The sequence below is a fragment of the Sphingomonas sp. HF-S4 genome, assembly GCF_032911445.1.
Classification (GTDB): domain Bacteria; phylum Pseudomonadota; class Alphaproteobacteria; order Sphingomonadales; family Sphingomonadaceae; genus Sphingomonas; species Sphingomonas agrestis.
Genome location: NZ_JAWJEJ010000001.1, coordinates 340196 through 396543, shown reverse-complemented (window position 1 = coordinate 396543; position 56348 = coordinate 340196). Strand labels below are relative to the sequence as shown.

51 protein-coding genes and 1 tRNA gene (2 of these 52 running past the window's edge) are annotated in these 56348 nt (G+C 66.9%); 21 read left to right on the top strand and 31 right to left on the bottom strand.

The genetic code is table 11. From position 1 onward, the window contains the following. From RZN05_RS01810 to RZN05_RS01755, 12 genes are all read right to left on the bottom strand, one after another. A protein-coding gene (locus RZN05_RS01810; RefSeq protein ID WP_317224918.1) for an O-antigen ligase family protein crosses the window boundary here: on the bottom strand, positions 1 to 803 show its 5' portion. Its footprint begins 574 nt before the window's first position; only the first 803 of its 1377 coding nucleotides appear in the window; the start codon lies at positions 801 to 803; its stop codon lies off the left edge, out of view. Then, the gene (locus RZN05_RS01805; RefSeq protein ID WP_317224917.1) at positions 800 to 2068 is read right to left on the bottom strand and encodes a polysaccharide biosynthesis protein; all 1269 of its coding nucleotides are present in this window, start codon (positions 2066 to 2068) and stop codon (positions 800 to 802) included. Before RZN05_RS01805 ends, RZN05_RS01810 begins: the two co-directional genes overlap by 4 nt. After that, on the bottom strand, positions 2061 to 2855 hold the full coding sequence (locus RZN05_RS01800; protein ID WP_317224916.1) for a WecB/TagA/CpsF family glycosyltransferase: 795 nt from the start codon (positions 2853 to 2855) through the stop codon (positions 2061 to 2063). Before RZN05_RS01800 ends, RZN05_RS01805 begins: the two co-directional genes overlap by 8 nt. An 11-nt stretch (positions 2856 to 2866) precedes the next feature. Beyond that, complete coding sequence (locus RZN05_RS01795; RefSeq protein ID WP_317224915.1) at positions 2867 to 3616, bottom strand: P-loop NTPase family protein; 750 nt, start codon at positions 3614 to 3616, stop codon at positions 2867 to 2869. Continuing rightward, on the bottom strand, positions 3613 to 4974 hold the full coding sequence (locus RZN05_RS01790) for a GumC family protein (protein WP_317224914.1): 1362 nt from the start codon (positions 4972 to 4974) through the stop codon (positions 3613 to 3615). The genes RZN05_RS01795 and RZN05_RS01790 overlap by 4 nt, the downstream gene beginning before the upstream one ends. After that, entirely contained in the window at positions 4971 to 6293 is a 1323-nt protein-coding gene (locus RZN05_RS01785; protein WP_317224913.1) for an ATP-binding protein, read from the bottom strand. The genes RZN05_RS01790 and RZN05_RS01785 overlap by 4 nt, the downstream gene beginning before the upstream one ends. 23 nt (positions 6294 to 6316) lie before the next feature. Further along, complete coding sequence (locus tag RZN05_RS01780; RefSeq protein WP_317224912.1) at positions 6317 to 7162, bottom strand: polysaccharide biosynthesis/export family protein; 846 nt, start codon at positions 7160 to 7162, stop codon at positions 6317 to 6319. Between the two features lie 4 nt (positions 7163 to 7166). Further along, complete coding sequence (locus RZN05_RS01775; RefSeq protein WP_317224911.1) at positions 7167 to 8306, bottom strand: hypothetical protein; 1140 nt, start codon at positions 8304 to 8306, stop codon at positions 7167 to 7169. Between the two features lie 267 nt (positions 8307 to 8573). Further along, the gene (locus RZN05_RS01770; protein WP_317224910.1) at positions 8574 to 8762 is read right to left on the bottom strand and encodes a hypothetical protein; all 189 of its coding nucleotides are present in this window, start codon (positions 8760 to 8762) and stop codon (positions 8574 to 8576) included. Positions 8763 to 8862: 100 nt separating this feature from the next. Beyond that, positions 8863 to 10254 (bottom strand): exopolysaccharide biosynthesis polyprenyl glycosylphosphotransferase, encoded by a 1392-nt coding sequence (locus RZN05_RS01765; RefSeq protein WP_317224909.1) that lies wholly within the window; start codon positions 10252 to 10254, stop codon positions 8863 to 8865. Positions 10255 to 10524: 270 nt separating this feature from the next. Then, positions 10525 to 10725 carry a hypothetical protein gene (locus tag RZN05_RS01760; protein WP_317224908.1) on the bottom strand — a complete coding sequence of 67 codons (201 nt, stop codon included), beginning with the start codon at positions 10723 to 10725 and terminating at the stop codon, positions 10525 to 10527. Between the two features lie 149 nt (positions 10726 to 10874). Next, a tRNA-Leu gene (locus tag RZN05_RS01755) sits at positions 10875 to 10961 on the bottom strand. Positions 10962 to 11084: 123 nt separating this feature from the next. Between RZN05_RS01755 and RZN05_RS01750 the strand changes: the two genes are divergently transcribed. Then, positions 11085 to 11807, top strand: a complete 723-nt coding sequence (locus RZN05_RS01750) for a hypothetical protein (RefSeq protein WP_317224907.1) — start codon at positions 11085 to 11087, stop codon at positions 11805 to 11807. Between the two features lie 4 nt (positions 11808 to 11811). Here RZN05_RS01750 and RZN05_RS01745 read toward each other — a convergent pair whose 3' ends face one another. Further along, complete coding sequence (locus tag RZN05_RS01745; protein ID WP_394804769.1) at positions 11812 to 12813, bottom strand: glycoside hydrolase family 43 protein; 1002 nt, start codon at positions 12811 to 12813, stop codon at positions 11812 to 11814. Beyond that, positions 12810 to 13772, bottom strand: coding sequence for a glycoside hydrolase family protein (locus RZN05_RS01740; RefSeq protein WP_317224906.1), 963 nt, complete (start codon positions 13770 to 13772; stop codon positions 12810 to 12812). Before RZN05_RS01740 ends, RZN05_RS01745 begins: the two co-directional genes overlap by 4 nt. Before the next feature lie 433 nt (positions 13773 to 14205). Here RZN05_RS01740 and RZN05_RS01735 point away from each other — a divergent pair, with 433 nt between their 5' ends. The 10 genes from RZN05_RS01735 (at position 14206) to tmk (ending at position 23800) form a co-directional block, all read left to right on the top strand. Next, positions 14206 to 14598 (top strand): flagellar biosynthesis repressor FlbT, encoded by a 393-nt coding sequence (locus RZN05_RS01735; protein ID WP_317224905.1) that lies wholly within the window; start codon positions 14206 to 14208, stop codon positions 14596 to 14598. A gap of 15 nt (positions 14599 to 14613) precedes the next feature. Continuing rightward, positions 14614 to 15969, top strand: a complete 1356-nt coding sequence (gene fliI / locus RZN05_RS01730) for a flagellar protein export ATPase FliI (RefSeq protein WP_317224904.1) — start codon at positions 14614 to 14616, stop codon at positions 15967 to 15969. Further along, on the top strand, positions 15966 to 16394 hold the full coding sequence (locus RZN05_RS01725) for a hypothetical protein (protein WP_317224903.1): 429 nt from the start codon (positions 15966 to 15968) through the stop codon (positions 16392 to 16394). Before fliI ends, RZN05_RS01725 begins: the two co-directional genes overlap by 4 nt. Beyond that, the gene (locus RZN05_RS01720; protein WP_317224902.1) at positions 16391 to 17449 is read left to right on the top strand and encodes a peptidoglycan-binding protein; all 1059 of its coding nucleotides are present in this window, start codon (positions 16391 to 16393) and stop codon (positions 17447 to 17449) included. Before RZN05_RS01725 ends, RZN05_RS01720 begins: the two co-directional genes overlap by 4 nt. Positions 17450 to 17680: 231 nt before the next feature. Continuing rightward, complete coding sequence (locus RZN05_RS01715; protein ID WP_317224901.1) at positions 17681 to 18688, top strand: sigma factor-like helix-turn-helix DNA-binding protein; 1008 nt, start codon at positions 17681 to 17683, stop codon at positions 18686 to 18688. A 78-nt stretch (positions 18689 to 18766) separates the two neighbouring features. Then, complete coding sequence (locus RZN05_RS01710; RefSeq protein ID WP_317224900.1) at positions 18767 to 19279, top strand: hypothetical protein; 513 nt, start codon at positions 18767 to 18769, stop codon at positions 19277 to 19279. Positions 19280 to 19360: 81 nt separating this feature from the next. Continuing rightward, positions 19361 to 20020: a hypothetical protein gene (locus RZN05_RS01705; RefSeq protein WP_317224899.1), complete on the top strand. Its 660-nt coding sequence runs from the start codon at positions 19361 to 19363 to the stop codon at positions 20018 to 20020. A 308-nt stretch (positions 20021 to 20328) separates the two neighbouring features. After that, entirely contained in the window at positions 20329 to 21462 is a 1134-nt protein-coding gene (locus RZN05_RS01700) for a helix-turn-helix domain-containing protein (protein ID WP_317224898.1), read from the top strand. 80 nt (positions 21463 to 21542) lie between these two features. Then, a complete protein-coding gene (locus RZN05_RS01695; protein WP_317224897.1) occupies positions 21543 to 23129 on the top strand; it encodes a putative bifunctional diguanylate cyclase/phosphodiesterase in 1587 nt (528 codons plus the stop codon). Positions 23130 to 23158: 29 nt separating this feature from the next. Beyond that, complete coding sequence (gene tmk, locus RZN05_RS01690) at positions 23159 to 23800, top strand: dTMP kinase (protein WP_317224896.1); 642 nt, start codon at positions 23159 to 23161, stop codon at positions 23798 to 23800. A gap of 30 nt (positions 23801 to 23830) precedes the next feature. Here tmk and RZN05_RS01685 read toward each other — a convergent pair whose 3' ends face one another. From RZN05_RS01685 to RZN05_RS01665, 5 genes are read right to left on the bottom strand one after another with little or no spacing between them, the layout of a single operon-like run. After that, positions 23831 to 24454 (bottom strand): DUF4198 domain-containing protein, encoded by a 624-nt coding sequence (locus RZN05_RS01685; RefSeq protein WP_317224895.1) that lies wholly within the window; start codon positions 24452 to 24454, stop codon positions 23831 to 23833. Then, complete coding sequence (locus RZN05_RS01680) at positions 24451 to 24747, bottom strand: DUF3325 domain-containing protein (RefSeq protein WP_317224894.1); 297 nt, start codon at positions 24745 to 24747, stop codon at positions 24451 to 24453. Before RZN05_RS01680 ends, RZN05_RS01685 begins: the two co-directional genes overlap by 4 nt. Beyond that, positions 24744 to 26327: a PepSY-associated TM helix domain-containing protein gene (locus RZN05_RS01675; RefSeq protein WP_317224893.1), complete on the bottom strand. Its 1584-nt coding sequence runs from the start codon at positions 26325 to 26327 to the stop codon at positions 24744 to 24746. The genes RZN05_RS01680 and RZN05_RS01675 overlap by 4 nt, the downstream gene beginning before the upstream one ends. Next, positions 26324 to 26638: a hypothetical protein gene (locus tag RZN05_RS01670; RefSeq protein ID WP_317224892.1), complete on the bottom strand. Its 315-nt coding sequence runs from the start codon at positions 26636 to 26638 to the stop codon at positions 26324 to 26326. The genes RZN05_RS01675 and RZN05_RS01670 overlap by 4 nt, the downstream gene beginning before the upstream one ends. Beyond that, complete coding sequence (locus tag RZN05_RS01665) at positions 26635 to 28923, bottom strand: TonB-dependent siderophore receptor (protein WP_394804768.1); 2289 nt, start codon at positions 28921 to 28923, stop codon at positions 26635 to 26637. The genes RZN05_RS01670 and RZN05_RS01665 overlap by 4 nt, the downstream gene beginning before the upstream one ends. Positions 28924 to 29195: 272 nt before the next feature. Between RZN05_RS01665 and RZN05_RS01660 the strand changes: the two genes are divergently transcribed. The 3 genes from RZN05_RS01660 to RZN05_RS01650 all read left to right on the top strand — a co-directional run bounded on the left by RZN05_RS01660 (position 29196) and on the right by RZN05_RS01650 (position 32085). Beyond that, positions 29196 to 30326 (top strand): fumarylacetoacetate hydrolase family protein, encoded by a 1131-nt coding sequence (locus RZN05_RS01660; protein ID WP_317224890.1) that lies wholly within the window; start codon positions 29196 to 29198, stop codon positions 30324 to 30326. A gap of 81 nt (positions 30327 to 30407) precedes the next feature. After that, positions 30408 to 31193, top strand: coding sequence for an SDR family NAD(P)-dependent oxidoreductase (locus RZN05_RS01655; RefSeq protein ID WP_317224889.1), 786 nt, complete (start codon positions 30408 to 30410; stop codon positions 31191 to 31193). Between the two features lies 1 nt (position 31194). Further along, a complete protein-coding gene (locus RZN05_RS01650; RefSeq protein ID WP_317224888.1) occupies positions 31195 to 32085 on the top strand; it encodes an SMP-30/gluconolactonase/LRE family protein in 891 nt (296 codons plus the stop codon). Between the two features lie 105 nt (positions 32086 to 32190). On the opposite strand, the gene RZN05_RS01645 is transcribed toward RZN05_RS01650, so the two are convergent. Further along, positions 32191 to 32688 carry a MarR family winged helix-turn-helix transcriptional regulator gene (locus RZN05_RS01645; protein WP_317224887.1) on the bottom strand — a complete coding sequence of 166 codons (498 nt, stop codon included), beginning with the start codon at positions 32686 to 32688 and terminating at the stop codon, positions 32191 to 32193. Positions 32689 to 32971: 283 nt separating this feature from the next. Here RZN05_RS01645 and RZN05_RS01640 point away from each other — a divergent pair, with 283 nt between their 5' ends. Next, positions 32972 to 33229, top strand: a complete 258-nt coding sequence (locus RZN05_RS01640; RefSeq protein WP_317224886.1) for a hypothetical protein — start codon at positions 32972 to 32974, stop codon at positions 33227 to 33229. A 108-nt stretch (positions 33230 to 33337) separates the two neighbouring features. Beyond that, positions 33338 to 35206: a CocE/NonD family hydrolase gene (locus tag RZN05_RS01635; RefSeq protein WP_317224885.1), complete on the top strand. Its 1869-nt coding sequence runs from the start codon at positions 33338 to 33340 to the stop codon at positions 35204 to 35206. A gap of 40 nt (positions 35207 to 35246) precedes the next feature. Here RZN05_RS01635 and RZN05_RS01630 read toward each other — a convergent pair whose 3' ends face one another. The 4 genes from RZN05_RS01630 to RZN05_RS01615 form a co-directional block, all read right to left on the bottom strand. After that, on the bottom strand, positions 35247 to 35930 hold the full coding sequence (locus RZN05_RS01630; RefSeq protein ID WP_317224884.1) for a GNAT family N-acetyltransferase: 684 nt from the start codon (positions 35928 to 35930) through the stop codon (positions 35247 to 35249). A 210-nt stretch (positions 35931 to 36140) separates the two neighbouring features. Then, positions 36141 to 37919: an IlvD/Edd family dehydratase gene (locus tag RZN05_RS01625; protein ID WP_317224883.1), complete on the bottom strand. Its 1779-nt coding sequence runs from the start codon at positions 37917 to 37919 to the stop codon at positions 36141 to 36143. A 149-nt stretch (positions 37920 to 38068) separates the two neighbouring features. After that, complete coding sequence (locus tag RZN05_RS01620) at positions 38069 to 39484, bottom strand: sugar porter family MFS transporter (protein ID WP_317224882.1); 1416 nt, start codon at positions 39482 to 39484, stop codon at positions 38069 to 38071. Between the two features lie 82 nt (positions 39485 to 39566). Further along, positions 39567 to 40682, bottom strand: coding sequence for a LacI family DNA-binding transcriptional regulator (locus tag RZN05_RS01615; protein WP_317224881.1), 1116 nt, complete (start codon positions 40680 to 40682; stop codon positions 39567 to 39569). A 153-nt stretch (positions 40683 to 40835) separates the two neighbouring features. On the opposite strand from RZN05_RS01615, the gene RZN05_RS01610 reads away from it, so the two are divergent. Next, the gene (locus RZN05_RS01610; protein WP_317224880.1) at positions 40836 to 43232 is read left to right on the top strand and encodes a glycoside hydrolase family 3 N-terminal domain-containing protein; all 2397 of its coding nucleotides are present in this window, start codon (positions 40836 to 40838) and stop codon (positions 43230 to 43232) included. A 72-nt stretch (positions 43233 to 43304) separates the two neighbouring features. Here the strand turns inward: RZN05_RS01610 and RZN05_RS01605 are convergent, their stop codons facing one another. Continuing rightward, complete coding sequence (locus RZN05_RS01605; protein ID WP_317224879.1) at positions 43305 to 45002, bottom strand: glycoside hydrolase family 43 protein; 1698 nt, start codon at positions 45000 to 45002, stop codon at positions 43305 to 43307. A gap of 32 nt (positions 45003 to 45034) precedes the next feature. Continuing rightward, entirely contained in the window at positions 45035 to 47167 is a 2133-nt protein-coding gene (locus RZN05_RS01600; protein ID WP_317224878.1) for an alpha-glucuronidase family glycosyl hydrolase, read from the bottom strand. Between the two features lie 99 nt (positions 47168 to 47266). Here RZN05_RS01600 and RZN05_RS01595 point away from each other — a divergent pair, with 99 nt between their 5' ends. The 3 genes from RZN05_RS01595 to RZN05_RS01585 all read left to right on the top strand — a co-directional run bounded on the left by RZN05_RS01595 (position 47267) and on the right by RZN05_RS01585 (position 50434). Next, complete coding sequence (locus RZN05_RS01595) at positions 47267 to 48403, top strand: endo-1,4-beta-xylanase (RefSeq protein ID WP_317224877.1); 1137 nt, start codon at positions 47267 to 47269, stop codon at positions 48401 to 48403. 103 nt (positions 48404 to 48506) lie between these two features. Continuing rightward, positions 48507 to 49484: an AAA family ATPase gene (locus RZN05_RS01590; RefSeq protein ID WP_317224876.1), complete on the top strand. Its 978-nt coding sequence runs from the start codon at positions 48507 to 48509 to the stop codon at positions 49482 to 49484. Continuing rightward, a complete protein-coding gene (locus RZN05_RS01585; protein ID WP_317224875.1) occupies positions 49484 to 50434 on the top strand; it encodes a 1-phosphofructokinase family hexose kinase in 951 nt (316 codons plus the stop codon). Before RZN05_RS01590 ends, RZN05_RS01585 begins: the two co-directional genes overlap by 1 nt. On the opposite strand, the gene RZN05_RS01580 is transcribed toward RZN05_RS01585, so the two are convergent. Then, complete coding sequence (locus tag RZN05_RS01580; protein ID WP_317224874.1) at positions 50392 to 50703, bottom strand: ArsR/SmtB family transcription factor; 312 nt, start codon at positions 50701 to 50703, stop codon at positions 50392 to 50394. The two genes, RZN05_RS01585 and RZN05_RS01580, sit on opposite strands and share 43 nt — an antisense overlap. A 167-nt stretch (positions 50704 to 50870) precedes the next feature. Between RZN05_RS01580 and RZN05_RS01575 the strand changes: the two genes are divergently transcribed. Then, positions 50871 to 51470: an alpha-ketoglutarate-dependent dioxygenase AlkB gene (locus tag RZN05_RS01575; protein ID WP_317224873.1), complete on the top strand. Its 600-nt coding sequence runs from the start codon at positions 50871 to 50873 to the stop codon at positions 51468 to 51470. Here RZN05_RS01575 and RZN05_RS01570 read toward each other — a convergent pair. The 4 genes in view from RZN05_RS01570 to RZN05_RS01555 are tightly spaced (at most 35 nt apart) and all read right to left on the bottom strand, a layout consistent with a single transcriptional unit that may run on beyond the window. Next, positions 51454 to 52659, bottom strand: coding sequence for an MFS transporter (locus RZN05_RS01570; protein WP_317224872.1), 1206 nt, complete (start codon positions 52657 to 52659; stop codon positions 51454 to 51456). The two genes, RZN05_RS01575 and RZN05_RS01570, sit on opposite strands and share 17 nt — an antisense overlap. 35 nt (positions 52660 to 52694) lie before the next feature. Further along, the gene (locus RZN05_RS01565; RefSeq protein WP_317224871.1) at positions 52695 to 53744 is read right to left on the bottom strand and encodes a LacI family DNA-binding transcriptional regulator; all 1050 of its coding nucleotides are present in this window, start codon (positions 53742 to 53744) and stop codon (positions 52695 to 52697) included. Then, complete coding sequence (locus RZN05_RS01560; RefSeq protein ID WP_317224870.1) at positions 53744 to 55264, bottom strand: tryptophan halogenase family protein; 1521 nt, start codon at positions 55262 to 55264, stop codon at positions 53744 to 53746. The genes RZN05_RS01565 and RZN05_RS01560 overlap by 1 nt, the downstream gene beginning before the upstream one ends. Then, a protein-coding gene (locus tag RZN05_RS01555) for a tryptophan halogenase family protein (RefSeq protein ID WP_317224869.1) crosses the window boundary here: on the bottom strand, positions 55261 to 56348 show its 3' portion. 454 nt of this gene lie beyond the right edge of the window; 1088 of the gene's 1542 nt are visible here — the last part of the coding sequence; the start codon falls outside the window, past its right edge — the gene reads right to left on this strand; its stop codon occupies positions 55261 to 55263. The genes RZN05_RS01560 and RZN05_RS01555 overlap by 4 nt, the downstream gene beginning before the upstream one ends.

The following is a 56348-nucleotide window of genomic DNA, read 5'->3' as shown; positions in this document are numbered from 1 at the left end:
GCGACCGACTGGCTGAGCACGCGATAGACCGCGCTGACCGCGAGGATGCCGAAGCACAAGGCGAGCGAGGTCTTGCTCTTGGTCCCTACCACGAAGACGAAGGCCATGATCGAGAACAGCGCGTAATACCATTTGCGCGTGGTGAAGAAGGCGTGCGCCGTCAGCACGAACGTGACCGCCATCACGGCGCCGGCGATGTTCTTGTGGAAGAAGAATCCGCGCCACGCGCCGATCAGCGCCTTGTCGCTTTCGGTCGGCGGGTGGAATGCGTTGGGAGTCAGCGGCAGCGACACCCAGCATATCAGCAGTGAAGTGATCAGCGCGGCCATCAAGGTGCGGTAGATCCGCTCAGGGCCGATCAGCGCCAGCGACAGGAAGGTGATGTAGATCACGATCACCTGCTGCATCGCGCGCTTGAACGACACGAACGGATCGACGCCCCAGGCGCAGCTCAACAAAAACCAGCCGAGCATCACCAGCAGCGGCCAATAGGTGAACCGGTATTGCAGGCGGTGGCGGCGAACGAGCTCGACCAACGTCAGCAGCATCGCGAAGCCGATGAAGAAGGCCTGCTTGAAGAGGTCCGACCCGTCATTGGCCGAGGCCATCGCGACGAGCTGCTCCTGGTTGCGCGCCGAAAAGGGCTGCTGGCCGATGAAGATCATCATCAGGAAGATGAAATAGACGAACTGCGCGACCGGGATCAGCGCCTCGGCGCGGCTCGACGGAGCCTGGCCGCGCGCCGCCGGCGCGCTCGCGCGCTGCGGAAGGCGCCCGCGATACCAGGGTAGCGCGAGGCTCACGCCGCCATCTCGCGGCGGGCCTTGCGGTCGAGCCGCCAGATGCCGAACAGCATCACCGCCTGGGCGAGCACAACGCCTGCGATCGTATAGACCGACGGTGCGAGCAAGGTGATCGCGACCACCGCAGCAACCCCGACGATGCAGCTGCGCACGCTGGTCGCGGCGAGCGGCTTGAACGCGCCGCGCGCCTGGGTGAGCACACTGACCGGCGCCTGCAGGCACTGGACCAGCGACAAAGCGGCGCAGAGCGCGACCGCGATCATCACCGCCTGCACCGACAAGGTCGGCTTGAGGATGATCTGCGGCAAGAATGCCAGGATCAGCGCGGCCAGAGCGGCGGTGGCGATCCAGATGACGAGCAAAGCGGCCATGAAGGCGCGCGCCGAGCCACGCGCCGAGCGATCGTCGCCCTTCCCCACTGCGCGCGCCATGCGCGGGCGTTCGAGCTGGGTCAGCGCGGTGATGCAGACATTGACCGGGCGGAAGAACAGCATGCCCACCGCGATGGGGGCGAACGCGGCTGGACCCGCGAAAAGCGTGACGATGTAGCTGTGCGCGTTCGAGGTCGCTTCGGTGGTGATCACGCCGATCAGCGTCCACGCCGACTGGCGCTTCCAAACCGGACGATAGGCGGAGAAGGCGCGGCCTAGCCCTGAGGGCTTGTGCCGCGCGAGATAGGCGCCGCCGAACGGAATCAGTGCCAGCGCCCCCGCCCCGGCGAGTACCGCGCCGAACAGCTCGATATGCGCGCCCGCCGAGAGCGTCGCGCCGACGCCGGCGATGACGAGGATCGCGTACACCATGTCCGATACCGCAGCGGCGCCCGGCGTGTGATGGGCATAGGCATTGGCCCGGCCGAACCAGCGGAGCAGCGAGAACACCCCCGCCAGCCCGAACGCAAGCGCCGCCCAGGGCCCGACCATCGCCCAGCCGATTGCGGCGCAGAGGAGGCCTTGCGACAGCGCGAGCAGCAGGTTGAGCGGGAAGAAGAAGTCCAAGCCGTCTTCGCTTCCGTCCTCGCGCTGGTTAACTGCGATCGCATAGGGCGTCGAGACCAGCGCGTTGGACAGGCCGTAGCCGAACTGGATGATCACCAGCAGGAAGGCGAGCGTGCCGATCTCTGCCGCTTCCAGCCGCCGCACTGCGACGAGCTGGACGAGCAAGTGGCTGACCGACACCGCCGCCGACGACATGCTCGCCAGCCCGAACCGGGCCAGCGTTGCGCGAAGCTTCTTTTCGGGAGGCAGGGCGACTGCCTCAGCCATTGCGATGCTTCCAGATCAGGTACATCGCGTGCGGGTTGGTGGTCAGGTAGCGCCAGGCGAGATGCCGCGGGTTGGTGACCATGCGGTGGAGCCATTCGAGCCCGGCATCCTGCATCCATTGCGGCGCGCGCGGATAATCCCCGGTGATGTAGTTGAATAGCCCGCCACAGGTGACGATCCAGCCCGCCTTGATCCGATCGCGGTTGCGCACGCAGAACGCCTGCTCGCGCGGCTTGCCGGTGCCGACCCAGAGGACGTCGGGCGCGGCAGCGTTGATCGCGTCGATCACCGCACTCTCTTCCTCGCGCGTCCAAAAACCGTTGCGGCGACCGGCGAGCTCGAGCCCTGGCGTGTCGGCGGTGATCTTGTCGGCGCAGGCCGCGTTTACGTCTTCGGTGCCACCGAGCAGGAAATAGCGCACCTTGGCCGCCCCGGCCCCGGACAGGCTGTCGATGAACATGTCGGTGGTGCTCGAGCGATCCTCGATCTTCGGGCCACCGAGCCATTGCGACGCCTTGACGATCACCTGGCCGTCGGCGTGGATCAGGTCGCCCTGCGCCAGATCCTTGGCGAAGGCCTTGTCGGTGGCGTTGAGCGACAGGCCGTGTCCGTTGCAGTCGAACACCAGCAACGGGGGGTCGCCGGCGGCCAGCCGCAGCGGCGCATCGCGCAACATCTTGTCGATCAGCTCCTTGAGCGACAGCGTCGATACCGGCACGCCGCCCACCCAGGCGGTCTCCGAGCGGCCCTGGTCGCGCAGCCCGAGATCCATCGTGGTTCCGTGCATTGCCCGCTCCTTCAACTGACCACCGAGCCGGCGATCGGGATGTGGTGGCGATCGAGATCGTCGATGACGCGGCGGATCTCGGCGACGGGGGTCACCCCGCGGCGCGCAACGATCACGACCGCGTCGAACTTCTCGAGAATGTTGCCGAATGCGGTGCCGCCGCGCGGGCGCTCGGCGAGATAGGCGAGCAGATTCGCCTCGGGCAGGTTCCAGCCCGCCGCGGCCTCGGCGAGCGAGCCCTTTTCCACGAGCGTGGCGGCGCCGCCCGCGGCCTGGCCGGCGGGCATCAGCCACAGCCGGTCGATCGCGGACTGGAGCACCGGCAGCCGCAGCGCCATCCCGCCCAGTTGCTCGGCCAGCCCGATGCGATTGGGCAGGCGCAGCAGCCGATCGAGCGAAGGCTGCTCGATATCGCCATCGACCAGGATCGTCGGCCCGTCCATCTGCGCCATCACCGCGGCGAGATTGGCGGCGAGAATTGACGCCTCGTCGCCACCTTGGAGCGACAGGATCGCCAGCCGCAGCCTGCCATCGGCCCCCTTTGCCTCGCGGGCCTTGGCGAGCAGCTTGGCGCGGACCTTGCGCACCTTGGCGACATAGGGGTGGTCGGCATCGAACGCGGCAGTGACCAGCGGATCGACGCGCTCATCGCCCGGAGCAAGCAGCGCTAGACCGCCCTGCCCCTGGGTTTCGGGATCGGCCGGATGGAACGCGGCCTCGGCGAGCAGCGGGTTGGCACCCGCAGTGGAACGGAGCCTCATGCAGCCTCCTGACGGGGAACGAACAGGCCGTCGACGGCCCGCGACTTGGGGGAAAGATCGGCGATGACTTCGACTTCGGTCGAAGCGGCAAGGCCGTTCACGGTGCGCACCCGCGGGCGCAGGATCTCACCGAGCACGACCACCGCGACCCCGGCGAGCAGCCCGAGCGCGATGCCCGCGACGAACCACAAGGGCAGGTTCGGCGTCGCGGGGAACAGCGGCACCGTCGCCTCGTCGAGCGAGCTCGCATTGGGCTGCGAGATCTGGCTCTTGAGCGCGGCCTCGTTGAAGCGCTGGCGGACGGTATCATAGGTCTGGCGCGCCGCCTCGACATCGCGCTGCATGACCATCAGCTGGTCCTGCACCCCCGACATGCGGATCATGCGATCCTCCTGCGCCGCCATTTCGCCGCGCAGCTCGCTCTCGCGCCGGGTCGCGGCGCCGCTATTGGCGGTCATCGCCGCCGCCTGGGTCGAGCGCGAGGCACGCAGGCTGGCCTGGAGCTCGGCCAGCTCGGCGCGCGCCGCGACCATCCGGGGATGGTTGGGTCCGAGCGACTTGGCGAGCTCGGCCATCTTGCCCGACTGGGTGGCGACGGCCTCCTCGATGTTCTGCACGACGAGCGAGGTCGAGACCTCGGCCACTGCCGCCGATCCCGATTTGGAGTGCGCGGCGGCGGCATCGGCCTGCGCCTGGACGAGGTGTGCCGAGAGGTTCTTGAGCTTCTCGGCCTCGAGATCCATGCGGTTCATGCCGATGATGTCGTGCGCGCGCTGGAAGTCCGAGAGCTTCTTCTGCGCGACTTCGTAGCGGCGGCGGACATCGGCGGTGCGCGCCTCGAACCATTCGGCCGAGCCCTGCGCGGTCGAGGCACGCAGCGCGACCTGCTCGCGCATGTAGATCTGCGCCGTGAGGTTGGCGACCTTGGCAGCGACTGCGGGATCGGCATCCATGAACTGGATCTGGAGCACATTGCTCTGCCGCCCGGTGGTGACGGTGAGCCCCGCGCGCACTCGCGCCGCGGCCTGCTGAAGCCGCGCCGCCGGGGGCAGATCGGCCGGAGTCGCGTCGAGGAAGCCCGCGGCCTTGGCGACCGCGTCGGTTACCTTGGCGCTCTTGATGAGATCGACCTGGGTGGCGATGATCGAATCGGTCTCGACGCGGGCCTGCTGCTGCTGGCCGCTGTCGGTGGGATCGGTCTGCGAGAGATCGAGGAGCAGCGACGAGGTCGCCTGATACTGCCGCGGCTGCATAAGCGCGAGCCCGGCGACGAGCGCGAATAGCGCGCCCGCGATCGCCGCGACCAGCAGCCAGCGCGCCTTGAGCGCCTCGATGAGATCGGCCGGCTTGATCGTCATAGCCCGACTCCCTGGAGCAGTTCGCGCGCATCGAGCGCTTCACGCGCCGACGGCGCCGCGCTGCGCGCCCGCGACGACCCGTTGGCCATCAGCACGAGGAATTGCGGCGACAGCGAATCGGCGAACTGGAGCTCGCCCGGCATGCCGTCCTCGGAAAGCGCCGCCGCGATCAGGCCGATCGTGCGATCGACCGCCGCGGCACCGCCCAGCTCCTCGCCGAACAGATCGACGCCCGCAGCGTTGAGCCGCTCGAAGGTGAGCACCGGGGCATGCGCGGCGAGCACGCCGGCCAGCGCGATCATCCCGCGCAACTGGCCGGCCTGGGTGAGCGCATGCTCGAACACGTGGCAGATGTCGGGGGTGAGATCGCCCCATTCTGCAAGCGCCTCGGCAAGTCCCTTTTGCGAATCGCCGAGCGTAATGCGCTCGCGCCCGGCGGACTCGGCGGTGAGCGCGGCGTGCATCCCGAACAGCCGTGCGTGATAAGGCGAGCCGATCGCCGCCGATACGATCGTCTGGACGGCATCCTCCTCGAAGGCAAGCCCGGCCTGCTGCGCGCAGAGCCGCAGCAAACCGGCAAGTTCGTCGCGCTCGATCGGCGCGACCGGCTGGGCCGAAAGGTGCCGCCGCAGCGAGGGGTGCGCGGCGAGCAGCCCGTCGACATTGCCGGCGATGCCGACGAGCACGATCTGGACGGTCGAGTGCATGTCGGTGAGCAGCTTGAGCAACGCGGCGACGTCGTGTTTGGTGCGATCGGCGGCGACGCGATCGAACTCGTCGATGATCAGCAGCGTGCGCTGCTGGACGCCCTGGACGAAGATGTTGGCGAGCTGCTGGACGCCGAGCGGCTTGTCGGCGGGGACAGCCACCCCGCGCTGCACCGGCAGCTCGTCGAGGAACGGGCGGAACAGCCCGTCCACGTCCGCACCTTCGCTGGCCGAACCATAGAGCGCGACACACCCGGCCTCGTCGGCGAGATCGCCGAACACCCGCGCGAGCGAGGTCTTGCCCGATCCGCGCGCGCCATAGATCAGCGCATGCTTGCGCTGCTTGACCACCGCGTCGATCAGCCGCGCCAGTTCCTGCTTGCGTCCGGCAAGGCCGTGACGATCGCTCACCGGCACCGCGGTGTTGAACGCCGCGAACACCGCGTTGCGACGAAACGCGATCGCCGGCTTGGGCGCGGCGGAGATCGGCACCACCACCGATTCCTCAGCCGGCTGCGATGCGTAATCGATCCGCTCCGGGATCCGCCTGCCGCCCGGGTCTCCGCCCAGCAGCCCGCGCAGCCAGTGCTGCAGTCTTTCGGTCCAGCCCATCTGATGGCTCCGGTAGGTCATGTTCAAAACAGCTTCTCGCGGATCACCAGCACGTCTTCGGGCTGGACCGCGTCGTCGAGATTGATGCCTTCGACCTCCTTGCCCACGCGGCGCACCTTGATACGCTTGGTCGAGCCCGCGAGCGTCGGCCCACCGGCGAGCGCGAGCGCCTGGCGGAAGGTCTGGCCGGGGACGAAGTTGAACGCGCCCGGCTCCTGCACCTGGCCATAGACATAGATTTTCTCGGCCGGCGGCACGAACAGGATGTCGCCCGGCGCGAGCGCGCGTCCGGCGCCGGCATTCATGTCGGCCAGCGAGATGCGCACCGGGCCACTGCCGTCGGCGGGCGTGAGGATCACGGCATTGGCACCGGTCTGGGTGGCGCCGCCCGCCTTGGCGAGCATCGCGGCGACGCTGTAGGGCCGGTCGAGCGGATAATTGCCCGCCTGCGGCACGTTGCCGAGCACGGTGACCGAGCGGCTGACGAACTGCGAGACCTCGACATTGACCGAGGGGCGCTCGAGATAGCCGCCCGAGGCATAGCCCGCGGCGATCGCATCGGCGAGTTCGGCGGTGGTCTTCCCGCGCACGTCGACCGCGCCGAGCATCGCCAGCCGGATCGAGCCGTCGGCCTTGACCCGAGTGGTGACCGAGAGATCGGGCTGGCCGTAGATGAACACCTTCACTTCGTCGTCGGGGCCGAGCCGGTAGCCGGGGGCGGCGCTGGCCGCCGCGGCAGGCGGCGCCGCGGCCGCCGCGGGGGCTGCCGGGGGCGATGCCGCGGTAAGGCCAGCGCCGCTGGTCTGCGCGATTGCCGGCGCCGCGACGAGCATAGCGAAGACGGGCAGCGAAATGTCAATGTACCTCATCGGTTCAGAACCTCATGGTTGCGCCGAGCGCCACGCGCGTCGCACGAAAATTGGAAACGTCGCTGTTCGTGGCCCGATCCAGGCGGGACAGGGAAAAATCCAGGGCAAAGCGCTCGGTGATCTTGCGCGATGCCGTCAAACCGAACTGGTTCGTCCGGTCGTGCGTATAGGCGAACGGCCTGATGCTTGCGTCCTGGCGGAAGTCGCGGCGGACCAGTTCGCCGAACACGCCGATCGTGGTAAGTTCGCTAAGCGCCACCTCGGCCGAGAGCCGATGCGCGGTACGGATCGCGAAGCCGGTGGCGATCAGGCTGTCGTTGACGATCGACCGCTCGGTCGCCGCGGTCAGCTTGACCCGCGGAATCGCCATCGTCGACAGCCGCACCGTCCAGCCCGGCCCGTCATAATCGCTGACCGCCGGCGCGGTGCTGGTGACGTGCATCCAACGGAAATCGGCGTCGATCGACGTGATCGGAGACACCGATCGCGCGAAGGACAGGCCATAGGCATCGCTGCGGTTCTCAACACCAAGCTCGGGCCGATCGCTGGTGACGCGCTCGTAATAGGCAGTCAGCTTGCCCAGGCTCGGCCGGGCATAGCCGATCCCGGCGCGGTAGAGATTGCTCGTCTGATCGGCATATTCGAAGCCGTCGCCGTTGCGCGTGGTATCGCGCCGCCAGCTCGCCACCGGATAGAGCCCGGCGGGGCGCTCGCAATCGGCCGAGACGCCAAGCGTCGAGAATTTCTGCAGGTTCTCGCTCGCGCTGTTGATGTCGCCATAATCGGCGCGCTGCTGGCGATAGCTGGCGAGCGGCCGCACTGCGCATTGCCCGGCGATCAGGAACTTGCCGCTACCCTCGAGTTCGAAGCGCGGCTTGCTCCGGCCGGTTTCGGACACGAACCGATCGTATCCCGCCAGCGCACGCAAGCTGATCGCGCGAACGCCGATGTCGCGGTCGAAACGCACCTCGACCGCCGGCGTGACGATGACGTCGGCGACCGGATCGGCCACGTCCGAATCGACGCGATAGACGTTCGAATCATAGACCGCGACGATCGACGGCTCGATCCGCAGCCCCTGTTCGGGGGGTTTGGCACCCTTCTCCTGCGCATGCGCGGCACCGACCGGCAATATGCCGATCATGGCCCCGCCCAACAGCAAAAGTGGCCCACGGTGCAGCGCAGCAATACGTCGCCACGCAGCCCCACCACCCTTCGCAGGTGCGAGAAAATCTAAACCAGTTACGCTTTCGCCAGAGCAAAGCACGCGCTCGTGACCTCATTGCAGTGCAGCAATTAGATCAATCTAAAGCGTTCGTTTACCAATGCCCACAGGCTGGGGTTCGGTTGGTCGCGCCACAGGCACGGCTGGGTCGTTTCTCGAACGACGAACCGTTTTGAGGTAGGGCGATCAGCCCAGCAGCCAGAGCCCGACTGCGCCCAGCGCAACGACGAAGCTCGCGATTCCCGCCCAGCGCGATATCGCCTGGATCACGCGCTCCGATGTCGGCTCGCGCAAATCCGCGGGCATCAGCCAAAGCGGCTTCGCCTGATCGAACGTTCCGTCGGCGTCCTTCGCCGGCACCCAATGTTCCGCCACGGCCCATGCCCCTTGTTTCCCGGGGCGCAGCTATGGCCGAAAATCCCTAATGGAAGCTTGGGGGCGATCGTTAATGCGCCGCCCCGCCCTTCGCTTCGTCTCAATAGGCGTTCTTGTGGACCAGCACCTGCGCGGTCTTGGCGAGGATGCCGACGTCGCGCCACAGGCTCCAGCCCTGGAGATATTCGAGATCGGCGCCGAGCCGGTTGACGATGTCGCGGCGATGCTCGGTCGCCCCGCGGAAGCCGCGGACCTGGGCGAGCCCGGTGATCCCGGGCTTGAGCGCGTGACGAAGCCAATATTGACGATCGACGCGCCAGAACAATTCGTCGCCGGCGAGCGAGCCGAGCGCATGCGGGCGCGGGCCGACCAGGCTCATCTCGCCGAACAGCACGTTGATGAGCTGAGGCAACTCGTCGATGCTGGTGCGGCGGATCAGCCGGCCGATGCGGGTGATCCGGTCATCGGTGCGGCTCGCCGAGCGCGTCCCGTCGGAGTCGCTGGTCTCGACGCGCATGCTGCGGAACTTGAGGATGTGGAAGATGCGGTTGCCGCGCCCCATCCGCTCCTGACGGAAGAACACCGGGCCAGGCGAGTCGAGCTTGATCGCCAGTGCCACCAGCAACAGGAAGGGCAGCAGGAAGATCAGCACCGGCACAGTGAGCACGATGTCGAGCGCACGCTTCTTGGCGCGATCGGGCAGGTTGAGCGGCCCGCGGGAGACCACCACCGTGGTGACGCCGCCAAGCTGGTGGACCGCGAGCGGACCCAGCTCGCCGATCTCCGGCGCGACGATCTCGCCCTGGATATTGGCGCCCTTCAGCACCTGCGCCCATTCGTACTTTCGGTCGGGCGTGCAGCTGATGACGACGCGGTCGTAATGGCGCAGCAGCGTGCCGAGCCGATTGAGCATGTATGGATCGTCGAGATCGGAGCGCAGCGCCATCGCGCCGGCGTCTACGATATCGCTGCCGAAACACGCATCCGGCACATTCCCGCCATCAACGATCACCAATTCGGTGTGAAGGCGATTGGCATAGGTGCGGCGGACGAACTGGCAGATCAGCAGCCGCTGGCTGACGATCAGCACCACCGAGGAGACGATGCCGAGCGACAGCGCGAATCGCGGAAGGGTGCCCGTCACCTTGAGCGAGAACACCACGAGGAAGAAGAGCAGCAGAGTCGCCGCCGCCGAGACGAGCGCCGCGCGCACGCTCTGGAGTGCACTGGTCAGGCATTTGGTGCTGTAGGCCTGGTTCTGGAAAGAGATACCGGCATGGACGAGGAGCACCCCCGCCAACGTTGTCCACACATCGCCCGAAATGCTGCCCGGCTGCTCGACCTGGAGCCCGATCGCAAAGCCGATGATCAGCGCCAACGCGTCGGCGCCGATCACGGTCAGGCACAGCCAGACCTTGGCACTGCGCCGCGCCGCCGTGGCGAACGGCGTACGGCTTGGATAGCCTTGGATCGCCAGGTCAATCTTTGACATGCGACACCCGATACTCCCTGACGCAACACACCCGACAGCGGGCTAGCAGCCATCTCGCCAAACATGGGCAAGATGCTTGCTGCAATGCAGCAGGACACAGCCCCGACATGAAAACAAGCGCGGGTCGATGAACATGGGGGGTTTTCGGGACGACCCGTTTCGGGACAGCGGCTTGCCGTGGATTTGGCACGGCGCACGATTTTGGGACGAAACGACTTCGGAGCCTCTGCAAGCCTCACGCCGATTGAGGACGAAGTCCTTCGCGATCAGTTACTTGGTCATCCACCAGACCACGCCGCCCAGCGCGAGGAAGAACGCGGTCGGCCCGGCGAATCGCGAAACCGCCTCGATCCCGCGTTCGGCGCGCTCGGTAGGGAATGCAGGAAAGCGTCCGCGCGGCCTGGCCTGTGCGGCGGAATCGACATGGATTTCCTGTGGCGGCGGAGACGCTTGCGCCCCCGGCCCACTCATGGGGCTGCCCGATCCTTCCGCCATAGCATCCTCTCACTGCGGGATATCCGGACGCATGCCCGCGTTCCCTTGCTGCAGACTACCGCATGGGACGACGTCTTTCGAGTCCAATCGGCAGCATCGCACCGCGTGGGGCGTTAGGGGCTGCCTGGTACGGGTGGTCGGACTCGAACCGACAATCTGTTGCCAGAGGCGGATTTTGAGTCCGCTGCGTCTACCAATTCCGCCACACCCGCGCGACCGAGCGAGCGCCTATAGAGCGGTGCGCGGAACATTTCCAGCGGGCTTTGCATGTCTCGCAATTGGCTGCGGGCCCAGACCCATGATAGCCTTGCTCAGGGTTTGGGGGAGACCGGGGAATGCGGCCACAGGATCTGTTCCTCAGCGCGCGGGATTTCTTCACGATCATCGTGCCCGGCGGCGTGCTGCTGCTCCTCGCGCCCGGCGACATGCTCCGCGAGATCGTCGCGCGCGTGACCTTCGGAGACCGCCCCGACGCGGCGCTGATTCTCTTCGCCTTCTTCGTATGCGCCTATGCGCTTGGTTCTCTGGTCTCCGGCGCATCGTCGAAGCTCGACGATCTGGTCGATCCACGCCTGCGCCGCGGGCTGGACGCCGCCAACCTCGATGCGGTCAAGCCTTCCAAGCTGGCCAAGCTGGCACTGGCAGAGAAGACTGCCGCGCAGCTCGAAGCAGCGCTGATGCCGTCAATGGCCGCCCCGGCCGGCGCGGCGCGCGCCTGGTCGACCAAAGGATTCTGGTGGAACTTCCTGCGCATCAACTGCCCGGCGGCGATCACCGAACTCGACCGAGTGGAAAGCCAGCAGAAGCAATTCCGCGCGTTGATCGTCACCCTGCTCATCCTGACGCTGCTTCATTTCTTCGTGGGCGAGTGGCGCTGGCTTCTGGCGCTGCCCATCACTGCGGGCATGTGGTGGCTCTATGTCAGCTACCGCATCCGCTTCGCGCGGCGGCTGTTCGAACTCGCGATCATCGCCGCGATCTCGACCGAGCACTTCAAGTCGTGCTGCGACGGCTTTTTCAAGCTCCCGGCGCCGGCCAAGCCGACGCCGGGGAGCTAAGGCTTCAGCGCAGGATACCCTTGGCCACCGGATCGCCGAATATCGGCTTGCCGTTGGTGTCGAACGTCACGCGGCGGATGCGCGGCGCGCGCTTGGCGGTGCACTTCATGTCGGCCGCGGGATTGGCGTGGTAGACGATCCAGTGATCGCCGCTGGGCGTGGTGAAGAAGCCGTTATGGCCCGGTGCGAATACGCCGTGCGCAGGTGACTTGGCGAGCGCCGGCCCGGGCGCCTTGGTCCACACTTTGGGATCGAGCGGATTGGCGCCGGCGGGGGCGCTGAGCAGCCCGATCGCGTAATCGTCCGACCAGCAGGCGCTGCCCGAATAGCTCAGGTGCAGCTCGCCCTTGGGTCCGGGCAGATATTCGGGGCCCTCGAGGATCTGCCGCCCGCCCTGGCGCTCCCATTCCTGGTCAGGCCGTGCGATGATCGTTTCCGGACCCTTCAAGGTCCAGGGATTCGACATTGCGACGATCGCGAGGTCACTCTCCGACCGGACATAGGGCGAATAGACGAAATAGCGCTTGCCGCCGAAGACGAAGGTGGTGCCGTCGATCCCGGTGCGTGCGGTCTTGAGCTGGCCGCGGTCGACCCACTCCCCGCCCAGCGGATCGGGGCCGCTATTCTCGAGCACGAAGATACCGCGATGGGCGTCGTCGTCATGCCCGGCGGCGGCGGCAGTGTAGTAGATATACCATTTGCCGTCGATGCGGTGCAGTTCGGGCGCCCAGACCGATTGGGCGTTGGGGCCTGTCTTGGGCGCGCGCCACACGGTGACTTCGGGCGCGTCGGCAAGCTTGCCCAGATCGCGGGTCTTGCGGATCGCGATGCGATTGCCGAGCGTGTTGAGGTAATAATAGTCCTGTCCGTCGCGCAGGATCCACGGATCGGGGCCCGAGGGGAGCAGCGGATTGGTGAATTCTTGGCCGCCATCCGCCGAACCGCCAAGCACGATCGCGCACGCCGCAATCGCGAGCCCGCGCCGCAGCGCCTGTACCTTGCTCACTCGATTTCTCCCGGAAATGCCGCGACGATGGCGTCGTACTGCTTGCGGCTGATTTCGATCATCGATCCGTGGCGCGTGCCTGCGGGCATCGAATAGCGGTTCCATTCGGGCACGCCGCTATTGCCCGATAACTGGAACCACGGCCCTTCGAGCCGCTTGGCGCGCGACACGCCGTAGCTCGTGCCGGCATATTGCTCGTAATAGAGCAGCCAGTCGTTGCTCACCGGCGCGCGGACCAAAGTGGGCGCCTCGCGGAAATTGGGGCTGAGCGGCGGGCCGGGCTGCGGATAGGGGCCGAGCAGCTTCGCCGCGCAGCTGATCCGGATCGTCTTGCCGGTGATCCAGTCGAACGAGGGATAGCGCTCGTCCTTGACCACTGCGCAATAGCCGCCTGCCGGATTGGGCTGCACCACCGTGTCGATCGTCGCCATGTTCCAGGCGAGCAGGCGCTTGGGCTTGACGGGCAGCTTGGTGAGGTCCGCGCCGGTGACGTAGAGCGTGCGCTGGCTGGCCCAATAGCTTTCGGGATCCTCTTTCGAGCCGGGCACCGTCGGCGTGTGCCAGGTGAGCAGAAACGCCTTGGACGGCTTGTCGAACATCAGCTTGGGCGCGCCGATCCGCTGGAGCGCCTTGGCGTGGTTGGGAATGTTCTCAAGATCGGGCCGGTAGGTGCCGTGCGGCGCCCAGCGGACCAGATCGTCCGAGACCCAGAAGCGGATCAGCGGATCGTCGTCGCTCTTGTTGCCAACCAGATAATAGCGCTTGTCGGGCCCCTGCGCGATCGAGGCATGGCCGTGATAGTCCTCGGAGACCGGCTTGCCGGCGTTGATGCGCTTCCAATGGAGGCCGTCGAGGCTGACCGAGTAGTACAGGACGCCGTAGCGCTCCTTGGTCATGTGGGCGAAGAGATAGGCGCGGGCCGGATCGATTGCCGGGGTCTCGGGCGCGCCGGGCGGCACCGACTGGGCGAGCGCGGCGGTCGGGATGCCGAGAATCAGGGCTGTCGCAAGAAGGCGGCGGACCAGGCGGCGCGGGACTTCGCGATGTGGTTCGTGATGAATGATACCTCTCCTGCGCCCTTAGCTTATTTATCATATATAATCTCAGGCGCCTCGCCTAGGCAAGGCGTTCGGGACTCAACTCGCCGCGCCGCGCCGCGAGGGTCTGGATGCAGGGGAGATCAGTGCGGCACGAGCGACCAGCCCCGATCGGCGCCGACGGCGAGGATGCGCTCTACCCTTTCGGCGCCGGCCGGAGAGGAGGAAAAGCGAGATACTGCGCCCTACGTAGATTCCGACTCCCCCCGCACTCGGCAAAAATTGCCGGGTGCGCACCGCCGCGCGCCGACATCATCCTATAAGAGAGCAAACGCACTCGAAAGGTTGAACTGCCATGCTCCGCATCACGCTTCGCGACGGCGAGAAGGCGATCGTCAACGGCGCCGTCCTGCGCGCGGTCGGCCGCACCCAGATCGCGGTCGAGAACCAGGTATCGATCCTGCGCGGCCGCGAGGTCATGCAGCCCGAGGAAGCCACCACCCCGGCGCGCCAGCTCTATTTCGCCGCGATGCTCGCATACATCGATCCGGCCAACCGCAACCAGCATCAGGACGCTATCGTCACGCTGGTCGGCAGCCTCGTCGCCACGCTCACCACGGCCGAGGCGCGCACCGCGTGCATCGCCTTCGCGCACGACATGGCGCAGGGCGATTACTACAAGGCGCTCACCGCCGCGCGCGAGCTGATCGGTTTCGAGAACGTCGCGACCGAAGCCCAGGCCGCGTAAGGACTTTCCGCCGCCATGCAGACTCTTGCCAGCGCCGCCCGCGCGATCCGCACGATGGTGCCCGATCGCCGCTTCGGCAGCGTCGTCGCGGTTCGCGGCGCGCTGATCGAAGTGGAGGGGCTGGCCGGCGTCGCGCAAATCGGCAGCCGCGTCGAGATCCAGGGCGCCAACGGCAAGGTCGAGGCCGAAGTGACCGCACTCGACCGGGACGTCGCATTGTGCCTGCCCTTCACCGACCCGGTTGGCGTCGGCCTTGGCTCGCGCGCCGAGCTCGCCGCAGGCCAGTTCAGCATTCGTCCCTCGCAAGCATGGCTCGGCCGGATGATCGATGGTCTCGGCCGCCCGGTCGACGGCCAAGGTCCGCTGCCCAACGGCGCCGATCCGCAGCCGATCAAGGCCGCGCCGCCCGCGGCTTCCAACCGCGCGCGCGTCGGCCACCGCATCGAGACCGGCGTCCGCACGCTCGACATGTTCGTGCCGCTCTGCATCGGCCAGCGCCTCGGGCTGTTCGCCGGCTCGGGCGTCGGCAAGTCGGTCCTCCTCTCGATGCTCGCGCGCTGGACCCAGTGCGACGTCGCGGTGATCGGCCTGATCGGCGAACGCGGCCGCGAGGTTCAGGAATTCATCGAGGACGATCTCGGCCCCGAAGGCATGGCCCGCTCGGTCGTCGTCGTCGCCACGTCCGACGAGCCCGCACTGATGCGCCGCCAGGCTGCCTGGACTACGCTCGCCGTCGCCGAGCATTTCCGCGACCAGGGCCTCAACGTGCTGTGCCTGATGGACTCGGTCACCCGCTTCGCGATGGCGCAGCGCGAGATCGGCCTCGCCTCGGGCGAGCCGCCGGCGACTAAGGGCTACACCCCCACCGTCTTCGCCGAGCTGCCTCGCCTGCTCGAGCGCGCAGGCCCCGGCGCACCTGGCAAGGGCATGATCACTGGGCTGTTCACGGTCCTCGTCGACGGCGACGACCATAACGAGCCCGTCGCCGACGCGGTGCGCGGCATCCTCGACGGCCACGTCGTGATGCGCCGCGCGATCGCCGAGCGCGGCCGTTATCCGGCGATCGACGTCCTCAAATCGGTCTCGCGTACCCTGCCCCATTGCATGGACGACCAGCAGAACACCACGCGCCTCGCCGCGCGGAAGCTGCTGTCGACCTATGCCGACATGGAGGAAATGGTCCGCCTCGGCGCGTACAAGGCCGGATCGTCTGAAGAAGTCGACGCCGCGGTCGCGCTCGCGCCGCAGATCGAAAAACTCATCAACCAGGGCAAGCACGACCCGGGCAATGCCGATATCGACTTCGCTGCGCTGGCAGAGATCGTCGGCACCGCCGCGCCGCTCGAAGAACCGCTCGGGATCGCCGCATGACGCCGTTCGATACCGCGCTCCGCGTCCAGCGCCGCGAAGTCGACGCCGTCAAGGTGTCGATCAGCGTCGAGGTCGAGCGCATCACCACGCTCGAGACCCAGACGCGCACGCATGATGCGCGGATGCTCCAGGAGCGCGCGCTCGCCTATGCCCTGCCCTTCGCGCACGATGCGTGGACCGCGCGGATGAAGGCGGAGCGCGCCCGGCTCGACGAAGCCGCCTATCTCGCCCAGGCCCGGCTCGGACGCCTGCGCGCCCAGGCGGTCGAGGCCTATGGCACTATGCGCGCGATCGAAGGCGCCGCCGAACGCTATGAGGACGAAGCCGAGCGCACGCTCGCGCTCGCCGAACAGGGCGCGATCGACGACATCGCCGCGGCGCGCTTCCTGCGCGCCCGCGCCGCCACGCGGAACCGCGCGGCATGATCAACCCCACCCAGCTCGCCGCGCTCTCCCCGCAGAAGCGCGCGCAGGTCATCTATGCTGAGGCGCAGTCGCAGCTCTCGACCCGGCTGTGGCGCGCCGCGCTTGGCGATGGCGACAGCAAGGATAACAGCGCCTCGCCCTTCGGCGGTAACAACATGAACATGGATTCACTGCTCGGCCTGCTCGGCGGCCGCGACGGCATTTCGGGCCTGTCGCAAGCCGGCTGCGCCTGCCACTGCGCGTGTAGCTGCCACCAGCCCGCTGCTGCCAGCTTCGGCGGCGAAGCGAAAGCCAAGAGCATCGGCACCACCGGCGCGGGCGCGATCGATCCCGAGGATGTCCGCGGCCCTACGCCGGCCTATGCCCGGATCGGCGGCATCGGCATCGGCACCGCCACCCCCGACAGCGGCGACCTCAAGCTCGGCGCCAATGCGCGCTATGCCTCGACCTTCGCCGCCGCCGAGGCGCGCACCGGCATTCCCGCCTCCGCGCTCGCTGCGATCGTCGATGCCGAGGCCGCCAAGACCGGCGACGGCAGCTGGAACACCCATTCGCGCAATCCGCGCTCGAGCGCCGCCGGCCTCGGCCAGTTCCTCAGCGGGACGTGGCAGGATCTGGCGCAGACCGAAGGCACCTGGCTCAACGCGCACGCCGCCGAGCGCGGCTGGCTAGACGGCCGCGGCCGCGTCAACACCGGCAACCGCGCCGAACTGCTCGCGCTGCGTTACGATCCCAAAGCGTCGATCCTGGGCGTCGCCGATCTCGCCAAGGGCAATCTCGACCGGCTGGAGAAAGCAGGGGTGCGCGTGCGCACCGATAGCGAGACGCTCGCCAAGGCCGCCTATCTCGGCCACCATCTCGGCCTCGGCGACGCCAAGAAGTTCCTCAGCGGCGGGATCGAGGCGGGCCGCGCCCGCATGCTGCTCTCCGCCCAGATCGGCGCCTCGGCCGCCGAGCAGCGCATCGCCAGCGCGGGCAACGCCACCCAGGCGCATCGCCAGTGGCTCACCGGCTTCATCGATCGCAGAATTCGCCCCGAAGCCTTCGCTTCGTAAATTCTGTCCTATAAGTAATTTACGGGAGCGCGCCCCGGCCACCGGTTGGTAAATACGCGTTAAACCATTGAAACACAGGGTTTTGAGCGGTTTCTTGGCGCCCTCCGGGGCATTCCGACTGCGTATTTATACATATAGGACTGGTTCCCATCCGTTAAAGGATTGGCGGGCATTACCACCCTTGTCGAACGGGCAGCCTCACGGCGGCCTTCACGAAACAGGGGATTACCAATGTCGAAGACCACGATCGCTCTCGAAGCCGCTGTCGCCACCGTCATCGAGAACACGCCCAAGGATGCGCCGCAGACCAACCGCCAGCGCGTCTATGTCGATCGTGCCTTCGCCCAGATCCTCAAGCTGATCGCCCCGCGCATCCGCCACTTCATCCGCCAGTACGGTCTGGTCGCCCATTGGGACGACGCCGAGCAGTGCTGCGCCATCGCCGTGCACCGCGCGATCGAAGCCTATGACCCCGCCAAGGCGCAGTTCACCACCTTCGTGAACTGGCAGATCCGCGGCGAGCTCCAGAGCCTCCGCTTCCGCCTGATGACCGACCAGCGCCCCTCGGCGAAAAAGGTCGAGGCGACCACCGTGTCGCTCAACGCCCTGGCCACCGGTGCCGACGGCGAGGAAATGTCGCCCGAGACGCTGATCGAGGACGAGGACGCCCTGGCCCGCACCGAAGCCGCCGCTTCGGACTATCTCGCCGACGGCGCGATCACTTCGCTCGTCGACGCCTATGTCGATCAGCTCCGCAAAGTCGGGATCGAGGCGCTCCGCCGTCGCCCCCGTCCGAAGCGCGAGGAAGCCGCGCTGCGCCGCGAAGGCCCGCGTCTCCGCACCGCCACCTACGGCATCGATCCCGCCGAGCTCGAGAAGCTCGAAGCCAAGCTCGATCGTGACCGCGAGATCGTCGTCCGCCGCGTGTTCCAGGCCTCGACCCTCGACGATCTGTCGCTCGAGACCGGCGTCACCAAGGAGCGCGTCCGTCAGATCACCAAGCGCGCCGCCAAGGCGATTGCCGAGATCGCCGCCGCCGACCCGCGCTTCGCCGTGATGGCCGAGCATGAGCGTCCTGCGCCCAAGCGCCGCCAGCCGGCCGCCGCCACGCTGCTCCCCGACGCCGACCTGCCGCACAACCGTCTCTCGAGCGTCCGCGCCATTGCGCCGGCTGAGCTGGAAGTCGTCCTCGCCGCTCCGGTCGAGAACCTCGCCGCCGCCGGCGTGGTGCTCCACTAATTCCGCGCAGACATAGTGCAGACACGCGCACTTCTCCGCATTCTTCCTATAAAGCGGGAAGATAGCTGGAGAGAGCCGATGATCGGCGAGTTGGATGTGAACGAAGCGGGTCAGGGCTGGGCAATGATGCCCCGCCCCAACCGGCACCTGACCGCGCTGGCGCAGGAAGTGGCGCGCTGCGCCGCCGCCTTGCTCCCCCCGCAGGCGGGCCTGTTCATGGGGCTCGAGGCAAATCCCGAGGGCACGATCCGGATGCTGTGGTGGCGCGCGCGCGATTTCAGCCTCGTCGCCCAGATCAGCGCCGCCGCTGATGCCTTCTGCCCCTTGGACACGCCCGAAGGCGCGCTACAGGAAGCCGCCGCCGAGCTGCTCGATTACCTTGCCGGGCGCTGGCCCAGTCCGCCAATGGGCTATGGCGTGATCACCGACGGCGTCGGCGTGGCCTTCGCCCCCGATCACCCCGCCCCCTCGGCCACCGGATGGCTGCTCCGCCAGGCGACCGGCGACACCGCGCTCCTCGCGATCGTCCCGCTAGATCCCGCCGGCCCCTGCACGCTGCTCGCCCAGCGCCCCGAGCGCGCGCTGCACTAAGCCCGGCGCGTAACGCTGCCGGACTTCGCCGGAGTCATTGCCTTCCCCTCGTGAGCGTGCTTGCACAGGCCGATGGGGTTCATGCAATTCATCAAGTCGCTCGACGATCTGCTCTATGAGATCATGTCGTGGATGGTCTTTTATCCGCTGACGCTGTGGCGGGTGCTGCGCCACCCGTGGTTGATGATGGACTATGCCGCCAGCCAGCTCAAAGAGCCCGCCGGCCGCCAATATTCGGACGCGCTGAGCCCGCCGCTGTTCCTACTCCTCACGCTGCTGCTGTCGCATGCGATCGAACTTACCTATGTCGGCCAGAGTAGCCTGGTCGCCAGCCACAGGGGCCTGGCCAGCCTGATCACCGACGACACCAGCCTGCTCCTGTTGCGGCTGGTGGTCTTCAGCATCTTCCCGCTGATCATGGCGGTTCTACTGGTCCGAAGGCTCGGACGGAAGCTGACCCGGGATGCGCTTCAGGGCCCCTTCTACAGTCAATGTTACCTAACGGGTCCGTTCGCGCTATTGCTTGGCGTGGGCGGGATCCTGTTCCAGCTCCTCGCCGGTCACGCCAGGCTTGCGGGCGCCGCCTGCATGGTAGGCGCGCTGCTCTGGTTCGGCGGCTTGCAAGTGCATTGGTTCGCTCGCGAACTGAAGGTATCGCTGCTGCGGGCATTCCTAATAGCCACCATGGGAATGATAGCATGCCTCGTGGCGATCGGCCTCATTGCGCCTTTGATCGTGTAGATGAGCGACGTCCGACGGAGTTCGTCGCGGTGTTCGACTAAGCGATCGGCCCCCACTCCCGAGAACCGCTTGCACTGCTTGGCTGATCCAGCGGGTGGCCGAATGATGTCCGCATGGTCTTCGAAACATGACGGACACACACGCCCTTAGGGCGGGTCGGTCGATACGCTCTGAAACCCTGCATTGCGACACATACATCCAATAATGAACCCTGCATTCCATTAAGAATCGCCGCGTTAACCTTGCATTATTCATATTTCGCTTCAGAATGACTCGCTAAGCGGCGCGAGCCCGCGGGGGATTCTGAGATGTCGATGGCACGGGGCAACAAGCAACGCGACGGCGCGCGTCCGATCGCCGGCGATCTGCCGGTCGATCTCTATCGCTGCTTCGTCTTTCCCAATCGCATGCGCGAGCAACGCCGCGCCGCCGGGCACGCCAAGCTGCTGCGCCTCGCCGCGCTACTCCCTGAAATTCCCTACATTCGCCTTTCCAAGATCGATCGCGGCGAAGTCGTGCCCCGGCCCGACGAACTACGCCGCATCGCCGCCGTGCTCGGCATCGCCCCGGCCGAGCTGCTGCTCGATATCGACGCGCCGGGCTTCGACATCGCGCGCTGGGCGGAACCCTTTGTCGACGGCGATCCGGTCGACCTCGACGAGGAGCGCTTCGCAGTGCTGCTCGCCGCCGCGGTGCGCGCGCGGCGCGCCGGCGACCCCGCGCTCACCATCGCCGCGATCGAGCGCGATTATGGGATACCCCCAGTTGCCCTCTCGCGCATCGAGAACGCGCAGAAGATTTTCGAGCGCTGGAATGCCGCGACGCACCTTGCCTTGTGCCAGCTCCTCCACGTTCCCAATGTCGACGAGCTGCGCCATCATGTCGTCGCGCTGCACGCCGAGGGCACGCTCGACGGTGCGCTTGCCGGCATTCCGGGCTCGGCCGTGCGCCACGAACGGACCCGCGCCCGGATCGCCGAAATCGCCGCCGCGCTTCAGCCCGCCTTCGCGGAGCCCGCCTTCGCGGAGCCCGCCGCCGCTCCCATGCCGGCGCCCCTCCCGGTGGCCGGCGCCGCCTCGGTCCGGCTCGTCCCGGTGCTCGGCGCCCCGCTCCCGGACGGCCTCATCGCCGACACCCCCACGCCCGAAAAGGCCGAGGCGCCGCATGCCGCAGGCCCGCGCGCCTTCGGACTCAGGGTCTGCCGCGCGACGCTGGGCGGCGGGCTGCCGGGCCAAACGGTGGTCATCGTCGATCCCGATCGGTTTCCCTCCGCCGGCGGCCTCGCGGCGCTGCGCGAGGAGGCGGGCTGGCGGCTGCTCTCGGTCGGATCGGACCGCGACGGCCGGATGATTGGTTATTCGTGCAACCCCGAGCGCGAGATCCCGCTCGACGATTGCGATCCCGCCCGCCTTGCGGCGCTGGTCGGTGCGATCTTTCCGTAGCGTAATTTTCCGCGCCGGCGCGCCTAAGTCCCTCGCAACCTTCTATAAAGGTTAAGGCACTTCGCCAGGGAGTTGGGGCAATGAAGGGCCGGCTGCGTCGGTTGTTCGTCAGCTATCGGGATTACATCCTCATCGTCGCGCCCGCGGCGATGGCGCTGATGCTGGGCGTCATCTTCGATCTCGGCGAGCGCTTCCACGCATTCAGCACCGCGCACGAGTCTTGGCAGCTCGACGAATTGCTTTCCGCCTTCTTCCTGACGAGCATGTTCTACATGGTGCTGCTCGTCGTGCGCACCCGCGGGCTACGTCAGGAGCTGCGCCGCCGCCGCCGCGCCGAGCGCGAAGCCACGCTGCTCGCACGCCATGATTCGCTCACCGGGCTGTTCAACCGCCGCACGCTGATCGGCCATATCGCCGCGCGCGCCGCTTCGGCACAGCCGGATACCGAGCTGAACGTGTTCCTGCTCGATCTCGATCGCTTCAAGCCCGTCAACGACACCTATGGCCATGAAGGCGGCGACCAGGTGCTCGTCACCATCGCCGATCGCCTGCGCGCACTGGTCGGCGGCACGGGCCTGGTCGCCCGCATGGGGGGCGACGAATTCGCCTGCGTGCTCGAATATCCGATCGACTCGCCGGCACCGGCCGCGATCGCCGAGGCGCTGCTCGCCGCGGTCGCCAAGCCGATCCAGCTCCGCGGTGGGCTCGCCGAAGTCAGTGCCTCGATCGGCCTGCTGCGCTGCGCGCCCGACGCCGCCAGCCCCGAGGAGATGCTCTACAAGGCCGATTTCGCGATGTACCGCGCCAAGCGCTCGGGTCGCTCGACCTGGTGCCTCTTCGCCGCCGAAATGGGGGCCGAGATGCGCGAGCGCGCGCAGCTCGAGCTCGACATGCACGCCGGCATCCATCGCGGCGAGTTCGTCCCCTATTTCCAGCCGATCGTCGCGCTCGCCTCGGGCGACGTGATCGGGTTCGAGGCGCTGGCGCGCTGGCGCCACCCGACGCGCGGGCTGATCGCCCCCGACATGTTCATCCCGATCGCCGAGGATGCCGGGATGATCCAGGATCTCGGCTTTGCCGTCCTGCGCCGTGCATGCATGGAGGCGCGGATCTGGCCGCCGCACATGACGCTGTCGGTCAATCTGTCGCCGCTCCAGCTCAACGACAGCTGGCTGCCTCAGCGCATCCTCCAGGTGCTCTGCGCCACCGGCTTCCCCGCCGGCCGGCTCGTCGTGGAGATCACCGAGAACCGGCTGGTCCAGGACATCGAGACGGCGCGTGCAATCCTGCTCTCGCTCAAGAGCGCGGGCATCCAGATCGCGCTCGACGATTTCGGCACGGGCTATGCAAGCCTCAAGCATCTGCGCGAACTGCAGTTCAACCGCATCAAGATCGATCGCGGCTTCGTCCAGAACATGCGCGCCGAGGACAACGGCCAGATCGTCCGCGCGATCCTCAACCTCAGCGAGGGCCTCGGCCTGCCGGTCACCGCCGAGGGCGTGGAGTCGGGCGAGAGCGCCGAACTGCTCGCCGCGCTCGGCTGCGAATATGGCCAGGGCTATCTCTACAGCCGTGCCGTGGAGCCAGCGGAAGCCCTCGCCATCGCACGCGAAGGCCAGTTCGAACGCCAAGCCGCCCTGCCCGCGGTTCGCCAGGCACTGCCTTAACATCGCCCGCCGCCATGCTAAGGCAAGGCATGGACAAGGCATCCTTCTATGCCGTCGAGGGCGTCGACGGCTGCGGCAAATCGGGAATGGTGCGCCACATCGTCGCGCATCTCGAAGCGGGCGGCCGCGCGGCGATCGCAACGCGCGAGCCCGGCGGCACCCCGCAGGGCGAGCAGCTCCGCGCGTTGCTGCTCTCCGGGAACGACGATGCCTGGGACCAGCAGTCCGAGCTGCTGATGATGACCGCAGCGCGCGTCGAGCATGTCCGCCGCGTCATCCTGCCCAGCCTGTCGCGCGGCGTCTCGGTGGTGTCGGATCGCTATGTCGGATCGACCATCGCCTATCAGGGCGCCGGCCGCGGCATGGCCGAGAACTATATCCGCCTGCTCCACCGCGAGGCGGTCGGCGATGTCTGGCCCGATCTGGTGGTCGTCCTCGATCTCGATCCCGAGATCGGCCTCGCGCGCAGCAAGCGCCGCCTCAGCGACGGTGCGATCGACGAAGGCCGCTTCGAGACACTCGACCTGGCCTTCCACCACCGCATTCGCCAGTCGTTCCTCGACCAGGCGGCGCGTGATCCCGACCGCCACGTCGTGATCGACGCGCGCGGCACACCCGAGGAAGTCCACGCGCGCACCCTGGAAGCGATCGACGGGTGGCACACCAACTAAGCTCCCCTCCCTGAAAGGGAGGGGAGGGATTCAGTTAACGAACGTCAGCGTAGTAATCCGGTGCACCGCATCGACCGCACCGCCCGGCAGCGTCGCCTTGGCCTCGTCCTTCACCGTCGCCGCGAGTATATACCGGCCCTTCTCTCGCGCGGGCACCTCGATCGCGCCATCGGCGTCGGCGGTCAGCGTCTTCGACCATTTGTCCGGCGTCACCACTACGACCTTGGCGCCCGCGACCGGCTTGCCCTCGCGGATCACCGTGAAGCGGCTCCCCTCGGCCGCGGCGGGCACGATCTCGAACGGCAGCTTGGCGCTGGTGTCGCTGCGGCCGGCGCGGGCATAATAGACCACGCCTTCCTTCTTGCCCTCGGCATTCCAGGGCGCGAAGACATTGTCGTCCCAGACGCGGACGTCGCCCGCCGGCGCGCTCGTCTCGATATATCCCGCTTTCCGGACAAGCGCGGCATTGCCCGAGAGCAGCTTGGGTGCCTTGAGGTTCTTGAACTCGGGATCGCCGCCTTCGGGCAGCACGTCGCCCGGCTCGCCCAGATAGATGCGCACCGCGCCGTTGCCGTCACGCTCGACCCACACTTCGTGCGCCTGCGCGGTGCCGGCCATGCCGAGCATCAGGGCCGCCAAGATCAGTCGCTTCATTGCTTCCTCCACGCTTTGTCGATGCGCCCTGCCGGCGCCAGATTGAGTATCAGGAACACGATGCCGGCACCGAGCATCAGCATGCCGGCCCACAAAATCGGGCCGAACACGCCGCCGCTCGCCATCAGCGCTGGCGGGAACGCTGCCACGATCAGCACCCATGCGGCAATCCGCAAACGCTTCTTCGTCGCAATATCAGGCCGCTTGCCCAGCCGCCTTTGGTGATGCTCGTCGGTGGCAAGCCCGAACAGGGCAAACGCCGCGATTGCAAAGACTAAGGTGACGAAACTCATTCCGCAGGCTCCAGCATCGCCCCGGCCACCATCTTCCGCCGCGGGTTGCGCACCGCAGGCTTGTACCGCCCGACCCGCATCGCGATCGCCCCGAACCCGATACCGAACACCAGGATCGTCACGTCGATCCCCGCCATCAGCCAGTCCCCGCGGGGCAGGGTCGCGAACACGCCCTGCCGCGTCGCGATCAGGTTGTAGAACGGGATCGCCGCGAGCAGCACCCCCGTCGTCCCGAGCAGGATCGTCCAGGCGATCTGCGGCCGCCGCACGAGCGTCAGCACCAGCGACGCCAGCCAGGCGAGGAACAGCACATGGACTTCCCACTCCGCCCGGCCTTGCATCGCCACCGGCAGCAGCCGGTTGGCCCACAGCATCGCCGCGATTCCCAGCGGGAAGCCCGCGATCGTCGCGACGTTGAGCCGCTCGACGATGCGGAAGCCGAAATGGGGACGGCTCGGATCGGGCAGCTTCTCGCGGCGCTTGACCGTCCACAGCACCAGCCCGCTCGCCACCATCACGCTCCCCGCGACGCCGCACAGGAAATAGATCCAGCGCAGCCCGTCGCCCGAAAAGCGCCCGGCGTGCAGCCCGATCATCGCCCCCGCGGTCACCGACGCGCCGCCCGGCGCAGGCGACTGCCACACCAATTTGCCGGTCGCGCCTTCATAGGTGATGCTCGGCGTGCGCGACGACAGCATCGAGCCGGGACTCCGGCTGATCGTCACGCGCGCATTCGCGTCGCCGGGAAAGGCCACGTCGACATAGCCCGCCGGCGCGCCGAGCCGGCGCTCGGCATCCCGGACGATCGTCGACAGCGGCACCATCGGCACGCGCTTCTCCGAGCGTTCGACCTTTGGTGCCTGCGGGAACAGTGTCTCGAACATCTTCGAATCGTCGCTATAATTGGCAACCGTCGCCCAAGGCATCAGCATCGCCATCAACGTGACCAGCCCGGTATAGGTGATCATCAGGTGGAAGGGCAGCCCGAGCACCGCGGTGGCATTGTGCCCGTCGAGCCAACTGCGTTGCCCCTTGGCGCGGCGCAAGGTGAAGAAATCCTTGAAAATCTTCTTGTGCGTCACGATCCCGCTGAGGATCGCGACCAGCATCATCATCGCCGCGAAACCGACCAGCCAGCGCGCCCAGAATACCGGCATGTAATAAAGGTCGAAGTGGAAGCGATAGAAGAACTCGCCGCCGCGCGTCGCGCGCGCGGTGGCGGGCTCGCCATCGGCGCCGATCAGCGCCTGGTTGTTGCGACGCCCGCGCCGCCGCGGCGGCTCGCCCTTCTTGGGCTCGGGTTGCCAGAACAGCTGCGTACCGGGGCTCGTGACGCTGGGCATCGGGATGAACCACGACTTCGCGTCCGGCGCCTTCTTCTCGAGGAAGCGCTGCGCCCCGTCGAGCACCTGCATCGGCGCCTCGACCTTGGCGAGCTCGGGCCGCATCCAGCGATTGAGCCCCTCGCGATAGAAAGCGATCGTCCCGGCGACGAACACCGCGAACAGCAGCCAGCCAAGCAGCATCCCCGACCAGGTGTGCAGGAAGGCCTGCGACTGGCGAAATCCCTTGTTGTTCATAGCCGCCCCGTCGCCTGGATCGATGCCCAAGCGATCGCCCCCGCGACTGCGCCGAGCAGCACGAGCGTCCACACCGCCCGCCAGCCGCTGCGCGCCGCGAAGGCCCACATCGCCGCGCCCGCGCAAATCACGAACGCGACGAGAGTCGCGATGATCGTCGCCTCGGAGCGCTCGCCCGGTATCCCCCGCGCGAGCGCCATCGCCCACAGGCTGCCGACGGCATATCCCAGCGGGATCGCCGCGAGCACGCGCAGCACCATGTCGCCGCGCTTGGCCCAGGGATTGAAGGAAAGGCTCCCCGCCTTGCTCATTCGAAGGTGAACCGGATCGTGCCGAACACGCTGCGCGGCTGGCCGTAATAGTTGCCGCGGCCGGTCGCCGAAATGCGGGCATAGTAATTGCGGTCGAGCACGTTGTTGGCGTTGACCGACAGCGCAATCCGGTCGTTGATCTTGTAGCCGGCGCGCAGATCGACCACGGCATAGGCGCCCTGGCGCACGATCGTCGAGATCACCCGCTGGTTGTTGACCGGATTGATGTAGGACGGGTTGCCGCCATAGGTCGCGTCGAACCAGGTGACCCCGCCGCCCAGGCTGAACCCGCGCAGCGCGCCGTCTACGGGCGCATAGTTGGTGAACAGCTTTACCATATGCTCGGGGATGATCGGGGTGAGCGGAATGCCCTCGAACGCGGTGTTGGCGTCTTCGAGATACTTGGTCTTGGTGTAGCTGTAGCCGCCGTTGACTCGCCAGCCCGGCACGATCTCGCCGCCGATCTCCGCCTCGATCCCGCGCGCGCGCACCTTGCCGACCTGGAGATAGACAGTGGCATCGTCGGGGTCGTTGAACAGGCGGTTGGTCTGCTCGATCTGATAGGCGGCGAGCGAGACCAGCAGCTTGTCGTTCATCAACGACAATTTGGTGCCACCCTCGAATTGCGCGCCGATCAGCGGCAGCACGTCCGACCCGTCGGGCTTGCGGCGGCCGGCGGGTGCTGCCTGCGGCGAGAAGCTGTCGGCATAGCTGGCGTAGAAATTGAGGTTGTCGGTCGCGTCCCACACCACGCCCACATAAGGCGTGAAGCGTCCGTCGATCTGCTGCGAGGTGCGGTTGCCGCGCGTCGGCAGCAGCACCTGGTTGTTGCTCTCCCACCAGGTCAGCCGGCCGCCGCCAGTGATCGTCAGCCCCGCGAACGGCGACAGGCGAAGCTGGCCGTACAGGCCATATTGCTCGACCACGGTCTTGGTGCCGCCATAGACCTGCGCGACGCAGGTTGCCGTCGGCGTGGTCACGCCCGCGCAGTTCGCGCCCGACCCTTGAACCGCATAGAGCGGCGACGGGCCATAGGGGTTTAGCGTCGGCTCGATCGGCGAGACCGGATCGAACACGTTGATCCGCGCATAGTTGGACAGGCGGGTATAATAGCTGTCGTAGTCCTGCGCCTGGTAATCGGCACCCAGGATCAGCGTCTGGTCGCGGCCGAACAGCGGGAAGCTGCCGATGCCGTTGAAGTCGAACGCCGTGGTCTTGGCGAAGCTGTCGCCGCGATAGGCGATATGGTTGGTCACGCCATTATTGGGCGCGCCAGTGGCCGGCGGGTTCGTCGGCGTGGTGACCGCCTGGCTGCCGATATAGCTATAGACGTCGATGCGCTCGACATCGCTGTGGAGGCCGCTGAAACGCAGCGTCCACCGGTCGCTGACTCGATGCGTCAGGTCGCCGAACACCGTCCAGGTGTTCGAGCGGAAGCGATTCCAGTCCGCGCCGAGATAGGTCGAGCGATCGATGTCGAGCAGCCGCCCCTCGCCCCCGGTGGTCGTACCGGCATGGCCCGGCAGGCCCGACTGGATCGCCGGCTGGTAGCGATCGTAATTGCCGCCGACGGTCAGCGTCGTCGCATGATCGATCTCGGCCGAGACCGTGCCGAACGCGGCCAGGCGGAAACGGTGCCCGACGTCGAAGAACTGGTCCTGGTCCTGCGCCATCACGCCGGCGCGGGCGGCAATGCCGTTGCCGAGCGGCGCGGACACGTCGAGTTCGCCGCGGAAATTGTTCCAGCTGCCCGCACCGGCGCTCGCCTGCACCTTGAAGCTGTCGAGCGGGCGCTTGCGCACCAGATTGATGCTGCCCGCCGGATTGCCCGATCCGCTGAACAGCCCCGCCGGGCCGCGCAGCACTTCCAATCGCTCGTAGAAGAACAGGTCGGGCACGACCGAGGGGAAGTTGAACGCCAGGGTCGAGACGCCATCGACCAGGTAATTGTTGATCGCGAAGCCGCGCGACATGAACGAGGGATCCTCGCTGCCAACCCCTGTCACGGTGATGCCGTTGGCGGCGGTCAGCGCATCCTCGAGCGACAACAGGTTCTGCGCCTCGATCTGCTCGCGGTCGATCACGGTGATGGTGTTGGGCACGTCCTTGAGTGGCGTCACCGTCTTGCCGACTTCCTGGCCATAGGTCTTGCCGATGACGATAATCTCATCGTCACGCTGCGGCGGCGCGGCGAGGTCGGCAGGTTTCCGGTCCTCGGCATAAGCGGGCGAAACCACCGCAACCGTGGCAACACTGGCAAGCAACACACTGACGATCCGCAACACTTCGACCCCTTTGTTTTTTCGATTCGCCAGAGCCAATAGGATTAAAGCTTTTGCGAGTCACTATCATTAACAACAGTGGCAGGTGCTATTTGTGCATTTGCGAAGGGGGAACAGATGCCCCTTGGCGTTGGACAGACGCCACCGTGCCAGCACCCCGTCACCCTGGGCGAAGTGCCGGGGTGAAGATGGAACTGCGTTTCAGCCGGGTTGACAGCGCTTCCATTGCAACCCAATGGTAGCGCTATCAAAAACAGAATCTCCTAAGGCGAGGGATGTCCGAAGCGTCTAGCGTTGCATTGCTGCCCACCGATCATGCGCAGGCCATACTGGTCGGGCGCGTCCTTCTCGATGCCGGCCCTACCCCTGTGCTCGTCCGCGGCGGCGACGTGATCGACGTCTCGGCAACCGCCGCGACCGTCGCCGACCTGCTCGAACGCGACGATCTCGCCAGCGTCACCGGCCCGCGCCTCTGTGGCGCCGAGGCGCTCGGCACGCTCCACGGCCCGCGCCTGCTCGCCCCGGTCGACCTCCAGTGCATCAAGGCATGCGGCGTCACTTTCGCGCTCTCGGCGATCGAGCGCGTGATCGAGGAGCGCGCGCGCGGCGATGCCGACAAGGCCTCCGAAATCCGCGGCGATCTCGAGGCCAAGGTCGGCAGCGGCATCCGCTCGGTCGTCCCCGGCAGCGACGAGGCCGCAGCACTCAAGGCAGCGTTGATCGACGCGGGCATGTGGTCGCAATATCTCGAAGTCGCGATCGGCCCCGATGCCGAAGTGTTCACCAAGGCCCCCGTCCTCTCCGCGGTCGGCCCCGGCGACGAGATCGGCATCCGCTCGGACAGCGACTGGAACAACCCCGAACCCGAGGTCGTGCTTGTCGTCGATCGCCACGGCACGCCGCGTGGCGCCACGCTCGGCAACGACGTCAACCTGCGCGATTTCGAGGGCCGCAGCGCGTTGTTACTCGGCAAGGCCAAGGACAACAATGCGTCCACCGCGCTTGGCCCCTTCATCCGGCTGTTCGACGACAGCTTCACGATGGACGATGTCCGCAGCGCCGTGGTCGATCTCACCATCGATGGCCCTGAGGGCTACACGCTCCACGGCACCAACAAGATGAGCGAGATCAGCCGCGATCCCACCGACCTCGTGCGCCAGGCGCTGAGCGAGCACCAGTATCCCGACGGCTTCGCATTGTTCCTCGGCACCCTCTTCGCCCCGGTGCAGGACCGCGACCATCCCGGCCGCGGCTTCACCCACAAGACCGGCGACGTCGTCCGCATCGCCACGCCCAAGCTCGGCGCGCTCACCAACCGCGTGACCACCTCCAAGGCGGCCGCGCCCTGGCGGTTTGGCATCCGCGACCTGATGCGCAACCTTGCCGCACGCGGACTGCTCGCGTGAAAATCGTTTTCACCAGCGAATTTCGCCGGTACGCTCTCCCCGCATTCGCGCCTTTCGCGCTCACAGGATTCCGCCCGCTCCATGTCCGAAGCTGATCCCATCCACGCGCCGCTCACCCGCGACCAGCGCGCGATCTATCCCAGCCTCAAGGGCAAGCGCGTCCTCGTCACCGGCGGCGGCTCGGGGATCGGCGCGGGCATGGTCGAAGGCTTTGTCCGCCAGGGCGCGCGCGTCACCTTCTTCGACATCGCCGACGAGGATTCGGCTGCGCTGGTCGAGAGCCTCGCCGATGCCGAGACCGCGCCGGTCTTCGCACGCGTCGACCTGACCGATTTGGCCACGCTCCAGGCCGCGATCGCCGAGCACGGCCCGTTCGACATCCTCATCAACAACGCCGCCAGCGACGATCGCCACACCATCGAGCAGGTCACCCCCGCTTATTGGGACGATCGCATCGCCGTGAACCTGCGCCATTTGTTCTTCGCTGCGCAGGCAGTGATCCCCGGCATGAAGGCCGCGGGCGGCGGCGTGATCGTCAACCTCGGCTCGATCTCGTGGCATTTGGCGCTCGAGGAGCTCACCCTCTACCAGACCTGCAAGGCCGGAATCGAAGGCCTCACCCGCAGCTTGGCGCGCGAGCTCGGCCCCGACAATATCCGCTCGGTGTGCATCGTCCCCGGCAATGTCCGCACCCCGCGCCAGCTCAAATGGTACACGCCCGAGGGCGAGGCCGAGATCGTCAAGGCGCAGTGCCTCAAGGGCCGCCTCGTCCCCGACGATATCGCCGCGATGGCATTGTTCCTTGCCTCCGACGACGCACGGCTGGTAACGGGCCACGAATATTTCGTGGATGCAGGGTGGCGTTAAGATGAGCAAGGTGGCGATTTCCGAGCCGGTCAGCATCTGGCAGCTCGGGGCGCCACTCGGCGAGGGCCCGATCTGGGTAGAGCGCGACCAGGCGCTCTGGTTCGTCGATATCAAGAGCCGCAAGATCCACCGCTTGGATCCGGCGACCGGCGCGACCCGCAGCTGGGACGCACCGGGCCAGGTAGGCTTTATCCTGCCGATCGAAGGCGGCGGCTTCGTCGCGGGCCTGCAGACCGGCCTCGCCAGATTCGACGAGCGCGACGGCAGTTTCACTGCGATCTCCGCGCCTGAGCCCGATCTGCCGACCAACCGCCTCAACGACGCCACCGTCGATCCGCAGGGCCGCCTGTGGTTCGGCAGCATGGACGATGGCGAGAGCGACCTGACGGGCGCGATCTACCGCCTTGGCAGCGACGGGACGTGCATCAAGAGCACCGATCACGTCGCAATCACCAACGGCCCCGCGGTCTCGCCCGACGGTAAGACGCTCTATCACGTCGATACGCTGGTCGGGGTGATCCACGCCTGCGACATCCAGCCTGACGGAACGCTCGCCAATACTCGCGAATTCGTCCGCATTCCCAATGACGAAGGCCATCCCGACGGGCCGACCGTCGACAGCGAAGGCTGCGTCTGGGTCGGCCTCTACAATGGCTGGGCTGTGCGCCGTTATTCCCCCGCGGGCGAGTTGCTCGAGGAGGTCAAGTTCCCGGTCAGCGCGATCACCAAGATCGCGTTCGGCGGCCCCGACGGCAAGACCGTCTTCGCCACCACCGCCAACAAGCACATCGCCCCCGGCGACCTCGCCAAGCAGCCCCACGCCGGCGACCTGTTCCGCTTCGAAGTCAGCGTAGCGGGCCAGAAGAACTATCTGGTTCGCGAAGGCGTCTAGCTCCTCTCACACAGGGAGGGATGAGCACCTTATTGCAAATTCATTGCAACATTAATGCGATAGAATCGAAAAAAAATCGCGAACCATTCGCAACAGGGCGCACAGTCAGCCTGCGCCCATCGTCCCATCCAGCTTCTTGAGCAGCGTCGCCAGAATCCACTGCTCCTTTTCGGCGAGACCAGTCATCAGCTCGGCTTGGAGCCCCATCTCGGCGCGAAACGCCGCCTCGACCAGCCCACGCCCCTTGGGCGACAATTCCACGAAAACGCTGCGTTTGTCGTCACTCGCTGCCGGCCTGCGGATCATCCGCGCCGCCTCTAGCTTGTTCAGCCGCGCGGTCAGCCCGCCCGACGAAATCCCCAGCGCGCGATAGAGTTCGGTCGGCCGCAGCCGGTGCGGCGGCGGCTCGGCGCGGAGCGTCGCGAGCACGTCATAGCCGCCCCCATCGATTCCTTGCAGCGCCAGGATCGGCTCGACCGCCGCCCGCGCCTTGAGCGTCACCCGCCGCGCCCGCCCGAGCACCGAAAGCCCGCGCGTATCGACATCCGGCATCGCCGCGGACCACAGAGTGATGAGCTGGTCGACAGGATCGGTCTCGCCCACAAGCCCCTCGCCATCAAGAATCCATCTCGATGCCAAGAATCTCGGCACAAAGATACCTATCTCCAAGATAAGATACTTATCTCGAAGTCAAGCATTTTATCTCAAAGCAAAGAAACTTGCCTGCAAGGCAAGGCATTTATGGCGTCAACCGTCGCCCTAAGAGGCTGGCGGCAAACGATAAGAGTTCGGATTGCCATCCCTTTGCAAGCGCTTTCGACGCCATAGCTGCACGGCTGGACCGCAACGCCCCTTGCCTCCCACGCGTATCGGCCTAGGCGAAGGCATGGACTTCGACGACCAGCTCCGCCGCTATTTTGGCAACGACGACATGACCGCCATCGCCCCCGCAGCACTCGCCGAGGGCGTCGAGCGCATCCGAGTCGATCTCGGGCTCGAGACCGACCGCAACCGCCGCTTCGCGCTCTGGGCGCTGCTCCATATCCTCGGCAACGCACCCGATCTCGACGTCGCCTTCAAGGACGAGGCCGATCGCAACGCCGCGCGCAACTTCATGGACTTGCTCGCTGCCGATCAGGGCTGATCTCCTCGCCAAACAAACCCCATCGCCTTCCGCGCCGCGATGCCGCTATCATCGCCGCTCAAGCGAGCGGGGTTGCGAATGCGTGGACGAATTGCTGCCTATGCGGGTGTGATTGCATTGGCGGCGCTCGCCGCTTCCCATGTCGCCAGCCGCACGCAGCCTGCGACACAGGCTGCCACCGATCTCACCGACCAGGTCCCCGCCAACGCCGCGATCGGCGACTATGTCGGCGAGGACGTGATGATCCCGATGCGCGACGGGGTGAAGCTCCACGCCCAGGTCTGGCGACCGAAGAGCACCAAGGGCCCGCTTCCCATCCTGATGAGCCGCTCGCCCTACGGCTTTACGCTGCCCCACGCGACCAACATCCTCACCGCCTCGTACAAGGAGCTTGCGGCGGACCAATATATCTTCGTCCTCCAGGATATCCGCGGCCGGCTCGGCTCGGAGGGCAGCTTCGTCAACCTCAGGCCGCGAAGAACCACGCCCAACGGCGTCGATGAATCTACCGATACGTATGATTCGATCGACTGGCTGGTGAAGCACCTCCCTGCGAACAACGGCAAGGCAGGGGTGATCGGCGTCTCGTATGGCGGCTGGACCGCGGCGATGGCGACGATCGATCCGCATCCTGCGCTCAAGGCGGTATCGTCCCAGGCCTCGCCCAACGACATGTTCGTCGGGGACGACTTCCTCCACAACGGCGCCTTCCGCCTCGATTACGCCTGGAGCTGGGTTTCGCTGCTCGAAACCGACGGCCGCACGATGAAGCCGTTCGACTTCGGCGGCGAGAAGGATGCCTATGCCTGGTACCTGAAGCAGACCGACCTCGCCACGCTCGACCGCCAGCATCTCGGCAGCAGCATGCCGAGCTGGCAGAATTTCGTCAGCCACCCATCCTATGACGGCTATTGGAAGGCGCAACGCACCACCGGCAACATGGCGGCCAAGGTGGCGACGCCCAATCTGATCGTCGCCGGCTGGTACGACCAGGAGGATTTCTACGGGCCTCTGTCGATCTACGCGGAACAAGAAAAGGGCGACGCCAAGGGGCTGAACTATCTGGTCGTCGGCCCGTGGAACCACGGCGGCTGGCGCAGCGCGGGGACCTCCTACGGACCCTATGAAATGGGTGAAGCGACCGGCAATTGGTATCGCGAGAAGATCGAGCTTCCCTGGTTGCGCTATTGGCTCAAGGGCGAAGGCACGCTCAACCAGCCCGAGGCACTGATCTTCCAGACCGGAAGCAACCGCTGGCAACGCCTCGACAACTGGCCCTTGAAGCGCGGCACCGTCACGCGGAATCTCTATCTGCGCGCCGGCGGCAAGCTCTCCTTCCAGGCCCCTTCGCGCGGCGAAGCAGCGGCCGACCGCTTCGTCTCCGATCCCGCCAATCCCGTCCCCTATCGCGAACGGTCGCGGATCACGCCGTTTCTCGCGCCCGAATCGACCTGGTCGACCTGGATCGCCGACGACCAGGCGCCCTTCGCCAAGCGCAAGGACGTGCTGTTCTGGCAGACCGACCCGCTCGCCGCCGACGTCACCGTCTCGGGCGACGTTGCCGCCAAGCTGTTCGCCAGCACCACCGGCTCCGATGCCGACTGGGTGGTCAAGCTGGTCGATATATATCCGTCGGACCAACGCGTGCCCGCCGCGCTGCGTGGCCGCCAGCGGATGATCGCTAACGACGTGTTCCGCGCCCGTTTCCGCACTGGCTACGAGAAACCCGGCCCGATCACGCCGAATGCCGTGCTCGATTACCGCATAGACCTCCACTCGGCGTCGCATGTCTTCCGCAAGGGCCACCGCATCGGCGTCCAGGTCCAGAGCAGCTGGTTCCCGCTGATCGGTCGCAACCCGCAGACCTATGTCGCCAACATCTTCCGCGCCCAGCCCGCGGATTTCCGCAAGCAGACCCACGCCGTATACCACGCCCCCGGCCAAGCCTCGGCGATCACGCTGGCGGTAGCGGAGTAGAGTCTAAAACCTCCCCTCCCTGAAAAGGAGGGGAATATTTTCAATCCGCTGCGACCAGTACCGTAATCCCCATTTCGCATCGCACCCGAAACCCCAGGCTTTCGTACAGCGCGATCGCTCCGCGATTGTCGGCATAGGCGTGGAGGAACGGCACCTCCCCGCGCGCGGCGATCCGCGCCGCGACCACGCGCATCAGCGCTCCGGCATAGCCGCGCCCGCGCCAGTCGGGATGCGTGCAGACCCCGCTCACTTCGGTGAACCCTTCGGGTTTCATCCGCTCGCCCGCCATCGCGACCAGCAGCCCGTCCTGCCGCACGCCGATGAAGTCGCCCAGCCGATGCGTGCGGCGGAAGAAGGGTCCGGGCTCGGTCAGCGTGGCCAGCGCGAGCATCTCGGCGGCGTCGGCATCGCCCAGCTCGAGAAAGTCGATCTCCGTGCCGCCGGTAAGCGCCTCCGCGACCATCTGCACGCCCATCCGATGCTTCTCAACGCGCGCTCCAGGCACCGGTGGCAGCGCATCCTTCTGCAATAGGATCGCCGGCCCGCCCTGAAGGACGAGCGCGGCCAAGGCCCGCAGGGAGGCTTCGGTTTCGTCGCCGATCGCGGCAAACACGGCAAAATCCTGATCGTACCGCAGCGCCTCGTCGCTACCGCGCGCCAGATCGCGTTGCCGCGTCCGCAGGGCCGACCATGCCGGCCGATCGAGCGGATGCGATTGGGTCACGCCTATTCCTCCCGACGCCGCACTCGGCCTTCCAATGTAGGATCTGACGTGCCAGCCTCGCCCGGGCTCTTTGAAACCGTCAAGATCCACACTTTCACGCTGCCTAACGATGTTGCACGCCCCAGCAACGAAATTACCGACTCCGCGGGAAAAGTGCGAAGTTAAGCCCCGCAAATCCAACAGCGGCCCAGCGCGACTCGATGCCAGACCCTAATGGTTGTGCCGCGGCAGGTTCTCGCTGGTCCGGCGATACTTCAGCGCAAAGTCGAGCACCCCGCCCTCGCCAAGCTGGCCCACCTTCTCGCGATACAACTCTTCCCAGGGCGTGTTGCTCTCCGGGATCGGCGGCGCCGGCTCGGCCTTCCGCCGTGCGATCTCGTCGGAGGGTACCAGCGCGTCGCACGTCCCGGCATTGAGGTCGATCCGGATCCGGTCACCGGTCCGCAGCCAGGAAAGCCCGCCCCCCGCCGCGCTCTCTGGCGAGGCATTGAGGATCGAGGGACTGTCCGACGTGCCCGATTGCCGTCCGTCGCCCAGCGTCGGCAGGCTCAGTATCCCCTGGCGGAGGATATGATCGGGCGGCTGCATGTTGACCACTTCGGCCGATCCCGGCCAGCCTAGCACCCCCGATCCGCGGATCACCAGGATGCAGTCCGCGTCGATTTCGAGCGCGGGATCGTTGATCCGGTGGTGGTAGTCGTCCGATCCGTCGAACACGATCGCGCGGCCTTCGAACACCCCCTCGTGGCCCGGGCGCGACAGATAGCGCGTGCGGAAATCGTCCGAGATCACGCTGGTCTTCATGATCGCCATGTCGAACAGATTGCCGGTGAGCACGAGGAAGCCGGCCCTCTCCATCAGCGGCGCATCCCAGGGCAGGATCACGTCGCGATCCCTGTTCGGCGCCCCGGCGACATTTTCGGCCAGCGTCCGGCCGGTGCACGTCATCACCTGCCCGTCGAGCGCGCCGGCCGCGAGCATCTCGGCGATCACTGCCGGAATGCCCCCGGCGCGGTGGAAGCGCTCGGAGAGATACTGCCCCGCGGGCTGCATATTGACGATCAGCGGCAGGTCATAGCCGCTGCGCCAGTCGTCGGGCGTTATCTCGATCCCGGCATGCGCCGCCATCGCGACGAGGTGCGGCTGGGCATTGGTCGAGCCGCCGATCGCGGTGAGCAGCCGGATCGCGTTGAGGAAGCTCGCCTTGGTCAGGATCTTCGAGGGGCGGAGATCGTCATAAGCCATCTCGACGATCCGCTTGCCCGTCTCATACGCCATCTGCCCGCGCTCGCGATACGGCGCCGGGATCATCGCGCAGCCCGGCAGGCTCATTCCCAGCCCCTCGGCGATCGAGTTCATCGTCGAAGCCGTGCCCATCGTGTTGCAATGGCCCGAGGACGGCGCGCTCTCCATCGCGCGCTGGAGGAATTCTTCCTCGTCGATCTCCCCCGCCGCCATCTTCCGCCGCGAGCGCCAGATCACCGTACCCGATCCGACCAGTTCGCCCTCATGCCACCCGTCGAGCATCGGCCCGCCCGAGAGCACGATCGCCGGAATATCCACCGTCGAGGCCGCCATCAGCGAACTCGGCGTGGTCTTGTCGCACCCGGTGGTGAGGATCACCGCATCAATCGGATAGCCGTTGAGGATCTCGACCAGCCCGAGATAGGCCAGGTTGCGATCGAGCGCCGCGGTGGGCCGGCGGCAATTCTCGAAGATCGGATGGAGCGGGAACTCCATCGGAACCCCGCCCGCCGCGAGAATGCCTTCGCGTGCCCGCTTGACCGTCTCCAGATGGATGCGGTTGCACGGCGCGATGTCGCTGCCCGACTGCGCGATCCCGATGATCGGCTTGCCGCTGCGCAGCTCGTCGGGCGTGATGCCATAGTTCATGAAGCGCTCGAGATAGAGCGCCGCCATGTCGCTGCGGCCAGGCGCGGCAAACCATTCGCGCGAGCGGAACGGGCGGGCGGGCATACGGGTCGTCATACTTTACCTCAAAAGATCCTCCCCGGCACGGGGAGGTGGCAGCGCGCAGCGCTGACGGAGGGGGCTCTCCGCGAGCGCATCGCCCGCGGCGCTCCCCCTCCACCATTCGCTGCGCTAATGGTCCCCCTCCCCGTTCCGGGGAGGATCATCTAACCTTCCATCGCCTCCAATTCCTTGCCCTTGGTCTCCTGGATGAAGCGCTGGACGAGGAAGAAGCTGATCACGGCGCAGACCGCATAGAAGGAATAGCTGGCGGCGAGGCCAATGCCTGCCAGCATGATCGGAAACGCCTGCGCGATCAGGTAATTGGCAAACCACTGGGCGAAGCCGCACACTGCGAGCGCCGATCCGCGGATCTGGTTCGGGAACATCTCGCCGAGCATGACCCACATCACCGGGCCCCAGCTGACGTTGAAGAAGATCACGTAGAGATTCGCGGCAACCACCGCGATCATTCCGTTTCGTCCCGGCAGGACGAGCGAGCCGTCCACCAGCGCACCCTGGCTGAAGGCGTAGACCATCGCGAACAGCGTGACTGCCATACCGGCCGAGCCGATCAGCAGCAGCGGCTTGCGGCCGATCTTGTCGATCACGGCAATCGTGACGAAGCACGCCGCGATCGAGACTGCGCCCGACACGATGTTGATCAGCAGCGAGTCCGCTTCGGAGAAGCCGGCGGCCTGCCATAGAGTCGAGCCGTAATAGAAGATCACATTGATGCCGACGAGCTGCTGGAACACCGCGAGCAGCAGCCCCGCCCAGACAATCGCCCGGATACCGAGGAAGCCGCGACCGCCTGCTGGCGTGAGCACGTCCTTGAGCTGCGGACGGTGATCGATCGAGAAGCTTGCCTGGATCTCGGCAAGCTTTAGTCCTCCTTCGGTCGGGCCGAACAGGTCAGTTAGAACACGCAGCGCCTCGGGATTGCGTCCCTTGGAGACGAGGTAGCGCGGGCTTTCGGGAATGAAGAACAACGCGACCAGGAAGATCGCTGCGGGGATCGCCTGCATCAAGTACATCCAGCGCCAGGCCTCGATCCCGCCCCAGAACGGATTGGTCGACGCGCCGGCGGCACCGGCGAGGTAGTAATTGACCACGAACGCGGCGGTGAGGCCGGTAATGATCATGATCTGCTGCACCGTCGTCATCCGCCCGCGGATGTTCGCCGGCGCGACTTCGGAGATATAGGCCGGCGACAACACCGACGCCGCGCCCACAGCCATGCCGCCGAGGATACGCGCGACGACGAAGATCGTGTGATCGTGCGCGAGGCCTTGAACCAATGCGCCGACGAGGAACAGGATGGCAGCGAGCCGCATCACGTTGCGGCGGCCCATCCGATCGGCCAGAATTCCGGCCAGCGAGGCGCCGATGACGCAACCGATCAGCAGCGATCCGACAGTAAAGCCGAGCCCGGCATCGTCGAGCACGAACGCCGCCTTGAGCCCCGGCTGGGTGCCGTTCACGGCGCCGCTGTCATATCCGAAAAGCAATCCGCCGATCGTCGCGACTGCGACGATGGCGCTGATCAGGCCGATATTGGCCCGCTCGCCTGTCTGGCTCATCCCCACTTCCTCTCCTGCCCCGCGCGCGACCGGCGCGGTGTTAGCGGTAACGGTGGCCCGTACGCTCAGGAAAAGCAAGCGCCTAGCGCAGGCCCGTATTGGAAGCGGCAGCGCTACGGCGCCCCCCATTGCCGCGCGCCGTCGGCGTACCCTTGGGCGGTGCCGAGGATTCGCGGACGATCAACTCATGGTCGAGCACCTGCTCCTCGAGCTTGTCGGTCTCCGACGAACGGTGCGCGCGGATGCGGGCGAGGAGCAGCGTCAGCGCCTCCTCGGCCATCGTCGCGATCGGCTGGCGCACCGTAGTGAGCTCGGGCCAGACGGTGGTGGCAAGCGAGGTATCGTCGAAACCGACGACGCTGACGTCCTGCGGCACGTGCAGCCCGCGGCGATGCGCGACGCCCACTGCGGCGGCGGCCATGTCGTCGTTGCTCGCGAAGATTGCGGTCGGCGGCTCGGGCCGGTCGAGCAGGCGCTCGGCTGCGACGATCCCCGATCGGAAGGTGAAATAGCCCTGCTCCACCGGCACCGACTTGACGTCGATCCCCGTCTCCTCGAGCGCGGCGGCGAACCCGCGATAGCGCTCGGCGCTCGACGTCTGGTTGGGGTTGCCGCGGATGAAGCCGATCCGCCGATGGCCGAGGTCGAGCAGGTGCCGGGTCATCGCCGCGGCGCCCTCGAAATCGTCGATGCGGACGTTGAGGCTGCGCGCCGGCGGCAGGCCCATCGCCACCGACACCCAGGGAATCCCTGCCGCTTCCAACTCGGCGCGCACCGGCGCGGCCTCGGAGAGCGGCGGCGGCAGGATCACACCCTCGACGCTGGTCGAGGCGAAGCTGCGCGTGGCCTCGGCCTGCTCGTCCGGGCGCTCGCTTTCGCACGCTTCCAGCACCAGATGGCAGCCGGCGCGCCGCGCCGCGGCAAGCGCGCCGATCAGGAATTGCGACAGATACGCCGCCGACGGGTTCGAATAGAGCAGCCCGATCTGCGTCGCATCGCCCGCGGCGAGGCTGCGCGCCGCGCTGTTCGGCGAATAGTTGAGCTGGGCGATTGCGGCCAGCACGGCCTCGCGCGTGGTCTCGCGGACATTGGTGCCCCCGTTGACGACGCGCGACACCGTCATCGCGGAAACACCCGCAACCCGTGCGACATCCTGCACGGTCACCGTACCGCGGCTTCTTCGGCTAGGTCTGCTCATCCCCGTCCTTTGCGCCCGAGGCATAGGATGCGGTTTCGCGGAATGCAATCAGCCTGAAACCGGTTCCGCTACGGTTGACCAGGCCGTCGCGGAACGATAGCTGATAGCGCTACCAAAACAACCACAAGGCGCTGCAGCGTCACAGGAGAGGCCATGACTGTTTCCCGCCGGTTCCGTTCCGCGGCGCTTGCCGCCGTCGCTGCGATCGCACTGACTCCCGCGCTCGCGCCGGCCGCCCACGCGCAAACCGCCCGCGCCGACAAGCCGCTCTACAAGGACGCCTCGCAGCCGATCGACGCGCGCGTCGAGGATCTCCTCGCCCGGATGACCCTGGAGGAGAAGGTGCAGCAGATGGTCGCGATCTGGCTCCAGAAGGACAAGATCCAGTCGCCCGACGGCGAGTTCGATCCGGTCAAGGCCAGCACGAACTTCCCCGCCGGCCTCGGCCAGATCTCGCGCCCCTATGATCGCCGCGCGATCACCCAGGGCCCCGCTGCGGGCGCCGCCGCCGGCACGATCAACCGCGGTGCCGAGGATACCGCGCGCTACATCAACGCCGCGCAGAAATGGGCAGTCGAGAAGACGCGGCTCGGCATCCCGCTGATCATGCACGAAGAGGCGCTGCACGGCTATGTCGCGCCCGGTGCGACCAGCTTCCCCCAGGCGATCGCGCTCGCCAGCAGCTTCAATCCCAAGCTGCAGGAAAAGGTCTTCGCGGTCGCTGCGCGCGAGATGCGCGCCCGCGGCGCCAACCTCGCGCTCGCCCCGGTGGTCGACATCGCCCGTGATCCGCGCTGGGGCCGGATCGAGGAAACCTATGGCGAGGATCCCTATCTCGTCGGCGAGATGGGCCTGGCGGCGATCCGCGGCTTCCAGGGGACCACCCTCCCCCTCGCCAAGGACAAGGTCTATGTGACGCTCAAGCACATGACCGGCCACGGCGCGCCCGAGAGCGGCACCAATATCGGCCCGGCGACGGTCTCCGAACGCACGCTGCGCGAGAATTTCTTCCCGCCGTTCGAGCGTGCGGTCACCGAGCTGCCGGTGATGTCGGTGATGCCCTCGTACAACGAGATCGACGGCATCCCCAGCCACGCCAATCGCTGGCTGCTCCATGACGTGCTGCGCCAGGAATGGGGCTTCAAGGGCGTCGTGCTGAGCGACTATTTCGCGATCCGCGAGCTCAACACCCGCCACCATCTGTTCGACAATCTCGGCGACGCGGCGGTGCGCGCGCTCGACGCCACGGTCGATTTCGAGACACCCGACGGCGAAGCCTATGCGCTGCTGCCGCAGCTCGTCCGCGAAGGCCGGGTCGATATCGCCCAGATCGACGAATCGGTGCGCCGCATCCTCAGGCTCAAGTTCAACGCCGGGCTGTTCGAAAACCCCTATGTCGATGCCAAGGCGGCGGCGCGGAAGACCGAGACCCCCGACGCGATCGCGCTGGCCCGCGAGGCTGCGCGCCAGTCGATGGTGCTTCTCAAGAACGATGGCCTGCTCCCACTCGATGCGGGCAAGATCAAGCGGCTCGCGGTGATCGGCACCCATGCCAGCGACACACCGATCGGCGGCTATTCGGACATCCCCCGCCACGTCGTCAGCGTGCTCGAAGGCCTCAAGACCGAGGCCAAGGGCAAGTTCGAAGTCGATTTCGCCGAGGGGGTGAAGCTCACCAAGGCCCGCCTCTGGGCGCAGGACGAAGTCGAGCTGATCGACGACGCCACCAACGATCGCCTCCGCGCCCAGGCGCTGGAGACCGCGAAGAACGCCGACACGATCGTGCTGGTGCTCGGCGACAACGAACAGCTCAGCCGCGAGGCCTGGGCCGACAACCATCTCGGCGACCGCAACAGCCTCGAGCTGATCGGCCCGCAGAACCGGCTGGCGCAGGAGATCTTCGCGCTCGGCAAGCCGGTGGTGGTGCTGCTGCTCAACGGCCGGCCGCTGTCGGTGAAGTATCTCTCGGAGAACGCCCCCGCGCTGATCGAGGGCTGGTATCTCGGCCAGGAGACCGGCAACGCCGTCGCCGACGTGCTGTTCGGCCGCGCCAATCCGGGCGGCAAGCTGCCGGTGACGATCGCGCGCGACGTCGGCCAGCTGCCGATGTTCTACAACCACAAGCCGAGCGCGCGGCGCGGCTATCTCTTCGCCGAGACGAGCCCGCTTTATCCGTTCGGCTATGGCCTTTCGTACACCAGCTTCGACGTCGGCGCCCCGGTGCTCGCGACCCCGACGATCGGGCGATACAACAACGTCAAGGTCAGCGTGGATGTTACCAACACCGGCGCGCGGGCCGGCGACGAAGTCGTCCAGCTTTATGTCCGCGACGATCTCGCCAGCGTCACACGCCCGGTCAAGGAATTGAAGCGCTTCGAACGCGTGACCCTGCAGCCGGGCGAGAAGAAGACGGTACAGTTCGAGCTCACCCCGCGCGACCTGTCGCTATGGAATGTCGACATGAAGCGCGTCGTCGAGCCGGGCACGTTCACGATCTCTTCGGGCCCGGACTCGGTCAAGCTCAAGAGCACCACGCTGACGGTGAAGTAAGAACGAAGCGGCGGCACCAATCCGTGACCCGGCACAAGGCCGGGGTGACGGATTGGCCGGCGATGGCGCCCGTTACTTCCCGCTTTCTGCGACCATTCCGAACACCGAACCGACGAACCCGCCCGCCGTCTTGGTTGTCAGCGCATCGGTAGTCAACTGGGTGAGCGGGCGCCAGGCGAGCATCGGCGCATCGGGGCTGCCGAGCAGCCGGGCGTAGGAAAACACATACCGATTGCCCTTCACTTCGATGCGCAGCGCGAGCGGATTGCCCGGGGCGATGCCGAAGGTCGCGGCGTCTAGCGTCGTCGCAGTCTCGCCCGCTGCTGCCATCGACGGTCCCTCGCGGCGATCGATCGCAAGTACCAGCCGGCCCTGGACCTGCTTCAGACCGAGGAAGAACCAATAGTCATCGTTCTGGAGCACCGCGATCCCGGCGCGGTCGCCATCCTTCTCCGGCGTGAACCGCACCACTGTCTCGGCGCTGGCGTTCACGTGCTGCTGGCGCCGCGCGAGAAAGGAAGGGTTGGCATTGTCGCCGAGCCCAACCGGGCGCGCCTGGAGCTTCACTGCGCCGCCTTCCAGCGCATACCAGGCACTGCGCGGGTTGCGCAGCATCATCCAATATGGCGGCAGCTTGGCGCCGTCGAAATCGTCACGGACGGTGAAGCCCCCGCTCGTCGGCACAGGCGGCGCGGGCGGGATCGGCAGCGCAGGCCGCGTCGCAGTCCAGGGAATTGTCTGCCCCGGCCAGGTAATCCGCGGCCAACCGCCCTGCCACCAAACGGGCATCAGGAAAGTCTCGCGCCCGGTCGAATAGAAGTCGCCGGCATAGGGGCGCACCGCTAGGAACGTCGCCCACCACTTCCCGTCAGGCGTGGTGACGAGTTGGGCGTGGCCGGCCGACGTAATCGGGTTTTCCCGGTCGGCGTCCAGCCCCCGCTGCGTAAGGATCGGATTTTCCGGGTTAGCTTCGTAAGGTCCAGTGACGGTCTTCGAGCGCAGTATCACCTGGCTATGCCCCTCGGCGGTCCCGCCTTCGGCACAGCTTAGATAGTACCAGCCGCCCTTCTTGAAGATGTGGGGGCCCTCGATCCAGATCGGCTTAGTGGAGAAATCGACCCCGCCGTTGACCAGCACTTTCCGCGGTCCGATCGTTTTGAGCGCCTTCAAGTCGAACTGCTGGATCCAGATCGCGCGGTGGCCCTGATATTGCGGCGTGCCCTCGGGCGGGCCGTTGTTGAGGATCCAGGTCTTGCCGTCGGTGTCGAAGAACAGCGACGGGTCGATCCCGCCCTCGAGATCCGGCAGCCATACCGGATCGGACCAGGGTCCGGCCGGGTTCTTCGCAGTGATCAGGAAATTGCCGCCGCAATCCACACACGTGTTGAGAATGTAGAAGGTGCCCGCCTTGGCCTGGATCGTCGGCGCGAACACCCCGCGCGACAGCCCGAGCTGCTTGAAATCAAGCTGCTCCGGCCGGTCGATCGCATTGCCTATCTGGGTCCAGCTGACCAGGTCGCGGCTGTGGAACACCGGGATGCCGGGGAAATAGCTGAAGGTCGAGGTGACGAGGTAGAAATCGCTACCGACACGGGTGACGCTGGGGTCGGGATAGAAGCCCTGCAGGATCGGGTTGCGATACTGGTTCGGCGCAGGCGCCGCGCGATCGACCGGATCTTCGCCGCGATATTCGAACCAGTCGAAGCTCGCGACCGGCTGCGCCGCCGCGGGCGTGGCCAGGAGGAAGGCCAGAAAGGTAAGGCGTCTCATGTCGCACAATGCTCCTGAATGAATTGGCGGTGCTACTTGCCGTTGCCCGGCGCGTAGGGCGTCCGGATCGCCTTGTACCAGTCGAGCGGATGCGCCGGCGCGGCGTGGCCAGCGGGCAGTGGCCGTTTCGACACCGACTGGAAGTAGGCGATCGAGGCGTCGCGCCACCACTGCGCCTCGTCGCGCTGGATCGCCAGGAAGTCGCGTACCTCGCGCCAGCGGCGATCGTCGACCTTGCCTTCCAGCGCGGTCCAGTCGGCCTGCATCGCCGCTACCCCCGCGACGCCGCGATCGTAGCGCGTGACCAGCTCGTCCCACAGGCTGCGTCCCGATCGCATGCGATGGCCCCACGGCACATGATGGAACCACAGCAGCAGTTTCTCGGGCACGCGCTTCCCATCGCCAAACTGCGCTGCGACCGGTGCGGCATATTGGCCGACCGCGTCGGTGCCAGTCCGGGTCCGGTCGAAGCCGATCCCGCTCGCATCCGCCTTGTGGTAGTATGTCGGGTTCCATTCGGGTCGCGCCAGATCGGCGACCCAGGGCCCCGGGCCGTAATGATGCCCGGTCGCCATCAGATGGCCAAGCCCGAGCGGCGTCATGTAATCGACCACCGCCTCGCGCGATGCCATCATCATGCCGACGATCGGGCCGGTGACGGCAGGATCATTGCCCCAGGTCATCGCCGCCCAGTCGCGCGCGATCGGCTCCGCCCTGGCGTCGGGATCCCAGGCGAAGCGGCCGAACGCATACCAGTTCGCCTGGTCGAACTGCGATCCCGACCAGTTGCTGTCGCTGCCGATATTGGCGACTCCCGCCATCCCAGTCGTTGCGCCGCTCTCGAGTACCTGGGCAACGCTCGTCCCCTTTCGCGGACGGAAGGTGTCGGCCTGCAGCACCTCCTCCCACATCGTGCCGAGATAGGCGAGGTGCGTGGCGAAGCCGAGATATTCCTTGGTGATCTGGAATTCCATCATCAGCGGCGTCCGCGGCATCGCGCCGAACAGCGGATGGAAGGGCTCGCGCGGCTGGAAGTCGATCGCGCCGTTCTTGACCTGGACGAGGACGTTGTCGCGGAACTTGCCGTCGAGCGGCGCGAACTCGGTGTACGCCTGCTTGTGGCGATCGTCCGGGTTCTCGGCGGCGTAGACGAACGCGCGCCACATCAGCGTACCGCCATGCGGCGCGAGCGCATCGGCGAGCATGTTGGCGCCGTCGGCATGGCTGCGCTTGTAATCGTTCGGCCCCGGCTGCCCTTCCGAATTCGCCTTGACCAGCAGGCCGCCAAAATCGGGAATGAGCCGATAGATCTCGTCGACCTTGGCCTTCCACCAGGCCGCCACCTGCGGGTCGAGCGGATCGGCGGTCTTCAGCCCGCCCAGCTCGATCGGCGCCGAAAAGCGCGCGGTGAGGTACACCTTGATGCCATAGGGCCGGAACACGCCGGCGAGCGCCTTGACCTTCGCCAGCCACTCCGGCCGCAGCGCATCGGCATTGGCATTGACGTTGGTCAGCACCGTGCCGTTGATTCCGATCGAGGCATTGGCACGGGCATAATAGGTGTAGCGCGGGTCGAGATGGCCGGGCAGCTTCTGCCAGTCCCAGATCGATTGCCCCGCATAGCCGCGCTCGACATAGCGATCGAGGTTGTCCCAATGGTTTAGCACCCGCAACCGGAGCTTCGGCGCGTCCGAAACATCGAGAGCGTCGATCGGCTGGCGCGTCTGGATCAGCTTGAGGAAGCGGAAAACGCCATAGAGCACCCCGATGTCGGCGTTGCCCGCGATCACCGTCACGCGCCGCCCCTCGATCGTCGCACTGCGGATGAGGAAGCCCTCGCGCCCCAGCTTCGCGAGCGGCAGGCCGAGCGGCGCGATCAGCGGCGAGGCGCCGGTGCCGAGCACCACCGCGCCATCGCCCATCACCGTCTCGCGCCCCACCGGCTCGTACCCCAGCATCCCCGCGACTCCGCGGCGCAGCTCGTCCGTCGCGGCGATCAGCGTCGGCCGGTCGGCCACGACATAATGGCTGACCCGCCCCGCATAGCGTTGCTGCCACGCCGGCTCGACCGGCCGGTAGCGCAGCCACAGGTCGTATCCGGTTTCGGCATGCGCGGGCAGCGCGAGACTCAGGCACACGAGCATCAGGGCAAGCAAGCGACGCATTTCGATCCTCTCGATGCGCGATCGTCCGCCGCGCGTTGACAAGTCGATAGCAGCTCGCTTCTGGTAGCGCTATCAGAAGGCGTTAGGGGAGACGACAGGATGACCCGAGTGACTCGCCGCGAACTGCTTGCCGCCGCCGCGTGCGCGGTCGCCGCGCCCGCCTTCGCCCAGCCCGCCGCTTCGCTCCATGCGCTCGCCAAGGCCAAGAACATGCGCTTCGGATCGTGCGTCGCGTGGCGCCCGCGCGGCGCCGATGCCGGCTCGTTCGCCAATCCGGAATATGCCGCGCTACTCGAACGGGATTGCGGTATCCTCGTCCCCGAGAACGAGCTCAAATGGCAGCAGGTCCGCCCTGAGAAGCATTTGTTCGACTTCACCCGCTTCCAACCGATCCTCGACTATGCCGAGGCCAAGGGCATGGCGATGCGCGGCCACACCTTGCTTTGGCACAAGGCGCAATATTTTCCCAAATGGCTCAACCAATACGACTTCGGCGCCAATCCGCGCGCCGAGGCCGAGAGCCTGCTCGACTTCCACATCCGCTCGGTCTGCCGCACCTACGGCAGTCGCATCACCAGCTTCGACGTGGTCAACGAGACGATCGACGAGAAGACCGGCCAGCAGCGCGAAACGTCGCTCTCCCGCGCGTTCGGCGACGCTGATGCGATGGTCGACTTCGCCTTCCATGCCGCCCGCGCACACGCGCCGGGCGTCGAGCTGGTCTATAACGACTATATGAGCTGGGAGCCCGGCAACGAGGCGCACCGCGCCGGCGTGCTCCGCCTGCTCGACGGCTTCCGCAAACGCGGCGTCCCCGTCGATGCGCTCGGCGTGCAATCGCATATCGGGGCCTATGACCGCGATGTGCGCGGATCGGCCGCCCGCCAGGAAGGCGAATGGCGCCGCTTCCTCGATGGGGTGACGGCGATGGGCTACAAGCTCGTCGTCACCGAATTCGACGTCAACGACAAGGGACTGCCCGACGATATCGTCACCCGCGACGCCGCGGTCGCCGCTTATGCCGATGCCTATCTGTCGATCCTGTTCGACTATCCCCAACTCCGCGACGTGCTCGTCTGGGGGATGTGCGACAAATATGGCTGGCTCAACGGCTTCAGCCCGCGCCCCGATGGCGGCATCAAGCGCGCCACGCCCTATGACGCGCAATTCCGTGCCAAGCCGCTGCGCGAAGTGCTGGCACGGCGCTTCGCCGCGGCGGCAGCGCGAAAGGGCTGAACCCCGCCCCACCGCCGTTAGGGAATTCTTGGTTAGCCCCCGTTCAGAAAAGCGGTGCCAGGGTCGCGCGGCGCCATTAAGGGGAGCGCAAGGGAGAGCCCAGATGGCCGCGACGGAAACTGCTTCGCTGGACATTCGGCTCGAACAGGGCGGGCTCGACGCGTCCGCGCTGCACGCCTTCACCGATGCGCTCGCCAGCGCGCATGCCCGTGCCCCGGTCGGCGACGGTCGTATTTTCCTCGCCGCGCTCCAGAAGCTCGCGGCCTCAGACGCCCAGCGGCGCGAGATCGAGCGCCAGCGGGACAATCTCCAGCGCCGCGGTACCGCCAGGCGGGTGCGCCAACTCGCCGACGCGCCCGCGGACATCCTGTTCGACCTCGCCGGAACCCTCGCCACGCTGATCCGCCAGGCCCGCACCGGCGAAGCCAATATCCTCGCCAACCGCTATCTCGACATCGCGCCCCAGGGTGCGACCGGCTGGTCGCTACTGCCGCTGTTCGTCTCGCTGCGCGCCGGCGACGATGCCGCACTCGCACCCGCGCCGCCGCACCTCGTCGCAGTCGGCGGGCTTTCGGGCACCGGCAAGTCGACCCTCTCGCGGCTGCTCGGCGCGCGGCTCGGCCGGGCGCCCGGCGCGCGGGTGCTGCGATCGGACGTGTTCCGCAAGCGCCTCGCCGGCCTCGCTCCGGAAACCCGGCTGCCGCCCGCGCATTACACTCGGCATAGCGACGAGGAAACCTATGAAGCCCTGTTCGAATCGGCCGACGACCATCTCTCCTGCGGGAGCTCGGTGATCCTAGACGCCGTGTTCATGAGCCGCAGCGAGCGCGACGTGGCCGAGGCGATCGCCTTCCGCCGCGGCGTGCCCTTCACCGGCCTCTGGCTCGAGGCGCCCGAGCGTGACCGGATCGCCCGGGTGTCCGCGCGCCAAAGCGACGCCTCGGATGCGACCCCCGAAGTGGTGCGCGAGCAATCGCGGCGGTCGGTCGGCGAATTGTCGAGCTGGCATCGGATGCGCGTCAACCGCCCGATCGACCTGATCGTCCCCGCCGCGCGCGGCGTGCTTGACCGGCGACGCTGATGCCCGGGATCGCGACGCTCACGCTCAATCCGGCGCTTGACGTCTCCACCAGCACCGGCAAGGTCCACCCGACTCACAAATTGCGCTGCCAGGCGCCGCTCTCCGAGCCCGGCGGCGGCGGGATCAACGTCGCGCGCGTCGTCCATGCGCTTGGCGGCGAGGTCGTGGCGGTATTCCCCTGCGGCGGCGCCACCGGCGCGACCTTCGAGGCGTTGTTGCGCGAGACCGGCGTGCCGATCCTCCCGGTCCCGATCGCCGGCGCGCTGCGCGAGAGCCTAACCGTCGACGAGACAGAAAGCGGCGAGCAATATCGCTTCGTCCTGCCCGGCCCGACACTGAGCGACGACGAGCTCGACAAGCTGCTCGCGGCAGTGACCGGGATCGACGGCCCGCCCGCTTATATCGTCGCCAGCGGCAGCCTGCCGCCCGATTGCGACCCGAAGATCTTCCACCGGCTTTGCGCGCTGTGCGGCAAGATCGGCGCCCGGCTGGTGGTGGACACCTCGGGCCCGGCGCTCGCCGCGCTCGAGGGGAGCTGCACCTATCTGATCAAGCCGAGCCTGCGCGAAGTCGAGGACCTGGTCGGCCGCACGCTGGAGAGCGAAGCAGACCAATGCGCGGCCGCGCGCGAGCTGATGCAGCGTGGCTTCGCCGACGTCGTGGTGATCTCGATGGGTGAGCACGGCGCGCTGCTCGTCTCGGAAGACGTCGAGCTGCGGCTTCCCGCAATCGAAGTCCCCGCCGGCAGCGCCGTGGGCGCCGGCGACGCCATGGTCGCCGGGATCACCCTCGCGCTTGCGGGCGGCAAACTGCTCGACGAGGCGCTATTATATGGCGTCGCCACGGGGGCGGCGGCGCTGCTGACGCCCGGCACCGAACTGGTGCGCCGCGAGGATGTGGAGCGGCTTTACGCCGCGGCTTCCAGCGCTTCGCCGCAGAACAGCGCGTGAAGCGATTCGAGCATGCGCTTCGCCTCCGGGCTGGCCAGCGAGTAGAAGATCATCTGGCCAGAGCGACGCGCCGTGACCATCCCTTCGCGGCGGAGCAGCGCGAGCTGCTGCGAAACGGCGGTGTCGCGCGCGCCGGTAAGCCGCGCAAGCTCCCCGACCGACTGTTCGCCCTCCCAGAGATGGCACAACAGCAACAAGCGGCTACGTCCCGACAGCGCCTTGAGAAACACCGACGCGCGGTCGACTTCAGCAATCATTTGGTCCTTCACCGGGCCATCGCTATGCCTCGGCTGCGATTGTTGCAACTGCTATCAGTCGGAATCCTAACGCATTTTAATAAGAAAAACTTTCTTGCCGGCCATGGCGTCCCTTGCCCGGCCGGCCTGGCCAAATAACCGCGAAATCCCAGCCCGATCGGACGGTTTCGGAAATTTACGTGAGCAGCTTCGTCTTCCGTTCGGATCTCTTTGACCCGCCCGCCCTTCCCGGCCTTCGCGCGCGCGACGCGCTGATTTCGCTCGATGCGGAGCGCGACCTGATGGCCGCGATCGACGCGCTCGATCTTCAGCCCTTCCGCTTCCAGGGCTGGCTGGGCAAGCGGCTGACGACGAGCTTCGGCTGGCGCTATGACTTCGACGATGCCAGCTTCAGCCGCGGCACGCCGCTGCCCGGATGGCTGTTGCCGCTGCGCGACCAGGCGGCGGCTTTTGCCGGGCTGCCCGCCGGCGAATTCGAGCATGCCCTCCTCACACGCTACGATCCCGGCGCCGGGATCGGCTGGCACAGGGACCGGCCGGTGTTCGAGCATGTCGTCGGCGTGTCGCTCGGCAATCCGGCCACGATGCGGTTCCGGCGGCGACGGCCGGGCGGGTTCGATCGCTTCGCCGTGCCGCTGCCGCCCCGCTCGGTCTATCACCTCTCGGGCGAGGCGCGGTACGGCTGGGAGCACAGCATCGCGCCGATGGACCTGCCGCGCTGGTCGATCACCTTCCGCAGCCTCTCCGAAAAGGGCCGCGCGCTCAGTCCTGCGTCCTGACCGTCATTGCCACGGCACCGCCCACAAGCACGCCCAGCGCGAGCACCAGCAGCCAGGGACCATAGCCCGCTCTGTCCGGCGTGAGCGCTAGCGCGAGCAGCGGCGCGACCATCGCGGGCAACGTGTTGGTCAGGTTGAGGATGCCCAGGTCCCGCCCGCGATGCCGCGGCGAGGGCAGCAGCTGCATCGCGAGCGCCGACTGCAGCGCGAGGAACACCGACATTCCCGCCATCGCCGCGCCATAGCCCATTGCCGCGACCGGCATGGTCGTCGCCACCGCCATTACCAGCAGCCCCGCGGTCATCAGCGCCGCGCCTGCGCCGAGAAGGGGTTTCCGGCGCATCGTCCGGTCGGAGAGGCGGCCCGCGCCAATCGTCAGCAGCAGCGCAACGATCGTCACCGTCGCGAAGACCGCCGCAACGCCTTCGCTCGCCGCCGCGGCATGATGCTTGTCGGGAATGCGCGTGCCGGTCACCGCCAGGAAGTAGAACAATCCATACGTCGACAACCCGTTACCCGCGATCTGGACGCACACCCGAGCGATCCAGATCCGCGCGAAATCTGCGCGGCGGCGCACCCGCAGCGCCGGCGGCGGCTCGGGCAGCGGATCGCGGCGCTCGCGCAGCAGCACGAGCAGCGGCACGACCAGCGCAGCGATGATCGCGCAGAGCAGGCCATACCGTAGCCCCTCCGACCCGATCCCGCGCAGGGTCACCATTACTGCGACGAGCGAGGAGAAAGGATGCGCCGCGCCCATCAGTCCGGCGACCAAGCCCTTTTGCGCATCGGGCACTTCGTCGGCCATGATCGCGCCAACGGGAGCAAACATCATGTTGATCGCGATCTGGAGCAGCCCCACCGCGCCCAGCATCGACGCGCTGGTCTGGCTCCAGTGGAACCAGCCATACGCGACGCACAGCAGGACGAGCCCGGCGACGATCCACGGTCGCCGCGTGCCGCGGATGCGATAGGTACGGTCGCTCAGCGCGCCGAAGACCAGGTTGGCGACGCTCGCCACCGCCGCCCCACCCAGTGCCGCGGCGCTGAGCAGCGCCACCCGGTTGTCGCCATCCGCCACGGCCGTCACCTTGAGCGGCAGCAGCACCGACACGAAGGGAATGAAGCTGACGAAAAGTCCCGCATACGCAAGCGCATAGAGCAGGATGAAACGGCGGGGAGACGTGGACATTGGAAGCGCGACCATCGTCGCGCCCCTGCCGCAAGTCAACGCGGCTGCGCGGTCGAATCGCGGACGATGAATTCGAAGGGCAACAAGTGGCGACTGCTGCCCTCGAGCCCCTTGGCCTTCGCCTCGATCAGCAGTTCGGCGGCCTTGGCCGTCATCGCCGCGATCGGCTGGCGGATTGCGGTCAGCGACGGCACGCTCATCCGCATCGTCGGCGTGTCGTCGAAGCTGACGATCGACAGGTCGCGCGGAATCGACAGGCCGAGCGGCGCCGCGGCATGCAGCACGCCGAGCGCGACTTCGTCGCTGCTCGCGAGCACCGCGGTTGGCGGCGGGTCGAGCTTCGCGAGTGTCGCCATCGCCCGGGTTCCCGCCTCATACGTGAAATCGCCGGGCTGGAGATATTCGGGGCGGATCGCCAGCCCCCTGCTCTCGATCGCGCCACGAAACCCGCGCAGTCGGTCGCCGCTGATCGCATACTCGGGGTGCCCCTCGATATAGGCGATGCGAGTGTGGCCCAGATCGAGCAGGTACTTGGTCGCGGCGCGCGCTGCCGCCTCGTCGTCCATATAGACCGCGAAGCCCTCCCCTTCGCGGCGCGAGCCGAGCCGCGCGAAAGTGAGACCACCCTGGTGGAGCAGTTCGGTGATCCGTGCGTCGTCGCTGTGCGGGGGCGTGAGGATCACGCCGTCGGGATGGAGCGCCGAGATCGCGGCCCGGACCTGCGCCTCCAGCGCGTCCGAATGGGAATCGACCAGCTCGAACAGCATGCGATAGCCATGCTCGGCACACTTCAGCATGCCGCCATAGAGCATCTGATCGACCCAGTCGTTGCCGCGCCGCGACTGCCAGCCTTCGAGCGTAGGGCGGCGATCGTTGAACGCGAGCACCAGATACGAGCGCGATCCGCCCAGCCGCCGCGCGGCGAGGCTGGGGACATAGCCGAGCTTGTCGACCGCGTTCATCACCCGCTCGCGCATTGCCGGGGTGACGTTAGGGCCGTTGTTGATGACGCGCGACACCGTCTGGAACGAGACACCCGCCTCGGCCGCGACGTCCTTGATCGTGATCGCGCGCTTCTGGTGCATCAGCCTAGGTCGATCGGCTCGGCGCGGCAGTGCGCGTCGATGAAGGCCTGATGCGTCGGCAGGGTCGCCGCGACCTGGTCGAGCTGATCGCGGTGGTTGCGCATCGCGTCGAACAGCCAGGTCTCGTCGATGCGATCGACCAGCGGGTGCCAGGTCGCGGGGCGGATGCCCATCCCGTCGAGCACCGACTGCCAGCTCACTGCGCGGAACAGCTCGTCATGCCCCTCGCGCAGCACGCCGTTGGCGCGGAACAGCTCGATCCGCTCGTTGAGGCTGTCGGGCAGCTTCATGTCACGGCACTTGCGCCAGAACGGCGTGTCGTCGCGCTGCGTGGTGCAATAATGAAGGACGATGAAGTCGCGGATCTCGACATAGTCCGCGGCCATGCGGCGGTTATATTCGGCAGCCAGCCGCGGGTCGCAATGGCGATCTGGCAAGAAGCGGAAGAAGAAATCCATCCCGCGATAGATCAGGTGGATCGCGGTGGATTCGAGCGGCTCGATGAACCCCGAGGCGAGCCCGAGCGACAGCACGTTCCTGTGCCAGATCTTGTCGCGCACCCCGGTCTTGAACGGCACCACCATCGGCCCGGCAACGACCTCGCCCTCCACCTGGTCGAGCAGGATACGCGTCGCCGCGTCGTCTGACAGGAACTCCGAGCAGAAGACATGGCCGTTGCCGGTGCGGTGCTGGAGCGGGATGCGCCATCGCCAGCCATAGTCCTGTGCGTGCGCCAGCGTGTAGGGTCGCGGCGAGCCGACATTCCGGGTCTGCGCGGCGATCGCGCGATCGCAGAACAGCCACTGCGACCAATCCTCATAGCCGACGCCGAGCGCCTTCTCGATCAGCAGCGCGCGGAAGCCGGAGCAATCGATGAAGAAGTCCGCAGTTACTTCGCGGCCGTCCTTGAGCGTCAGCGTCGAAACGAACCCGCGATCGTCGAGCGCGACGTCCGAGACGATGCCTTCGGTGCGCCTGACGCCGCGTTCCTCGGCATGCGCCCGCAGGAATTGCGCGACGCGCTTGGCATCGACATGCAGCGCATAGGCCGCGCCGCCGATCGGTGTCTTGTGCGCCTTGAACGGCAGCATGAAGCGGCCTTCGCGCGCCATCGCGGCGGCGGGGGCGAAGTCCATCAACTCGAAGGGCTGGCCGCTGAGCTTGGCCTTGAGCCAGCATTGGTAGAATTCGCTGAGTTCGACCTGCTGGCCGATCGTGCCGAAGGGATGGAAATAGCGCTCGCCCTTGCGGTGCCAGTCCTCGAACTCGATGCCGAGCTTGAAGCTCGCCTGGGTCGCGCGAACGAAGTCCTGCTCATTGATGCCGAGCTTGGCGATCAGCTCCATGAAGGGCGGGATCGTGCTCTCGCCGACGCCGATCGTGCCGATATCGTCGCTTTCGACCAGTTCGATCTCGAAGAGCTCGCCCTTGAAGTGGTGCGCCATCACCGCCGCGGCGATCCAGCCGGCGGTGCCGCCGCCGACGATGCAGACCTTCCGGAGCGCGTCGGGGGCCTTCATGCCGCCCTGCCCTGCGCGGCTGCGGCGTCCATGATCTCGAGGAACTCCTGATGCGTGGGCGTATCGGCAACGGTGTCGCGGAGCGAGCGGCGCATCGCTTCTAGCGAACGCGTGAGCTGGGCATCGCTCACTCCGGCAACGGCAGGATCCAGCCGCGTCGGCAGATCCTCGAACCCGGCATAGATCGCGAGCCAGCTCGCGGGCGAAAACATCTCCCAGCGATAGCGGACGAAGGCGCCGCGGGCGCGCCACAGCGCCAGCTTGGCGTCCAGGCTGTCGGGCACCGCCATATCGCGGCACGCCTGCCAGAAGGCGCCGGACCGCCCATTGAGCTTGTAGTGAAGGATCAGGAAGTCGCGAACGCGCTCCATCTCCTCGCCGGACTGCTCGTTATATTCGGCGATGACGGCGGGATCGAAGTCCCTGTCGGGGAAGAGCTGCTTGAGCCGCTCGATCCCGGTCTCGATCAGCGCGATGCTGGTCGATTCCAGCGGCTCGAGGAAGCCCGCGGCCAGGCCCAGCGCGACGCAGTTCTTTGCCCAGGCAGCCTTGCGGCGGCCCGGCGTGAAGCGCAGTTTTCGCGGCTCCATCGTCGGCTTGCCGGGCACGTTTGCGAGCAGTTCTTCGCGCGCCGCGTCATCACCCTGGAATCGGCTGGAAAAGACCAGGCCGTTGCCCTCGCGCTGCCGCAACGGGATGCGCCATTGCCAGCCGGCGCTGCGCGCGGTGACGGTGGTGCACGAAGGCGGCGGCCCTGCCCGCTCGCTCTGCACCGCGAAGGCGCCGTCGCAGAGCAGCCAGTGCGCCCAGTCCTCGTACCCGACGCCCAGCGCCTCGCCGAGCAGCAGCGAGCGGAAGCCCGAGCAATCGACGAACAGATCGCCCTCCACCAGCACGCCGCTGTCGAGGGTCAGTGCCTCGATGAAGCCGTCCGCGCTACGCAGCGCGACCTCGGTTATGCGCGCATCGATGCGCGTGACGCCCGTGCGCTCGGCGAAGCGGCGCATATGCTGCGCGAACAGCGCCGCATCGAAGTGCAGCGCCCAATCGAAGATGCCGAGCTGCGAGCCGGGATCCGGCGCGG

What these genes read in the sequence shown, in the direction of transcription:
- RZN05_RS01720 (WP_317224902.1), top strand. Translation starts at nt 16,391, where the DNA reads ATGATCAACCCCACCCAGCTCGCCGCGCTCTCCCCGCAGAAGCGCGCG.
- RZN05_RS01560 (WP_317224870.1), bottom strand. Translation starts at nt 55,264, where the DNA reads ATGAAGGCCCCCGACGCGCTCCGGAAGGTCTGCATCGTCGGCGGCGGC.
- RZN05_RS01625 (WP_317224883.1), bottom strand. Translation starts at nt 37,919, where the DNA reads ATGACGACCCGTATGCCCGCCCGCCCGTTCCGCTCGCGCGAATGGTTT.
- RZN05_RS01790 (WP_317224914.1), bottom strand. Translation starts at nt 4,974, where the DNA reads ATGACGATCAAGCCGGCCGATCTCATCGAGGCGCTCAAGGCGCGCTGG.
- RZN05_RS01620 (WP_317224882.1), bottom strand. Translation starts at nt 39,484, where the DNA reads ATGAGCCAGACAGGCGAGCGGGCCAATATCGGCCTGATCAGCGCCATC.
- RZN05_RS01670 (WP_317224892.1), bottom strand. Translation starts at nt 26,638, where the DNA reads ATGAGCAAGGCGGGGAGCCTTTCCTTCAATCCCTGGGCCAAGCGCGGC.
- RZN05_RS01800 (WP_317224916.1), bottom strand. Translation starts at nt 2,855, where the DNA reads ATGCACGGAACCACGATGGATCTCGGGCTGCGCGACCAGGGCCGCTCG.
- RZN05_RS01780 (WP_317224912.1), bottom strand. Translation starts at nt 7,162, where the DNA reads ATGAGGTACATTGACATTTCGCTGCCCGTCTTCGCTATGCTCGTCGCG.
- RZN05_RS01640 (WP_317224886.1), top strand. Translation starts at nt 32,972, where the DNA reads ATGGACTTCGACGACCAGCTCCGCCGCTATTTTGGCAACGACGACATG.
- RZN05_RS01735 (WP_317224905.1), top strand. Translation starts at nt 14,206, where the DNA reads ATGCTCCGCATCACGCTTCGCGACGGCGAGAAGGCGATCGTCAACGGC.
- tmk (WP_317224896.1), top strand. Translation starts at nt 23,159, where the DNA reads ATGGACAAGGCATCCTTCTATGCCGTCGAGGGCGTCGACGGCTGCGGC.
- RZN05_RS01760 (WP_317224908.1), bottom strand. Translation starts at nt 10,725, where the DNA reads ATGAGTGGGCCGGGGGCGCAAGCGTCTCCGCCGCCACAGGAAATCCAT.
- RZN05_RS01685 (WP_317224895.1), bottom strand. Translation starts at nt 24,454, where the DNA reads ATGAAGCGACTGATCTTGGCGGCCCTGATGCTCGGCATGGCCGGCACC.
- RZN05_RS01710 (WP_317224900.1), top strand. Translation starts at nt 18,767, where the DNA reads ATGATCGGCGAGTTGGATGTGAACGAAGCGGGTCAGGGCTGGGCAATG.
- RZN05_RS01590 (WP_317224876.1), top strand. Translation starts at nt 48,507, where the DNA reads ATGGCCGCGACGGAAACTGCTTCGCTGGACATTCGGCTCGAACAGGGC.
- RZN05_RS01695 (WP_317224897.1), top strand. Translation starts at nt 21,543, where the DNA reads ATGAAGGGCCGGCTGCGTCGGTTGTTCGTCAGCTATCGGGATTACATC.
- RZN05_RS01565 (WP_317224871.1), bottom strand. Translation starts at nt 53,744, where the DNA reads ATGCACCAGAAGCGCGCGATCACGATCAAGGACGTCGCGGCCGAGGCG.
- RZN05_RS01610 (WP_317224880.1), top strand. Translation starts at nt 40,836, where the DNA reads ATGACTGTTTCCCGCCGGTTCCGTTCCGCGGCGCTTGCCGCCGTCGCT.
- RZN05_RS01660 (WP_317224890.1), top strand. Translation starts at nt 29,196, where the DNA reads ATGTCCGAAGCGTCTAGCGTTGCATTGCTGCCCACCGATCATGCGCAG.
- fliI (WP_317224904.1), top strand. Translation starts at nt 14,614, where the DNA reads ATGCAGACTCTTGCCAGCGCCGCCCGCGCGATCCGCACGATGGTGCCC.
- RZN05_RS01615 (WP_317224881.1), bottom strand. Translation starts at nt 40,682, where the DNA reads ATGAGCAGACCTAGCCGAAGAAGCCGCGGTACGGTGACCGTGCAGGAT.
- RZN05_RS01725 (WP_317224903.1), top strand. Translation starts at nt 15,966, where the DNA reads ATGACGCCGTTCGATACCGCGCTCCGCGTCCAGCGCCGCGAAGTCGAC.
- RZN05_RS01715 (WP_317224901.1), top strand. Translation starts at nt 17,681, where the DNA reads ATGTCGAAGACCACGATCGCTCTCGAAGCCGCTGTCGCCACCGTCATC.
- RZN05_RS01680 (WP_317224894.1), bottom strand. Translation starts at nt 24,747, where the DNA reads ATGAGTTTCGTCACCTTAGTCTTTGCAATCGCGGCGTTTGCCCTGTTC.
- RZN05_RS01570 (WP_317224872.1), bottom strand. Translation starts at nt 52,659, where the DNA reads ATGTCCACGTCTCCCCGCCGTTTCATCCTGCTCTATGCGCTTGCGTAT.
- RZN05_RS01595 (WP_317224877.1), top strand. Translation starts at nt 47,267, where the DNA reads ATGACCCGAGTGACTCGCCGCGAACTGCTTGCCGCCGCCGCGTGCGCG.
- RZN05_RS01705 (WP_317224899.1), top strand. Translation starts at nt 19,361, where the DNA reads ATGCAATTCATCAAGTCGCTCGACGATCTGCTCTATGAGATCATGTCG.
- RZN05_RS01655 (WP_317224889.1), top strand. Translation starts at nt 30,408, where the DNA reads ATGTCCGAAGCTGATCCCATCCACGCGCCGCTCACCCGCGACCAGCGC.
- RZN05_RS01785 (WP_317224913.1), bottom strand. Translation starts at nt 6,293, where the DNA reads ATGGGCTGGACCGAAAGACTGCAGCACTGGCTGCGCGGGCTGCTGGGC.
- RZN05_RS01605 (WP_317224879.1), bottom strand. Translation starts at nt 45,002, where the DNA reads ATGAGACGCCTTACCTTTCTGGCCTTCCTCCTGGCCACGCCCGCGGCG.
- RZN05_RS01765 (WP_317224909.1), bottom strand. Translation starts at nt 10,254, where the DNA reads ATGTCAAAGATTGACCTGGCGATCCAAGGCTATCCAAGCCGTACGCCG.
- RZN05_RS01795 (WP_317224915.1), bottom strand. Translation starts at nt 3,616, where the DNA reads ATGAGGCTCCGTTCCACTGCGGGTGCCAACCCGCTGCTCGCCGAGGCC.
- RZN05_RS01750 (WP_317224907.1), top strand. Translation starts at nt 11,085, where the DNA reads ATGCGGCCACAGGATCTGTTCCTCAGCGCGCGGGATTTCTTCACGATC.
- RZN05_RS01805 (WP_317224917.1), bottom strand. Translation starts at nt 2,068, where the DNA reads ATGGCTGAGGCAGTCGCCCTGCCTCCCGAAAAGAAGCTTCGCGCAACG.
- RZN05_RS01700 (WP_317224898.1), top strand. Translation starts at nt 20,329, where the DNA reads ATGTCGATGGCACGGGGCAACAAGCAACGCGACGGCGCGCGTCCGATC.
- RZN05_RS01775 (WP_317224911.1), bottom strand. Translation starts at nt 8,306, where the DNA reads ATGATCGGCATATTGCCGGTCGGTGCCGCGCATGCGCAGGAGAAGGGT.
- RZN05_RS01585 (WP_317224875.1), top strand. Translation starts at nt 49,484, where the DNA reads ATGCCCGGGATCGCGACGCTCACGCTCAATCCGGCGCTTGACGTCTCC.
- RZN05_RS01650 (WP_317224888.1), top strand. Translation starts at nt 31,195, where the DNA reads ATGAGCAAGGTGGCGATTTCCGAGCCGGTCAGCATCTGGCAGCTCGGG.
- RZN05_RS01675 (WP_317224893.1), bottom strand. Translation starts at nt 26,327, where the DNA reads ATGAACAACAAGGGATTTCGCCAGTCGCAGGCCTTCCTGCACACCTGG.
- RZN05_RS01600 (WP_317224878.1), bottom strand. Translation starts at nt 47,167, where the DNA reads ATGCGTCGCTTGCTTGCCCTGATGCTCGTGTGCCTGAGTCTCGCGCTG.